The organism is Geojedonia litorea (genome assembly GCF_042654525.1).
Taxonomy (GTDB): domain Bacteria; phylum Bacteroidota; class Bacteroidia; order Flavobacteriales; family Flavobacteriaceae; genus Geojedonia; species Geojedonia litorea.
The window spans coordinates 230686-288356 of record NZ_JBHSGP010000012.1; the positions used below are offsets into that span (position 1 = coordinate 230686).

The window sequence follows — 57671 nt, forward strand, 5'->3', positions numbered from 1 at the left end:
ATTATCCCTTCTGGAATTCCGGTACATAGGCCACAAGGTCAGACTTTACCTGAAGGCAGTGATACACCAGTTTTTGGTCCGTCAAAAGCTGTTGATTTTGAGCTTGAAATGGCTTTTATCACAACTGATGCCAATGATTTGGGTGAACCTATTCCAATTGCAGAAGCCGAAGAATATATTTTTGGTTTGGTTTTATTTAATGATTGGTCGGCAAGAGATATTCAAAAGTGGGAATATGTTCCTTTAGGACCATTTTTAGCGAAAAATTTTGCATCATCAATTTCACCATGGATTGTAACTTTAGATGCATTAGAACCATTTAGAGTAGAAAGCCCAAAGCCTTTAAAACCGCAGTTACCATACCTTCAATACAAAGGGAAAAAGAGCTACGATATTAATTTAGAGGTATCAATTAGACCAAAAGCCGCAAAAGAAACCATAGTAAGCAAATCCAACTTTAAATACATGTATTGGAATATGGTTCAACAATTAGCACATCATACCGTTAATGGTTGTCCAGTAAATTCAGGAGACATGATGGGTAGCGGAACAATTTCAGGATCAACTCCAGATTCTTATGGTTCTATGTTAGAATTAACTTGGAGAGGTGAAAAACCGCTTACTATGAAAGATGGTACTGAACGCAAATTTATTAATGATTTCGACACTGTGATAATGCGAGGCCACTGCGAAAAAGATGGTACTCGTATTGGGTTTGGTGAGGTATCTACCCAGTTATTACCCATTTATAACCCAATAAAAAAGAAATAAAATAAATTGAATATAGTTATTCACCCTCAACTAAAAACATTGAGGGTGTTTTTTTGTTTGGCATTAAAATTGAATCCAACAAAGAACAACCCCTAAATTAAGCGCTTATGAACCGATTTTTACTCTTAACGATAAGTTTGATTGTTATCTCCTGTAGTGGGAGAAAGCAAGTTGCAAAAGCTATTAATACTGGTAACTACGACCAAGCTATTCAAGAAGCTTTAAAAAAATTGTCAAACAACAAGGAAAAAAAGCGAAATCAAGATTATATATTGATGCTTGGTGATGCTTACACGAAAGTAGTGGAACGCGATTTAACTAATATTCAGCACTTAAAAAAAACAAATAATCCTGAATTATTCAGAGAAATTTACGAAATCTATATGGGTTTACATTTGCGTCAGGAACGTATAAAACCCATTTTACCATTAGAAGCAAATGGTCGAAAACTACAATTCAAATTCAATAATTATGACCAAGCCATTGTTGAATATCGCGAAAAAACTTCGGATTATTTATATGATGAAGGCATAAAACAATTGGATTCCGACGATAAACGAATTATCAGACAAGCCTACGACACATTTAGCTATATAGAACGTATAAATCCCAATTATGAAAATACCCGGGAGCTCATTGCTGAAGCACATGATCGAGGTACAAATTATGTAATGGTGTCCATACAAAACAATACCCATCAAATTATTCCAAGGCGATTAGAAGAAGATTTATTGAATTTCGATACTTATGGACTCAATCAGTTTTGGACGGTTTATCATGCCAATCCGTTACCTGAACTAAATTACGATTATGAAATGCAGCTTCAATTGCGACAAATCAATATTTCACCTGAACAGATCAAAGAACGTGAATTTTTACGTGAGCGTGAAGTTAAAGATGGTTGGGAATACCAAAAAGATGCTAACGGTAACGTTATGAAAGATAGTTTGGGCAATGATATTAAAATTGATAAGATCATAAAAGTGAGAGCACGCTTTTTTGAGTTTGAACAAACTAAATCATCACAAATTATTGGCGACGTCATTTATGTGAATTTAAATAACAGACAAGTGGTCAACTCCTTTCCTATTGAAAGTGGTTTTGTATTTCAGAATATCTTTGGCAGTTTTAGAGGAGATGAACGCGCACTGTTTCCCGAAGACCTTAACCTCATAAGAAATAGAAGAATGCCTTTCCCAACAAGTGAACAAATGGTTTATGATACAGGTGAAGATTTAAAGCTCAAACTTAAGGATATTATTAGTAGATTTAGAATTAGAGACTAATTAAAAACTCCCAAGCTTATTTGGGAGTTTTTTTATGGTTTTTGAATTAGCCCTTAAGCCGTTCTAAAGTTTATTATAGATTAATAAAACTTTGTAAAATTCTTTTTATCTGTTTATAAGCTAAATAAATCTCATTACTGTAATATATAGCACTAAGTTTAATTAGATTTACCAAATTCAATTTCTATCTCAAAATAATGTCCAAAGATAAGTTACGCAAAGAAAAATCGTGCTTAAACTGCCAACATGTGGTAGCACATCGCTATTGTCCAAACTGTGGTCAGGAAAATATAGAAATTTCTAAATCCTTCCACCGCCTATTTATTAATTTTTTTGAAGATTTAACGCACTATGACAGCAAGTTTTGGAGAACTATTATTTATTTGTTTTTTAAACCAGCTGCCTTAACTAAAGAATATTTATCTGGAAAACGTTTGTCCTTTTTAGCACCAATTCGTTTGTATATTTTTATTAGTTTCATTACTTTTTTTTTAATCTCACTTTTACCAAACAAAACGATTGAAGTTGAAAGTGCCCTTAAAGAAACTTCTACTCATAAAATAGCAATCCCATCTATTGATTCATTGAATATCGAAGAAAAAAGTATTGATGGCTTAACTAAAGTGGGCATATTGTCACAACAAAATAACGATACACTCAAAAAAATACTAAATCAAACAAAAGGAATTGATAAAAAAGAGGTAGCCGATTTTGGTTATAAATCTATTAATGAATTAGACTCGATTCAAAAACTAGGAGGCAAAGAAAAAAAAATAAGCTTAACCGAATATTGGTTTATAAAAAAATGGCTCAACGTAAAACAAGAAAACACTAATGAGCAAATTATGGATAAGTTCCTGCTCTCATTTACCAATAATTTACCTAAAGTACTGTTTACGTACATGCCCATTTTCGCTTTTATATTATGGCTTTTTCACAATAAGAAAGAATGGTGCTATTTTGATCATAGCATTTTTACGCTTCATTATTTTTCATTTATACTTTTGTTGATCTTAATATTATTTTTTGTAGACGAATTTATCCCGTTATTGGGTAAAAACCCTTTTGTGGATTGGATTAATTTTAGTGTTAAATCTGTAGGGATTATTTGGATGATTTATTATTATTTCCCTGCACACCGCCGTCTGTACGGACAGCCTAATATTAAGTCCTTTTTTAAAAGTTGGGCAATTATTATCATTAATCTTTCATTATTAACCCTATTCACTGTGGTTTTCGCACTATTTACATATATAAATATCCATTAACAACTGCTGTACAAAATCGATTCTTAAAATTGATTAGTAACTGGAGTCCTTAAATAAATCGACCGAAATCTAAGTCATTGATCGCTCCATGGCTTGCATGTGCAACCACTACCCCTTTTTTGATTACCAAAACTTGAGGTGATTCATGTACCACCTGAAAATTAGAGGCTAACGTCCTAGAAAGTTCTCTTTTATTTATAACATCTAAATAATAAATATCCGTGTTAGCAGTTTGATCAAAATCTGCAACAAATTGATTCATGACCATTCGGCTAATTCCACAACGTGTAGAGTGTTTAAAAATTAGTTGTGTTTTGATTGCTGAATTCTTTTCTAGTTTTTCTAACTGGTTCTCTTCTTCTAAATTTATCCACGGTAAGACGTTTTCTTCAACAGCTACGTTAGTTCCTCCAAATAGTTTTTTAATAAATCCCATTAAAATTATAATTTCTTTAGCTTCACCAAGGTGAAATTCGTTATTGTTAGACCCATAAGTCGTATTCAACCTCAATCCTTACAAACTGACTAAAAGTCACGCTATTATTGGCTTTACAAGACATTTTGTCTACAAGTTTGTCTTGGTAAGATTGTTGAAATACAATTTGCAAAGAAAGAAAAATTAAATCATATGAACTTAAATAATTATACCATAAAATCACAAGAGGCCATCCAGCAAGCGCAACAACTTGCTCAAGCTTATGGTCATCAACATATAGAGAATGAGCATGTTTTTAAAGCTATTTTTGAAGTTGACGAAAACGTTCTTCCATTCATTCTAAAAAAACTGAATGCAAATGTCAAACTCTTACAACAGGCATTAGATAAACAACTAGAAAGTTACTCTAAAGTCTCTGGTGGCGAACTTATGCTCTCAAGAGAAGCTGGAAAAACATTGAATGAAGCTTCAATTATTGCCAAGAAAATGAACGATGATTATGTTTCTATAGAACATTTAATTTTAGCAGTCTTTAAATCAAATAGTAAGATTGCTCAAATGCTCAAAGATCAGGGCATTAATGAAAAAGATCTCAAAGCTGCCATTGAGGAAATAAGAAAAGGAGATCGTGTAACTTCTCAAAGTCAAGAGGATACGTATAACTCGCTTAATAAATATGCCAAAAATCTAAATCAATTAGCAAAAGATGGCAAACTGGATCCTGTTATTGGCCGTGATGAAGAAATTCGTAGGATATTGCAGATTCTATCACGTCGAACCAAAAACAATCCAATACTGGTAGGAGAACCTGGAACAGGTAAAACTGCCATTGCTGAAGGTTTAGCACATCGTATAGTTGATGGCGACATACCAGAAAACTTAAAAGAAAAGCAAATTTTCGCACTCGATATGGGCGCATTGATTGCTGGAGCCAAATACAAAGGTGAATTTGAAGAGCGGCTAAAAGCTGTCATTAAAGAGGTTACAACAAGCGAAGGCGATATTGTTCTTTTTATAGATGAAATTCACACCTTAGTTGGTGCTGGTGGTGGTCAAGGTGCCATGGATGCAGCCAATATCTTAAAACCAGCTTTAGCCAGAGGAGAATTAAGAGCCATCGGTGCCACTACTTTAGATGAATATCAAAAATATTTTGAAAAAGACAAGGCTTTAGAGCGTAGATTCCAGAAAGTAATGGTTGATGAGCCTGATACTGAAAGTGCAATTTCTATTTTACGCGGAATTAAAGAAAAGTATGAAACTCACCATAAAGTCCGCATAAAAGATGAAGCTATTATTGGAGCTGTGGAATTATCTGAACGTTACATCACCAACCGTTTCCTTCCAGACAAAGCTATTGATTTAATGGATGAAGCAGCTTCAAAGTTGCGAATGGAAATTAATTCAAAGCCAGAAGAATTGGATGTTTTGGATAGAAAAGTCATGCAATTAGAAATTGAAATTGAAGCTATTAAACGCGAGAAAGATGAGGCTAAATTACGAAGTTTACGATCAGAATTAGCTAACTTAAAAGAAGAACGCAATGAGATTAATGCCAAATGGAAAAGTGAAAAAGAAGTTGTTGATCAAATTCAGTCTACCAAATTAGCAATTGAAGAATTTAAGCTTGAAGCCGAACGTGCTGAACGTGAAGGTGACTACGGTAAAGTGGCCGAATTGCGATATGGTAAAATTAAGGAAGCTCAAGAGCGATTGGAGAACTTTCAAAAAGAATTACGTCAAAATCAATCTGGGAATTCTCTAATAAAAGAAGAAGTCACTTATGATGACATTGCCGAAGTCGTTGCAAAATGGACCGGAATTCCTGTTACAAAAATGCTTCAAAGTGAGCGTGAAAAGTTATTAAAGCTTGAAGATCAATTACACAAACGCGTTGTAGGACAAGAAGAAGCTATTGCAGCTGTGAGTGATGCTGTAAGACGAAGTCGTGCTGGTTTACAAAATCCGCGAAAACCAATAGGTACTTTTTTGTTCCTTGGCACAACTGGTGTTGGAAAAACAGAACTTTCAAAAGCCCTGGCAGAGTATTTGTTTGATGATGAAAATGCCATGACAAGAATTGATATGAGTGAATACCAAGAACGTCATGCCGTAAGCCGTTTGGTTGGAGCGCCTCCAGGATATGTTGGCTATGACGAAGGCGGTCAATTGACTGAAGCTGTCCGACGAAAACCATATTCGGTAGTTTTACTCGACGAAATTGAAAAAGCACATCCAGATACCTTCAACATTCTATTACAAGTTTTAGATGAAGGTCGTTTAACAGATAATAAAGGCCGTACTGCCGACTTTAAAAACACCATTATAATAATGACCTCTAACATTGGAAGTCAAATAATTCAGGAGCGATTTGAAGCAACAAAAGATATAGATTCAGCTATTGAAATAGCAAAAATTGATGTGTTAGCATTATTGAAACAAAGTGTAAGACCCGAGTTTCTAAATCGAATTGACGACACCATAATGTTTACACCTTTAAGCAAAGATAATATTATTGACATAGTTGGATTACAACTCAAAGGAGTCACTAAAATGTTGGCGCAACAAAACATAACTTTTGATGCCACAGATGAAGCCGTACATTACCTTGCAGACAAAGGGTATAATCCCGAATATGGTGCACGGCCAGTAAAACGAGTTATCCAAAAAGAAGTTTTAAATGCATTAAGCAAAGAAATTCTTTCTGGCAAAGTAACAATTGACAGTATAATTTTACTAGATGCATTTAATGAGCAGCTTGTTTTTAGAAATCAAAATGATTTAGTAAAGGACAAAGCCTAAAAAACTGTAACAGAAGCAAATATACTTAGTCTTTATAATGATTGGTTAGATAAAAGCAACACACAACCTTATTTTAAGGCGTGTTGCTTTTTGTTAAAGTTTATTTAAATCTACTTATAGCCACAATAAAACCTGAAAAATAGCATTCTATTTATAGAATTAATTCTTAAATTTGAAATGCTATTAATTCCCATATTTACTTTAAAGATTAAATTTTATCTCCCTTGAATCAGCATAGGAGATGGTAATTGTTTAATTTATAATAACCTACAATAAAAATGGATATTAATTCATATATAGACCATACCTTACTACGAGCAGGTACCACGGAACGAGAAATCATTGATCTTTGTAATGAAGCGAAACAACATGGCTTTTACGCTGTTTGTGTTAACAGTTGCTACGTACCATTAGCGAAGCAATTATTAGACAACTCTTCTGTTAAAATATGTACAGTTGTTGGATTTCCTTTTGGAGCAATGGCAACAGAAGCTAAAGCATTCGAAGCTAAGAATGCCATTAAATATGGAGCAGATGAAATTGATATGGTCATTAATATTGGTTTACTTAAAAGTAAAAACTACTTTGGTGTTTTGAAAGATATTAGTGATGTTAAAATTGCCATTGGAAAAACACCTTTAAAAGTAATTATTGAAATTAGCGAACTCTCTAAAAATGAAATCATTAAAGCTTGTGAAATTTGCTTGGATGCTAAGGTTGATTTTGTAAAAACCTCAACTGGGTTTTCAAAAAGTGGTGCAACATTAACTGCCGTTAAGATTATGAAAAAAACCTTGCGCTCGAAAGCTAAAATAAAAGCATCTGGTGGTATAAGAGATTATGAAACTGCCTTAAAATATATAGATGCAGGTGCTGATCGAATTGGTACTTCATCGGGCATTGCCATTGCTAATAATCAAATGGCAACCACTTCATATTAATTATTATATTAGTTTTAGATTAAATCCATTCGTGGAAATTTACTATATTCTAATTATAAATATCTATTTATGAGAGCTATTTTCATCCTGCTAGTATCAATCTGTTTAATTATAAGTAGTTGTAATTCTTATGATAAAAAAACAACTCCACCTGTCGAAACTACGACTTCAACTTACTATTTTATTCGACATGCCGAAAAGGATAGAACGGATAGCACGAACACTAATCCTCATCTAACCGAAGCTGGTGTTATTCGCGCCAATAACTGGAGCAGAATTTTGGGTGAAGTAAAGTTTGATGCCGTTTATTCAACAGATTATAATCGAACCAAGGAAACAGCACAGCCAACTGCCGACAAGAACGGATTGAATATTACTATTTATGACCCTAGAGCCATAGATGCTTCTTCGTTTTTAGAAGAAACCAAAGGCAAAACCGTTTTGGTTGTTGGACATAGTAATACAACGCCAGCATTTGTAAATAGTGTTATTGGAGAACAGAAGTATTTAGATATTGATGACAATAATAACGGGAACATCTATATCATTACCATTTCAAATAATGAGATTATTGATCAGCTTTTGGTAATAAATTAACTTGAATATTTTTTAATTCAATTTTAGAAAGTAGCTGTAAGCTATCATTTTCAAATTTACGATCCAAAACAAGCAGTTTGTCTAATTCATATTCAGAATTTATAGTAGCTTTTGGCTTATAATTATTATAATCCACAAAAGTTAATCCATTAACCTGTCTTCTATTATAAGCTTCCCTAAAACGCAAACCAATATCATTGTTGTCTTCTATATAAGAATACGCTAAATAGTCTACATGAAAATTATCCTTGTTTATCCAATACACAAATACATCTTCAAAATCTTCACCGCCTCCTTCTTCATTAAAAGTAATTTTAATCTTATGATAGGTCTTGCCTTTTAATTCTGCCTCACCCAAATAAGTTTTATTTACAGCCTTATCATTTAATCCGAATGGTAATGCCGAAAAATAATGAACAGAATTGATGGAATTTGAGTATTTAACAACCATGGTATCAGCTACAGTCACTAACGAATCATTTATAAAACGTTGAAAACCTGAATTTGATAACACGTCTCTAATGACACCTAATGAATCTTGTGTAAAACGCTCATATTGAAACTTCCAACGATCTCGTGTAGCCTTATAATGACGATCTCTAAAATCAAATTCTATAACTGAAGATTTAAATTTGTCTCCTCCTACAACATTTATAGCTTTTTCTACCACATGTTGCGCGAGGTCTGAATCTGTTTTTGATACTTCTTTACAACCAACCAAGGTTAAAGCGATGAAAAACGTAATTTGAAAATATTTCATGATATTGAGTTACTATCTGTCGCAAAACTACAGAATACTTTTCGCTCCTATCTAAAATTTATCTTAAATTATATACCTTTGGCAACCATGCAAAAAAAGATTAACATACAAAATAAAAAGGCACGATTTGAGTATGAAATACTAGACACTTACACGGCTGGTATTGTATTGACGGGTACTGAAATCAAATCCATTAGAGACAGCAAAGCTTCTATTGCCGAAAGTTTTTGTGAGTTTAATGAGCGTGGTGAACTTTTTGTAATTAATATGACCATACAAGAATATGTATATGGAAATTACTACAATCATAAACCAAAAGCTGAACGTAAATTATTACTTAATAAAAGAGAGCTCAAAAAACTAGAAAAGGAAGTTAATACCAAAGGCGTTACCATTATCCCATTGCGATTATTTATAAATGAAAAAGGTTATGCAAAGCTAGATATCGCTTTAGCAAAAGGGAAAAAACTTTTTGATAAACGCGACACTATTAAAGATCGCGACAATAAACGCAATCTGGACCGGATTAAGAAAATCTACAAATGAGACCGCAGCTAATTCTTCTAATTTGCTTGCTTACAGGATTGTCTGCAGTTTCCCAAATTAAAGGAAAGGTTACCAACATTAACAATGAACCACTTCCATTTGTAAACATTTATATTGAAAATACATTTACCGGAACAACTAGTAATGAAGATGGATATTATGAACTTAATCTAACTGAAACAAAAACCTACACATTCATATTTCAAAGCTTGGGCTTTAAAACAGTTAAAAGAACTGTTACCGCTGAAACACTTCCTTATACACTAAATGTCACTTTAGTAGATGAAGAAATAACACTAAATGAGGTTGTCATTAATTCTAATGATAATCCTGCAAACGCCATTATTAGGCAAGCTATTGCCAAACGAAAAGCGAATTTAGAACGCATTCAATCCTACAAAGCCAACTTCTATTCTCGAGGGCTTATCCGCATTAAAGAAGCTCCAGAAAAATTATTGGGTCAGGAAATAGGAGATCTTGGTGGTGGACTCGACTCCACAAGAAGTGGTATCATTTATTTATCTGAAACCATTTCAAAAATTGAATTTTTAAGGCCTAACAAACTGAAGGAAACCATTACAGCATCAAAAGTGAGTGGAAATGACAACGGCTTTAGCTTCAATAATGCCATAGATGTGGATTATAATTTTTACAACAACACGATTGAGCTTGGCAACCAGATTATTTCTCCAATAGCCGATTATGCATTTAATTATTACCGCTATACACTAGATGGCATTTTTTATGATGATCGCGGAAATCTCATAAATAAAGTAAAAGTGATTCCGAAACGTCAAAATGATCGCATTTTTTCAGGACATATTTATATTGTTGAAAATCAATGGACCATTTACGCTTTGGAACTCACCATTACAGGCGAACAAGCACAAATACCAGCAGCAGATTTTATTACAATTAAACAAAACTTTTCATATGCTGAACCCGATGCTATTTGGGCACTTATTTCACAAAGTATCGACTTTAAGTATGGAATATTCGGAATAAAAGGTGATGGTCGATTTACAGCGGTTTACAGCAATTATGAATTCAATCCTGAATTGATAAAGAAAGATTTCGGAGCTGAAATTGTATCATTTACAGAAGAAGCTAATAAAAAGGACTCCATATTTTGGAAAGCCTTACGTCCTGTACCTCTAACTGATGAAGAGATTACCGACTATATCAAAAAAGACAGTATTCAAATTATTCGAAAATCAAAACCTTATTTAGACTCCATCGATGCCAAAAACAACCGTTTTAAGCTAGGTAATATCCTTTCAGGTTATAATTACAGTAATTCCTTTAAGAACTGGAATATGGGGGTCTCCTCTCCTATTTCTGCTTTAAGTTTTAATACGGTTCAAGGTTGGAATATTGATTTGAGAACCTACTACAGAAAGAATTACGACGAATTTAGACGGTATTTTTCTTTTAATGGAACAGTCAATTATGGTTTTAGTGACCAGCGGTTACGAGGAACAGTATCAGCAACGTATAAATTCAATAATATAAGTCGGCCATTTTTAACAGTTTCTGGAGGTGTTGTCGCTCAACAATTCAATGCGAATGACCCTATTTCAAAAACCATAAATACGGCATTTTCATTGTTGGCCGAAAAGAATTATTTGAAACTTTACGATAAGTCCTTTGTTCAAATTTCATTTTCAAATGAATTGTTTAACGGTTTTCGTTTAAGTTCGTCTTTGGCATTGGAACGTAGAAAAGCGCTTTTCAATACTACCGATCAGGTTTGGTACCCTAAATCTGATAGAAACTATACGAGTAACAATCCCCTTGATCCAAACAGTTTTGGAAGCATGCCTTTTGACACGCATACCATTGTGAAGTTGAATTTAAACGGCCGAATTAATTTTGGCAATACCTATTTAAGCTATCCGGGAAGTAAAATCAATATTCCAAATGACGACATACCTAGTTTAACAATTGGCTATGAAAAAGGCTTTGCTGCAACCAAATCTGAATATAATTATGATCAAATAAAAGCGCAATTGTCTCAAGACTTCAATATTGGTAATAAAGGTCACTTTCAATACAATATCAAAGCTGGAACTTTTTTTAATGCCAATGACATCTCCTTTATAGATTATCAACATTTCAATGGAAACCAAACCCATATAGGTTCAGGATCTTACTTAAATGTGTTTAACAACTTACCTTATTATGAATTGAGCACGAACACTTCCTACTTTGAATTTCATGCCGAACATGATTTTAGCGGTTATATTTTAGGTAAAATCCCATTACTGAACGCTCTTAATTTCAATTTAATTCTTGGTGCCCATGCACTAGCAAGTCCCGACAACAATCCTTATCAAGAATATTCTATAGGAATTGATAATATTGGCTGGGGAAAATTCAGGTTTTCAAGATTGGATTATGTGCGTTCTTACAAAAGTGGTTTCCAAAGTGATGCAATTGTATTTGGTTTGAAGTTCTTTTAATGAGCAATTAAAGCTTCTCCATCAAAATCGCCGTTATCGTTTTAATCCCATCAATATAATTTCCCAAACGTATATTTTCATTAGGGCTATGCTGATTGTTATCAGGGTTAACCGTTGGAACAGCAACAGCTGGAATCCCCAGAGTAATCACAAAAGGTGAAATAGGAATAGAACCTCCACCAGTTCTAATTTGAATAGGCTCATGACCAAATGCCGAGTACATTCCACGTCGTAACCATGCACCAATTTCGGTATCAAAATCAGTTCTATAAGCACCATAGGAAACTTTGGCATTAAAACGTGCTATTTTATTATGTGACATACGTTCTTCTTCGGTTGGCTCATGATCAACCAAATAATACCCCTGGTCTTGAATATAATCTTTTACAAGTTTGACCATATGTTCACCATCAGTTTCTTTCACCAATCTAATATTCAGTTCGGCTATAGCAGTTGCCGGAATAATAGTTCGACGTTCATTACCAACCCAGGCTGCTTTTAATCCCAAAATCCCAAGAGCGGGATATTGCATTGCCTCTTGAAAATTTGAACCTATGTTATCGGTACTTGCTATTCCAAAATTTTTTTGAATTTGAGGCTCATCATCTGGCACTTGTTTTAAAACCGATTTTACTTCATCAGAAATTATAATGCCATCGTACCATCTGGGAATAGCAACTCTACCATCATCAAACCACATACCAGATAATAGTTGTGACAATTTCATGGCAGGATTAGGCGCATAATTGCCATAATTGCCACTATGTAAAGGTACTCGCGGTCCAAACACCTCTAAAGAAATAGTTGCAATACCTCGAGCTCCATAAACCAAGGTAGGTGCATTCGATAAATGACGTGGGCCATCAAATATTACCAACATATCGGCTTTGAGCTCTTCTTTATAAGCTTTTACAGCATTTGGTAATTGAGGTGAACCAAGTTCTTCTTCAAAATCCATTATGACTTTGATGTTGAAGTTAGGCTGGACATCTAAATCATTTAAAATGTCCATAGCTTTCAAAAACATCATATCTGGTCCTCGGGCGTCGGAAGCTGATCTAGAAAAAATGCGCCAATCTGGGTTGATGTCTCCTTGTAAATGACTCCATGGTATGATATCCCAATTGCCTTGAGCATTTTGTGTTTTCAATACTGGAATGTATGGATTAGGCTGAAACCATTTGGTTGAATCAACCGGCTGACCATCGACTTGTAAATATACCAACACCGTTTTATTGGCATTTGGAAACGATCGCGAGGCTAGTAATAACGGAACGGTTTCAGTCTCAAGACGCTTTGTGTTAAAGCCTCGTTGTTTAAATGCACGTTCACACCATTTTACATTGGGTTCTATTTCACTAGGATCATTGGCATCGTTAGGCAAGCTAAAAAACTCATAAAGTTCATCAAAGGAATCCTTGGCATAGCTTAAGGCCAATGCATCTAAATTTTGTCCATCAACCACCATAGTGGTCATAAAAAGAATTAAGAAGATCAAACTTTTTGTAAATACATCTTTTATTTTCATAATAATCATCAATTTTTGTCCTCTAACATAGGAACAAATCTAAATTCACCAAATTCATGCTGTTCAAACTCTTTTTCTCCTTTTCTAATAAATAAAGTCATGGTTTGTACTTGATCACCAACCGGAATCACCAATCGCCCTCCAATTTTGAGTTGGCCCAACAATGCTTTTGGCACTAAAGGTGCACCAGCCGTGACAATAATACTATCAAAAGGAGCTTCTGTCTTTAAGCCTTTATAACCATCGCCAAAAATTAATTTTTTAGGGCGATATCCCAAACTTGGAAGAAATTTGCTCGTTTTTTTAAAGAGTTCTTGTTGACGTTCAATACTAAACACTTGAGCACCTAACACACATAATAAAGCTGTTTGATACCCACTTCCAGTTCCTATTTCTAGAATTTTATCGCCTTTTTTGACTTGTAATAATTCGGTTTGAAATGCAACAGTATAAGGCTGTGAAATGGTTTGATCGGCAGCGATTGGAAACGCCTTATCCTGATAAGCATGATCTAAAAATCCAGAATCCATGAACAAATGTCTAGGAATTTTACTCAATCCATCCAACACTTTTTCGTCTGTAATTCCTTTATTTTTAACAACTTCAACTAACTTTTGCCTTAATCCTTTATGCTTAAATGTATCTTTCAATGTTAGAGTGGGTTTAGACGCTAAAATAAAATAATAAGTCTGAAGTTGAAACTAAAATATAGAAATTTAAACTTCAACAGTTCTATCTCCAAAATTTGAAATACAGGGCTTTTAATATTAGTTTTATTGGATGTTTTTACTTCAAAACAACTATTTTTGTTAAAAACCTAAACATATGCTAAAAGCAGGAGTACTTGGTGCAGGGCATCTTGGAAAAATTCATTTAAGACTTCTAAAGCAATCTGAAAAATATCAGCTCGTAGGATTTTATGATGCCGACGAGAAAAACGCCAAAAAAGTGGAGGCCGAATTTGGTTACAAATATTTTAAATCCATTGAGGACCTTATTGATGCGGTAGATATGGTTGATATTGTTACGCCGACCTTATCTCATTACGAATGTGCTAAAAAAGCCATTGCCAAAGGAAAACACATCTTTATAGAAAAGCCAATTACGAATACTGTTGAAGAGGCTGAACATATTAGGGAATTATTGGCACAACACAATATACGAGGCCAAGTGGGGCATGTAGAGCGCTTTAATCCAGCATTTATTGCAGTTAAGGAAAGCATTGTCAACCCCATGTTTATTGAAACGCATCGCTTGGCAGAATTCAATCCGAGAGGAACTGATGTTCCGGTGGTATTAGATTTAATGATACATGATATTGATATTATTTTAAGTGTGGTAAAATCTAAAGTCAAGCATATATCGGCGAGTGGTGTTTCGGTAATTAGTGATACGCCTGATATTGCCAACGCCAGGATTGAATTTGAGAATGGATGTGTTGCCAATTTAACGGCAAGCCGAATTTCACTGAAAAACATGCGCAAAACACGCTTCTTCCAAAAGGACGCCTATATTTCGGTTGATTTTTTAGAGAAAAAATGTGAAGTGGTAAAAATGAAAGATGCACCTGAACATCCTGGTGATTTTGATATGATTCTACAAAATGCCGAAGGCATAAAAAAGCAAATCTATTTTGATAATCCTGAAATTTCGAACAATAATGCTATTTTAGACGAGCTCGAAACTTTTGCAGACGCCATCAATACGAATTCAACTCCCGTTGTGACCTTACATGACGGCACCGAAGCTTTGCGTGTCGCCACTATGATTATCAATCAATTTTAAAAGAAATTAATATAAAATACATTCATTTATTAGAATGAAAATAAACAGTTTATGAAAAATATTGCAGTAATAGGAGCCGGAACCATGGGAAATGGAATTGCCCACACTTGTGCACAAGCCGGCTTTAAAGTTCAATTAATTGATATTAGTGAAGTCTCCTTGAAAAAAGGAATGCAAACCATTTCGAATAATCTAGATCGCATGGTTTCTAAAGAAAAAATTACCGAAGCAGATAAGCAATCGGTATTAAATAACATAACCACCTTTACTGATATTACTGAAGGTGTAGAATATGCAAGTTTAGTGATTGAAGCAGCCACTGAAAATTTAGATCTAAAACTAAAAATTTTTAAACAATTGGACAAAGATTGTCCAGAAGACACTATACTAGCAACAAATACCTCTTCAATATCCATTACACAGATTGCTTCTGTTACATCAAGACCCGAAATGGTCATTGGTATGCACTTTATGAACCCTGTGCCCATCATGAAACTTGTTGAGATTATTCGAGGCTATAACACGAGTGATACCATTACCAAAACTATAATGGACTTGTCTGTTACACTGGGTAAAATCCCTGTAGAGGTTAATGATTACCCGGGATTTGTGGCCAATAGAATTTTAATGCCAATGCTAAATGAGTCTATTGAAACCCTATACAATGGTGTTGCCGGTGTGGAAGAAATCGATACCGTAATGAAATTAGGTATGGCTCACCCTATGGGTCCTTTGCAGTTAGCAGATTTTATAGGTTTAGATGTTTGCCTATCCATACTTAACGTTATGTATGACGGTTTCAAAAATCCTAAATACGCGCCTTGCCCACTTTTAGTAAATATGGTTAGAGCTGGAAAATTAGGAGTAAAATCTGGTGAAGGATTTTATGATTATTCCCAAAGTAAAAAAGCAGAGCAAGTTTCAAAACAGTTTCAGTAATCTGTAAACAAAATACTGATAACTGATAACTGATTACGGACTACTAATTACTGACTACTCACCACTCACTACTAATTACTAAATAACATGGCAAAAATAATTCCGTTTAAAGCAGTACGTCCTACAAGGGACAAGGTTAGTTTAGTGGCTTCACGCTCCTATCAAACTTATACCAAAGCTGAACGGGAAGCTAGATTAGACTATAATCCATTTTCATTTTTGCACATTGTTAATCCAGGATATAAATATGACAAGGAAATCACTGGAATACAACGCTATCAGCTCGTTAAAAATCGTTATCAAGAATTCAAAGAAGATGATGTGTTTGTTCAAGATGACAAAACCTGCTTTTATATATACAAAATTATTGATAGAGACGGACAGGTTTTTAACGGTATTGTTGCAGCCGCAAGTGCAGAGGATTATGAAAAGAATATTATTAAAAAACACGAAGACACCATAGAATATCGTGAACATATTTTTAAGAATTATTTAAAAACTGTTGGCTTTAATGCAGAACCAGTACTTCTAACCTATCCAGACAATGATAAGATATTTAGTGTCATTGAAAAAGTACAACAAGAACGTGCCGAATTTGAATTTACTACCACCTATAAGGACACCCATTATTTATGGTTACTTGATGGTGATTCAGATCTAGAAACTTTAACAAAAAGCTTCAATGAAATGCCTTCATTGTATATTGCCGATGGCCATCATCGTTCAGCATCATCTTATTTGCTATATAAAGATCTAAAGCAGAACAATCCATCGCATAACGGTACAGAACCCTATAATTACTTCATGTCGTTTTTAATTCCAGAATCTGAACTAAAAATATATGCCTTCAATCGTCATATAAAAGATTTAAACGGATTAAGTAAGGAAGAATTTCTTATTCAGTTAGATGCAGAATACAGAATAGAAAACAGAGGCAAAACAGCATATCAACCTACTACCAAACATCATTTTACAATGTATTTGGATGGAGAATTTTACTCCTTGTATTTACGAAAATCGAATTATAAATTTAATACTTCGCTAGATGCTTTAGATTCACAATTGCTTTATAAGACCATATTAGAGCCCATTTTGGGAATTGAGGATCCTCGTAATGATTTAAGAATACATTATAGCAATGGCAAAGGCGATATTATAAACATAAAAAACGCCGTAGATAGCGGCGAATATGCTGTCGGGTTTGGCATGGTAGCAATTACCATTGACGAGCTCAAGCAAATTGCCGACGACGGACTCAAAATGCCCCCAAAAAGCACCTTTATCGAACCTAAACTACGCAGTGGTGTAACAATTTATGAATTTTGACAATGCCCACTTTTAAAAACACGTTTATATAGAATGAGTATTCAACAAAACATACAACATTTAAAATCACAATTACCAAATCACGTTACTTTGGTTGCTGTTTCCAAGACCAAACCAACCAGTGACATCTTCGAAGCTTATAATACAGGTCATCGTCATTTTGGGGAGAACAAAATTCAGGAAATGGTTGAGAAGTATGAACAATTACCTAAAGACATTCAATGGCACATGATTGGCCATGTCCAACGTAATAAGGTGAAGTATATGGCCCATTTTGTGAATTTAATCCATGGCGTTGACAGTTTTAAACTGCTCAGGGAAATAGATAAACAGGCAAGCAATTTTGGGCGTATAATTAATTGTTTATTTCAGATTAAAATTGCTGAAGAAGATAGTAAATTTGGTATGTCGGCCAAAACAGCATCAGAAATAATTCAATCGAAAGAATTTTTAGAATTAAAAAACGTTTGTATTACCGGTGTCATGGGGATGGCTACATTTACTGATGACACTAATAAAATAAAAGAGGAATTTAATAGACTTAAAACTATTTTTGATTCCTTGAAACAACATTCAAATATTAATTTTAAACTCGAAACCATTAGTATGGGCATGAGTGGGGATTACCAGCTAGCAATAGATTGTGGAAGCACTATGATTAGAGTTGGAAGCCATATTTTTGGGGAAAGAAATTATAACTAATATTATTAATTACACAAATAAACGCATAAACCATAGTTGTACGCCATTTTAGACATAGAAACCACTGGAGGAAAGTATAATGAAGAGGGTATTACCGAAATTGCCATTTACAAATTTGATGGTCATAAAGTGGTAGATAAATTTATAAGCCTAGTTAATCCAGAGCGTGAAATCCAACCTTTTGTAGTGAACTTAACAGGCATTAATGCAAACATGCTTCGTAATGCTCCAAAATTTTATGAAGTTGCTAAACGTATTGTTGAAATAACGGATGATTGTATTATTGTTGCTCACAATGCCCAGTTTGATAACCGTATCTTAAAAACCGAATTTAAGCGATTGGGCTTTGGGTTTAAACGAGAAACGCTTTGTACTGTAGAGCTTTCAAAACGTTTAATCCCAGGACAAGATTCATATAGTTTAGGGAAACTATCGCGATCACTGGGTATTCCGGTTAGTGATAGGCACCGTGCTAATGGTGATGCTCTGGCGACTTTAAAACTGTTTAAAATTCTTCTTAATAAAGATCTCAACAAATACATTATTCAAGATAGTATTAGGTTAGAACCTAAACGCCAAATGGAGCCAAATCATAAGCGAATAATTGAGGAACTTCCTTCAGTTACTGGTGTGTATTATATTCATGATGAAAATGGTAAAATCATCTATATTGGTAAAAGCAAAAACATTAAGCATCGAATTAATCAACATCTAACCGATACCAGTCCCAAATCTAAAAAAATTCAGCTATTAGTTGCCGCAGTGACTTACGAAACTACTGGAAGTGAGCTTGTTGCGCTTCTTAAAGAAAGCGAAGAAATAAAACAAAATAAACCACTGTATAATAGAGCATTACGACGTAATTTATTTACACATGCACTTTACAGTTTCAAAGACGATAATGGATATATTAATTTAAAAATTGATAAAGCCGATGGTCGTAAAAACCCTATTACAACCTTTAGCACAAAGCAAAGTGCCAAAAGCTTTTTATTCAAAGCTATTGAAGAATTTGAGCTCTGTCAAAAATTAACTGGACTTTACCCATCCAAAACCAGTTGCTTCAATTACACTATTAAAAGTTGCCATGGCGCTTGTATCAAAAAAGAAACTCCCGAAAGCTACAATGAGCGCATCAACCAACTCATCAAAAAAAACAGTTACAATAATCAAAACATGGTCATAATAGACAGAGGTCGAGATATTGATGAACGCAGTGCTATTTTAATAGAGGATGGAGTTTTCAAAGGGTTAGGATTTTTTGATTTAAATTATCAAATCAATACAATTGATGTATTAAGGTCTATTATTACTCCAATGGAAAATAATAGAGACACCCAACATATTATCCAGAATTATTTACGGAAGAATAAGAAATTGAAAATTATTCATTTTAATAACTTATGAAGCATCTACTAACCTTTGCCTGCCTCATTTCTTTAAACGTTTTTTCTCAATCTCCTTTCAATTCAGAAAGCACTGCGGTTACGAGAGCCGATTTAACCACAAACGTATTTGAAAAAGATTCAACCGCAAATGCAGTTGTTCTTTATGAATTGGGCAAAAGTTATGTAGATAAGAAATCATTTAAATTGAAGACTGAAATCAATAAAAAAGTCAAAATTTTAAATCGAAATGGATTCAACCAAAGCACCATAATTGAGTATTTATATGATAATGGCCAAAGACGAGAAACAATATCAAATATAATTGCAACAACCTATAACATTGAACATAATAATGTTACCACTACTTCCATTAACAAAAATGAAATTTTTGAAGAGAAGTATAATAACAATTATACAATTGTGAAATTCACTTTACCAAACATAAAAGAAGGCTCTGTTATTACGTATAGCTATACTTTGGAATCTCCATTTATGTACAAGTACAAAGAATGGCGTTTTCAAGATGAAATACCTGTACTCCATAGTGAATATCATACGAGCATTCCGGCATTATGGGATTATAATATCAAATTAGTAGGATTCCAAAAGCTTGCGGTTAATGATGCTAAAATACAGAGAAATTGTTTAGAGGGTGGCAACGGGGCTTATGCTGATTGCACCAATTCAATATACGTCATGAAAAACATTCCAGCATTCCGCGAGGAAGATTATATGACCACAAAAGACAACTACTTGTCAAGAATTGAATATGAACTTAAAGTTTTTAAAAATTTTAATGGCAATGTTGAAAACCTCACTAAATCCTGGAAAACCACTGATAGTGAATTTAAAACAGACCCAGAATTAGGTAGACAACTAGGTAAAAGTGGTATGCTTAAGGAATTGATCGATCACTCCTTAAAGAATGAACCTAATGCTTTAAAAAAAGCAGAAACTATTTTTAATTATGTTCAAACCAATTACACTTGGAATGGTAAATATGAAATCTTTAAAGATGTTTCGGTAAAGAATCTCATAAAGAATAAGTCTGGAAAAGTTTCAGAAATTAATATTTTACTTCACAATTTGCTTGAAGAATACGATATTAAGGTTAAACCTGTTCTCCTATCAACAAGACAAAACGGATTACCAACGCAGCTATTTCCAGTAATTTCAGAATTTAATTATCTTATTGTTCAGGCAACTATAAATAGCAAAACCTATCTATTGGATGCTACTGACAAGTATGTATCATTTGGAGAATTGCCATTTCGATGCTTAAACCAATATGGACGGCTACTCGATTTTGATGATGGCAGCAGCTGGATTGATATTGCTCCTGATAAAGTTTCTGTAGTTCATCATAAAGCAGAATTAAGTCTTGATGACAACTCCCTTATATCGGGAACGATAGACTCAAAATCTACAGGTTATCATGCTATGCCTTTAAAAGAAAGCTTTTTTGGCAATCCAAAAGCTCATCTGGATCATTATGAAAATAAGTTCACAAATATTAACTTTTTAGATTATAATGTAAGTACAACGGACCATTCAAGTTTTGATTTTGATGAAAGTTTTAAAATCGAGTATCAGACTGAACAAGTTTCAAATAATTTATATATAAATCCTTTTATATTCAAATTTTTTACTGAAAACCCATTTAAATTACAGGAACGCTCCTATCCTATCGATTTTGGTTTTAAAGATACCTTTGCCTATAACATGAAAATTATACATTCTGATGCCTTTGAAGCTGTTGAAATACCTAAAGAGGAGATGTTTTCATTACCGAATAACAAGGGAACAGTTACATTATCTTCAAAAGCACAGGGTAACGAAATAATGGTGTATTTCAAAATTAGTTTCAATGATGCTCTTTTTGACCCGACTTATTATAATGCGTTAAAAATTTATTTAGGTAAAATTGTAGATATACAGAAAAACGCACTCATAGTATTAAAGAAAAAATAGTTATCTTTTGCTGAATTTTAGAATATGGGCAAACTAACACGACACAACTGGAGATCCAAACTTCATGAACTTATCTATGAAGCAGACACCCCATCAGGTAAGATTTTTGATCTAGTGTTGATGTTTACCATTATAGCCAGTATCATATTGGTTATGCTAGAAAGTGTGAAAGCCATTGATGAACGCTTTCATCAATTATTAAATATTTCGGAATGGATTATCACCATTTTGTTCAGTTTAGAATATATAGCTCGTATTGTTAGTGTAAGACAACCCATAAAATATATTTTAAGTTTTTATGGAATCATTGATTTTCTTGCTACAATCCCGAAATATTTATCCCTTATTTTTGCTGGAACGCATGCATTAGTAGCATTAAGAGCGTTACGCTTATTAAGAATATTTAGAATTTTAAAATTAGCCCGCTATCTGGGAGCTTCAAATAATTTAGTTAAAGCTCTTAAAGCGAGTCGAGCTAAAATTTCGGTGTTTCTTTTTGCTGTTATAATTGTAGCAATAATTCTTGGCACTATCATGTATTTGGTAGAAGGTGAAAAGAACGGGTTCACCAACATTCCTAAAAGCGTGTACTGGTGTATTGTTACACTTACTACAGTTGGATTTGGTGACATTGCGCCACAAACACCTCTTGGACAATTCATTGCTGCATTGGTAATGATATTAGGTTATGGCATTATTGCAGTTCCTACTGGAATTGTCTCGGCTGAATATACGACTCAAGTAAAACAACCAGAACAACCCCGAAATCCTGATAAAATACATACCAATACTCAAAGTTGCGCAAATTGTTTAACCGAAGGTCATCAAGATCGTGCTGAATATTGCCATATCTGTGGCTACAAATTACACCATGATTAAGTACCTTATTTCCATTATTGGGCCAACTGCGATTGGAAAAACAAACTTAAGTATACAATTAGCAAGGCACTTTAAAACCGAAATTATTTCTGCAGATTCAAGACAGTTCTATAAAGAAATGAGTATTGGAACAGCAGCTCCAACACCTGAAGAACTATCATTAGCCACACATCATTTTATCCACCACAAATCTATAGAAGATGATTACAATGTTGGTGCATTTGAGCAAGATGCCCTAAATAAACTAGACGAGCTTTTCAAAAATCATGACATCGTGATTATGGTTGGTGGCTCTGGCTTATATGTCGATGCTATTACAAAAGGTTTAGACGACTTCCCTGATATAGACCCTCAAGTTAGAACAGAACTAAATTCTAAAATTGAAAAAGAAGGACTAGAATCACTCCAAAAACAGCTTAAAGTTTTAGATCCTATGACTTACGAAACAATTGCTCTAGATAATCCACATCGTGTAATTAGAGCGCTTGAGGTTTCTATAGGCACTGGTAAACCCTTTTCCTCGTTTTTAAATAAGAAGTCTACAAAACGACCGTTTAATACTATAACCATTGGTTTAACTGCAGAACGATCAGTTATTTACAACCGAATTAACCAGCGTGTAGACATCATGATGGATAATGGTTTACTTGAAGAAGCAAAATCACTTCAATGTAAACAACACCTTAATGCATTAAATACAGTTGGTTATAAAGAGTTATTTAACTACCTAAATGGCGACTGGACATTAGATTTTGCTATTTCAGAAATAAAAAAGAATTCACGGCGCTTTGCTAAACGTCAACTCACTTGGTTTAAAAAGAATAAAAATTGCCATTGGTTTGACTACAATTCATCTTTAGAATCAATTATTGAGACCATTGAAAATGAAGTAATTAATTGATTTTTAAAATAATCTACAAAAAAAACCTATAGTTATTTTATTAGTACTACCTTTGGCACTTAATTAATTTAAATTTTATTATGAGTAAAGGTACCGTAAAATTCTTCAACGATTCAAAAGGATTTGGATTCATCACTGAAGAAGGAAACAACAAAGAACATTTTGTACACATTTCTGGTTTAATCGACGAAGTTAGAGAAGGAGATGAAGTAGAATTCGATTTAACAGAAGGAAAAAAAGGATTAAACGCAGTAAACGTAAAAGTTATCTAATAAACGCTTGATTTTTTTAAAAAGACAAAGCCTATCAAATGATAGGCTTTTTTTATTTGTTGTATTAGTGACTATTAGGCATTTTGGTTAACAACCAATCTAAAGCCTTCACCATGTATATTTAAAATTTCTACGTTTGGATCCAACTTTAAATACTTACGAAGTTTGGCGATATAAACATCCATACTTCTAGAGGTAAAGTAATTATCATCTCGCCAAATTTTAGTAAGTGCCAACTCTCTTGGCATTAAGTCGTTTTCGTGAAGCGCTAACATACGAAGTAACTCATTTTCTTTTGGAGATAATTTAATGGGATCTCCTCCATCAAATTTTAAAAATCGTAGTTTAGAATTAAGATCAAACTTACCAATTTTAAACTCAAACTGTTTGCTGTCGGCAATAGTATCAGTTGCTTTTCGCTGAATAATTGCCTTAATTTTCATTAATAGCACTTCACTATCAAAAGGCTTATTTAAATAATCGTCTGCTCCAACTTTATAACCTTTAAGCACATCTTCCTTCATGGCTTTTGCAGTCAGGAATATAATAGGAACCTCCGCATTTTTTTCCTTTATTTCTTTTGCCAAGGTGAATCCATCCTTATAAGGCATCATGACATCTAAAATACATAGATCAAAGTCGTCTTTTTTAAACTTTTCAAAGCCTTCCATACCGTTTTTTGCATGAACAACTTCATAGTCGTTCATCATTAAATAATCTTTAAGTACGGTACCAAAGTTTGGATCATCTTCTACTAAAAGTATTTTCTTGTTTTGTGCTTCCATAATTTATGATATTAATGGCAGTTTTATTGTAAATACACTACCCTTTCCTTTTTCACTTTCTACTGAAATGTGACCTTGATGGTCTTCAACCATTCGTTTCACATAGGCCAGTCCTAATCCGTGACCTTTAACATTGTGTACATTTCCAGTGTGTTCTCTATAAAATTTTTCGAACACTCGCTTTTGTACTTGTTTTGACATGCCATTGCCTTGATCGGCGACATGTAACAATATATTATTTCCAACATTTTCAGTTGAGACATCTATTTTAGGCGGCTCATCACTATACTTGATGGCATTGTCTAAAATGTTGACAATTACATTAGTAAAATGGGTTTCATTTGCTAAAACTGAAGATTTATCGGCATTTAAATGTGTTTTTACATAACCTTTTCTATCTTCAACTATTAGCTCTACATGAGTTATTGCATCTTCAATTAGGTCGTGCAATTTTACTCTATCCTTACTAATGTTTAATTCATTTTTTTCGAGTTTAGATATTCTCAAGACGTTTTCAACTTGAGCGTGCATACGTTTATTTTCATCTTTTATCATATTTAAATACCGCATTACCTTTTCTTGATCATTAATGATCTTTGGGTTTTTAATAGAATCTAGAGCCAAATTGATGGTTGCAATTGGCGTTTTAAATTCATGGGTCATATTATTGATGAAATCTGTTTTGATTTGTGATATTTTACGCTGTTTAATTAATTGATAAATTGCACTTGAATAAGCAACAACTATAACTGTTGTAAAAATAATTGAAAGAATTAACATTCTTAAAATGCTAGATAACAAGTATTTATTGCGATCTGGAAAATTGACATAGAGTCTATAATCACTTTCGTTGTTGTTATCCAAAAACACAGGGACTCCATAAGTCACTGGTTTTATAAGCTCAAAGTTTTTAGAATGTACTTTAGTAGATAAGTCTTCATCATAAATAGCAAATTCAAAATCTATTTCAATTCCATCACTCTTTAATTGATTATCCAAAAAATCGTGGACTTCTTCAGTTGAAATACGCTTATAAACTGGATAATCTCTGTAAAAATCACGATACGACGTTTCAAAAATCTTCCGCCCGATATCATCTAATGTATTATAACTCTGGATTGTTTTTATAGGACTTACTTGAGTATTCCCGTCTAGTGTATTTCTATCATAAACCACCGTTTCCCTTTGATTGGTAAAACGACTAACGCTTACACTATCTAAACCGATGTCAAAGAACATTGATGGTACTTTGAAGCTTTCTTCGGAAATGGCATTTTGATAAATGGTGATTTCATTGGTGTCCTCGTTTAAGCTGTTGAGAATCAATGACGCCCTGATTTTGGTTGAATCAGGATTAGCACCACTTTCAATAATATTCTGGTATATTTTATTATAGCTTATTAACTCTTTGTTTTCAATAGTCTTTGAAACAAAACTTAAAGAACGCTTTACATTCAATGTAAAATTTTTCTCTTCGTTTTCTAGAGTATTATTAATAAAATATGCCTGAACAAAAATGATTCCAATGAGTGATGAACTCATTAGTACTACCATTAAAATGAAAAGCTTTTTGCCCATCGTTCAAATTTAACATTTTAACATTTAGCACTTGTACCCTTTAACCTTACCTTAACAAATATGTTAAAATTTAGAGTTATTAATCTTATTAAGCAATGTTTCATGCACCTTTAACACTTGATTTTTAGTGTGCTCAAGTTGGTCGTTAACTATAACAAAATCAGACAGTTTTATTTTCTCTTCGTCAGACCATTGATGCTTCATTATAGTAACCACTTTATCTTTTGTAGTAGCATCCCGATTTAAAATTCGACGTATACGTTCTTCTCGATTTGCTGTAACTGTGATAATATAATCATATTGAGACTGCATTTGATGCTCAAAAATAATAGCCGCTTCCTTAATTATATATGCAGCGTTTTGTTTTTTTATCCATCTTTTAAAATGTTGTGCCACTTTAGGATGAACAATGGCATTCATTTTATCTAAATACGTTTGATCATTAAATATTTTTGACGAGATAAATGGTTTATTGATGTTCCCATTAATATAGGCCTGCTCTCCAAATAATGCTATTAATTTTCTTTTGACAACTTTAGATGATTGCATCAATTTTTTGGCTTCAATATCTGCTATGTAAGTTGGAATACCTAAAGTCTTAAACAAATTAGCAACCGTAGTTTTACCACTGCCAATACCTCCAGTAAGTCCAACAATTTTCATTTGTTTCTTTTTATTGTATTAAGATAAACTCTACTTTGTTTTGCTTCAATTTCACATTTTTAACGATCGGTGAAACCTTTACTAATTTAGGTGTAAAATAGGTTTTATTTGATTGCTCAATTTCTAAATAATCGCATTCCACTTTGAAGTCTAATGGTTTTACATTTTTATAATTATCTAAACTAACATTGTAAGCTATTGTGATGACTTTTGGAAAATAATTAACCTCAACGCCTAACGGCTTATTTACGATAGTTACAGGGATTTCTATGGTGCCTTCCGTAAACTTTTCAACATTAGCCCTAACACTAGTTTCATCAATAGAATATTTTAATTTAGAATTAAATTGCTTCAATGGCAATTTTACATCAATATTAGTAGAAACATCTGTTAGGTTTAATGCCAAAGTTTCCACGCTTTTAACTTTAGATATTTCCTGCTCCGATCCTATTACATTTACCGAGTCTGGCTCAATTTTATATCCGTTTAAAATATTATATCCAGATTTAAATTTGATACTTTCATTCAATACAATAGGCACTTTTTTTGATGATAAGGTTTCAACAGGAAAATATAAAGTATCTGGCTCAATTAAAATAATCTCTGTGAATTGACTTAATTGTTCATTAATTTTGTGCTTATACTTATTGGGTACCCAAACATAATTATTGTTTTGTTTATAAACATCCTTGCTAAAATCAACGGCAATAGTATGTTTTCTAAATTGATAAATCAGCAAATTAAATCCATAGGCAGACACAGTTGCGTTCATTACCGGAGAACTATCAGTTACTATTACTTGGTTCTGTGGTAAATTGATGAAATTAATAGCTACAGGAATATCTTCAGTGTATGTTTTTGATAACTTTGAGAGTAACAAAAAAAGAAAAGCGAACAAAAAAAAGAGTCCAAAAACATGAAGTTTTTTATTCTTAATAGACTTTACAAATTTAGATTTTACACTATTCGACATGCTTAAAAAATAAATTTGGGAACTGTTGTTCAGGATTCTTTCGAAATAATTTAATTGCCAAGGTTGATTTTAAAAACCCATATCCATATCCAAAAAATTGAATTAAAACAGCAATAATTGATAATACACCCACTACTAAATCTCTAGATGTTATCCAGGCAACTACAAATGTTAGTAATAAATACATTCCGAAAATTTGCAACAACCATAGATAACCAAATACACTTAAAAATAAGGCAAAAATAAGACCTAGACTAAATAAAGCAGGAAACCAATAGGTTAAACGTTTAGTTTTTGGATGCCAAGAATTTAATATTGGTCTAACCATCCCAAATTTATAAACTTGAGTGTAAAATTTTGACCATGAAATTCGGCGCTTATGATAAACAAAGGCATTTTCGATGAGCTGTGTTTTATACCCAAGATTATTTAGTCTTATGGACAAGTCTGGGTCCTCTCCGGGGTGGATTCTTCCAAACCCTCCAGAGTTTTCAAATGCCTCTTTTGATAGCCCCATATTGAAACTTCTAGGTTGAAAATTATCCACGCTAGTCTTACCACCTCTAATTCCGCCAGTGGTCATAAACGAGGTCATAGCAAAATTTATGGCTTTTTGAAGTTTACTAAACGACTCATGAGCAGCATCTGGGCCCCCGTAACAATCTGAATAGTTCTTCTCCAAATGGTTTTTAACAACTTTTAAATAGGATTTAGGCAACAAACAATCTGAATCCAGAATAATAAAATAATTGCCTTTAGCTTTTCGCATTCCGAAATTTCTAGAGTCACCTGGCCCTGTATTTTCTTTATAATAATATGAAATACGCAATTGATCCTTAAATTGATTAACTACATGTTCAGAAGTCTGTGTAGAACCATCTTCAACTAGAACAATTTCAAAATCAAAATCTCCTTCAAGTTTAATAAAGGTATCCAAAAGTTCTTTAACCTCTTCTGGCCTATTAAAAACGGGTATGATAAAAGAAAAATGCGAGGTTTTCATATCACACAAAGGTAATTAAAGAAAATTCAAAAGCCACCAAATCGGTAGCTTTTGAATTTCACCATAATTGTATTTTAGTACTTGAGCAATTGCTTAACCGTTGTTTGACCTGTAATAATGTGCTTAACTCTTAAAAAATAGGTCCCTAGTTCTAAATTATGAAGGTTTTCAATATTGATTCGTCTATTAACACTCGTAGAAACATGGTTTAAAATTCGCCTACCATTGAGGTCGATAAGTGTTATTTCAAAATCGCTGTTTTCATATTTAGGAGGCAAATGGATGGTCATTTTCCCATTAAACGGATTTGGATACACATTAATCTTTTCAAGTTTTAAATCTTCTTCTCCTAGAGTTCCATCTGGGGTAGAAGGGTTACAATCGTCATCAATTCCATTATTTGGCACTTCAGACATCCCTGGATTAATGGAAGGATCACTGTCATTACAATCTAATGAATTACTAGACTCTCCTGCTCCCGGACTACTATTAGTTGATTGAACAACCACCGTTGTTCCATAACCATCACCATCATTATCTTGATACCATTGGAACATCCCATCACAATTTTCATCAACACCATTGGCCACAACATCGGTAGCTCCAGGATTAATGGAAGGATCACTGTCATTACAATCTAATAAATTACTAGACTCTCCTGCTCCCGGACTACTATTAGTTGATTGAACAACCACCGTTGTTCCATAACCATCACCATCATTATCTTGATACCATTGGAACATCCCATCACAGTTTTCATCAACACCATTGGCCACAACATCGGTAGCTCCAGGATTAATGGAAGGATCGCTGTCATTACAATCTAATGAATTGTTTGACTCTCCTGCCCCCGGACTACTATTAGTTGATTGAACAACTACCGTTGTTCCATAACCATCGCCATCATTATCTTGATACCATTGAAACATCCCATCACAGTTTTCATCAACACCATTTGCCACCACATCGGTAGCTCCAGGATTAATGGAAGGATCGCTGTCATTACAATCTAATGAATTGTTTGACTCTCCTGCTCCCGGACTACTATTAGTTGATTGAACAACCACAGTTGTTCCATAACCATCACCATCATTATCTTGATACCATTGGAACATCCCATCACAGTTTTCATCAACACCATTGGCCACAACATCGGTAGCTCCAGGATTAATGGAAGGATCGCTGTCATTACAATCTAATGAATTGTTTGACTCTCCTGCCCCCGGACTACTATTAGTTGATTGAACAACTACCGTTGTTCCATAACCATCGCCATCATTATCTTGATACCATTGGAACATCCCATCACAGTCTTCATCAACACCATTGGCCACCACATCGGTTGCCCCAGGATTAATGGAAGGATCGCTGTCATTACAATCTAATGAATTGTTTGACTCTCCTGACCCCGGACTACTATTAGTTGATTGAACAACTACCGTTGTTCCATAACCATCGCCATCATTATCTTGATACCATTCATACATTCCATCACAGTTTTCATCAATTCCATTACCTACAATTTCTGTTGCTCCAGGATAGATTGAAGCATTATTATCATCACAGTCTACTGTATTACTATAACCATCACCATCGGCATCAGTAGCTGTGCCTGGAGTCCAAATTTTAATATTGAATGTTGGATTTGCCGGGGTATTTGTTCCATAGTAATAGACTCTAGTAAAATAAGTGTTTCCGATTGTTAACCCTGAATAACTAATTTCTTCCATGGCTGGACTATTAATATTGGTGTCACTACAATCTAAATAAGACAATGAATTACAATCACCCGAATACAAAGTCAACACAAAATCTTGGCTGTTATTGGGCTCGACTGTTATATTTACATTAGAGGTTTGAGCCACAAACTTATACCAAACATCATCTCTAGCATTACCAGTTGACCCGCCGCATAACTCCGCATCAGCATCAGTGCCAGCACCTCCCAATAATGTGCCTGCTGTTGGGGTAGCTGAAGCTGCATCGGGAATACTCGTTTCTTCGACAAGAGTTATAGCACCAGTACAAAGGTCATTAGATGGTGGAGGATTAGCATTTGTTGTAAAACCAGGGATATTGCCTCCACTGGTCAAATAATACTCTCCTGTACCATAACCTTCACTAACACAATTTGATCTTAAATAAATATCATAAGTTGTGCTTGCACTTAAAACGTTACCAGTACTAAAACTTGTAGTCGGAGCACTTACAAATCCAGAAGCCACTGTACCAACTCCAGGTGCATTTCCGTCAGGAACTATTTCCCAATCATAGCCAGATGGTGGGCTTCCTAAAACTGGCGTATTCCAATGTAAATCAATTCTTGTGTCTGACTTAAAACTAATTCCTAAACTGTTACTTTCTGGTTTTTGACAAGTAGTAGGTTCAACTGTTAAATCCAACAGATTCACTTCATGAAAAAAAGCATCAGCATCGCACCCAGAATTAACTTTTACATGAATTCTTATAGTATTAAACTGAATATTATTAATTGTAAGTGGTGAAACACCATGACTTATAACGGTGTTAGACGTATTCGTTACTGTGATATAGTCAGTGTTCCCTGTTCTAGTACTTGTAAACTGATAATTATGTCCAATCACTAAACTATTAACTGTAACATATTCAGAGGTTTCGACGTTATTAGAAAGTTCTTGAAGAAATCCATCATTGGAAGAAATTACAATAGAATTTTCAGTGCCATTTATACATTGTGATAAGGAATAATGCGATAAAAAAACCAAAAAAATTGAAAGTATACATTTTCTCATAAGGGCTAGATTTTTGGGTTTACAGCAAATTAATACATCCATCCCAAATGCGCAGGAAAATTAGTTGAAACAAAAAAAACCTCGCCAACTTGCTGTTAACGAGGTCATTTAAAAGGATATATTAAAATTTTATTTCATAAATGCTTCCATCACTTCATTGCTAACACCAACATTGCTAAATCCTCCATCATTATATAAGTTTTGTAGTGTTACGCGTTTGGTTAAATCGCTAAAAAGAGTCACTGTATAATTGGCACAATCTAATGCCGTAGCATTCCCCAAAGGCGACATTTTATCTGCATAGGCTATAAATCCATCAAAACCTTTAACTCCTTGACCAGCAGTAGTTGGAGTTGGTGATTGTGAAATGGTATTCACTCTTACCTTTTTATCTTTACCAAAGAAATAGCCAAAACTACGCGCTATACTTTCAAGATAGGCTTTATTGTCGGCCATATCATTATAATCTGGAAAAACCCGTTGTGCGGCCATATATGAAAGCGCTACAATACTTCCCCATTCATTCATAGCATCTGCTTTGTAGAGCGTTTGCATCACTTTATGGAACGACATGGCAGATACATCGGTCCCTTTTTGTGTCCAATCATAATTTTGATCGGTATAAGCTCTACCCTTTCTTACATTAACAGACATACCTATAGAATGCAAAACAAAGTCTAATTTACCACCCAAAATCTCCATAGATTGAGATACTAGGTTTTCTAAATCTTCAATAGATGTGGCATCTGCCGGAATAATTTGAGATCCTGTTTTCTCGGCTAATTCATTAATTTGCCCCATACGCATTGCAATAGGTGCATTGGTTAAAACAAATGTTCCACCTTCTTCATGAACGCGCTCTGCAGTTTTCCAAGCAATGGAATTAGCATCCAGAGCTCCAAAAATAATCCCTCTTTTTCCTTTTAGTAAGTTATATGACATGTTTTTTATGTTTTTGTAAGATTAGTTGATGTATTTTATATTAGCAATATTTAAATCAAAAATAAGAAAACTTTAAAGTTTAAACTTTCAAACTCAAAAGTTTTTCAATTCAATAATTGCTTTGCATGGGCTATTGCCGAGTTAGAAATGTTTAGGCCGCCTAACATTTGTGCAATTTCTACAATGCGCTCATCTGGATTAAGTCGTTTTAACTGAGTTCTAGTCAAACCCTCAACCTCTTCTTTATAAACTTTGAAATGTGAATCACCTTTTGCAGCAATTTGGGGTAAATGAGTAATGGTGACGACTTGCATACTCTTGCTCATTTGCTGCATAATACTGGCCATTTTGTTTGAAATTTCACCTGAAACACCAGTGTCAATTTCATCAAAAATGATTGTTGGCAATTGGATATATTTTGAAAGAATCGCTTTTATTGCTAGCATTATTCGAGATAATTCGCCTCCAGAGGCTGCTTTTTTAAGCTCGAGAAATTGACTTCCTTTATTTGCTGAAAACAAAAACAACAATTGGTCTTTGCCATTATTTAAATAAGCATTTAAAGCATTTAATTGAATATCAAATTTAGCATCGGGCATCCCTAGAGTTGCTAGTATTTCTTCAAGTTGTTGAATTAAGCTAGGTAGTATATTTAATCTGTTATTTCGGATTAGAAGTGCATTCTCATCTAACTTTTTTAATAGCAAATCAATTTCATTTTTCTTACTTAAAATAGCATCATCTAAGCTTTCGCTAACAAATACTTTTTCAGAAAGAGCTTCTCTAATTTGGATTAAGTCTTCGATATTTAAAACGGAATGCTTTTGCATCAAATTATGTAAAATTTGAAGCTTATTATTGACAATTTCCAATCTTTTAGGATCTGCTTCTATCTGTTCTTGGGCATTCTCGAGTTCAGCAAAAATATCGTCCAATTCAATCAAACTGCTTTTAACGCGTTCAAACAGGGACTTATATGTAGAACCATAGCTAGCCAGTCTAGACAACTGATTTTTTATTTCGGTTAAATTGGTCAAAACTCCAAGTTCATCACTATTTAAAATGTTACTAGACAGCATCAATATCTCTCTAATTTCTTCGATATTATTGAGCGTTTCATACTCTTCTTCAAGGGTTTCGAGCTCACCAGTAATTAATTTAGCTTCTTCCAATTCTTTGAGCAAAAAAACATTATAATCGTGCTCTTTTATAGCTTCAGCTTTTCGTTCTTCAAGCTCCTTTAACTCATTTTTTAATTGCTTAAATGCTGCTAGATCTTCAGAATACGTTTTTAAGTTGAATATGTTCTCGGCTAAAGCATCAATAACCTGAAACTGAAAGTCATCATTGGTCAACTCAAGTGTTTGATGTTGTGAATGAATATCCAACAAGCGTTCTCCTAATATCTGTAAACTATCTAAATTGACAGGTGTATCATTAATAAATGCCCTCGACTTCCCTGAAGGTAAAATTTCACGTCTAATTATGGTTTGGGATTCGTAATCTAAATCTTCAGTTTTAAAAAGTTGTTTTAGATTATAGCCGGCAATATCGAAAGTGGCTTCAATAACACACTTTTTTGAGGGATCATTCACACTGCTCATATCGGCGCGTTTTCCTAAAATAAGGGATAAGCCTCCTAATAAAATAGATTTTCCGGCACCGGTTTCACCCGTAATAATAGTTAGTCCGTTATTGAAGTTAACCTGAAGGTCGTCAATAAGTGCATAATTTTTTATAGAAAGCGTGGTAAGCATAGTTTTTAATCAACCTTTAGCTGTTTAGGAATTAAAAAGATTGTTTTTAAAAATCAATATTTCGCCATTTTGCGGCATGTGTTGGTGCTATTTTTGTCAAAGTATCTACCAAATCGGCAATATTCACACTAGGGCCATCACTAAAAATATCTTCAATTTCTTGAGCTTTAGTATCAAAAAATACCCGCATTAAAAAAGAATTTGGTCGCCGTCTGTTCATAACCGCTAATTCTTCTATGGCTTCAGCGATTTGGGTTTTACCTTTTTTTGCATTATCACTCATAATATCCAATCCATTAATATGATAATTGTACATTACTGATCTAAACTCCTTAAAGGTAGGCGACAAGATATTATCGATCAAGGTAAATCGTGATTGATTACCATCTTCTAATTTCCAGCCTCTAAAATTTTCTTGTTGAGAATAATTAAGGATAGTTTGTGCTTGAGCAAAGTATGAATCACCTCCGTTTAATTGAAAACTATCGGCATCTAAGCCTAATATCATGTATATATGATAGGTAATTACGGATACCAAATTAGATTCAAATTGATTGGGATTATAAACCATATTTTGAAATTCTAAATATTGAAAGGTGAAATCACGATCATTAAAACTATAAATTGGAGTGCTATAAGAAGAATTAAATACAGGTCTTGAGGCTTGTATTTGAATAGTTCCTTGGAAAATATCACTATTATAATTCTGGATGGTGATCACCATACTACAATTGATACGTTCTTGGGGTTTAAACGATTTGTTGGTCCAAGTAGTATTATTCACAAATTCATTTAATTGTTTTTCAAGAGTTTTAAACACCTGAACATTTTCATTACCTGTTTGTTGGGCATTAACAACTAGGTTACAGTTAAGTTCTTGAGAAAATCCAATTGACGCACTTAAATAAAATAAAAATAAAAGGTTACGCATTTAGTTGTTTTATAATCTGATGCATTAAATCATGAGCGACTTCAGTTTTGGATTTTAGCTCTTGTTCAATAACAGCATCGGTTTTTGTTATAAATGTAACTTTATTTGTTGATACTCCAAAACCTGCACCTTCATCATTTAATGAATTTAGTACTATTAAGTCTAAATTTTTAGATTTCAATTTAGCTTTAGCATGTTGTAATTCATTATTGGTTTCTAGCGCAAATCCAACTAAAAATTGATCTTGTTTAATCGCTCCCAATGAAGCCAGAATGTCTTTAGTTTTTTCCAACTCTATTGTAAACGAACTATCCTTCTTTTTTATTTTTTGATCGGCCACAAATTTAGGTTTATAATCGGCAACAGCTGCCGAAAGTATGGCGATATTCATAAATTTGAAATGCTGATGCACTTCATTATACATCTCTAAAGCACTTGTAACGCGAACTGTTGTAATGCGATTTGAGTTGATATTTTCATGTGAAGGCCCAGAAACTAGAATGACTTCTGCACCCAAATTTGCAGCAGCTTTAGCAATTTCAAAGCCCATTTTTCCACTTGAATGATTACCGATAAACCGAACTGGATCAATAGCTTCATAGGTTGGACCTGCAGTTACTAAAACTTTTTTTCCTTTTAATGGAAGTTTATCTAAAATGTCCTGTTCTATGAAATCAATAATATCCTCGGGTTCTGCCATTCGTCCTTCACCTACTAACCCACTTGCTAATTCGCCCGAAGTAGCAGGAATCATGATGTTTCTGAAACTATTTAAAATTTCAAAAGAACGCAGTGTTGTAGGGTGCTTATACATATCGAGATCCATAGCCGGAGCAAAATACACCGGGCATTTAGCAGATAGATAGGTAGCCATTAGCAAATTATCACAAACACCATTTGCCATTTTTGACAAAGTATTTGCCGTTGCTGGAGCGATAATGAATAAGTTGGCCCAAAGCCCTAGTTCAACATGATTATTCCAGACAGCATTTTCATCTTCTTCATTTGTAAACGAAGAATGTACTGGATTTTTTGATAATGTCGATAAGGTTAAAGGTGTAATGAAGTCTTTTGAAGCAGGCGTCATAACGACCTTTACGTTTGCGCCTGCTTTAATAAATAGCCTTACGAGGCTGGCTGTTTTATAAGCAGCTATACCAGCAGTGATGCCTAAAAGTATATTTTTGCCGCTTAATACTGACATCTTAGTTATGCGTCCTTAATGTCGTCGTCTGTATTTCTAAAATAGATTTTGTCGTCTAACCACTCCTGAACGGCCAAAGCATGTGGCTTTGGTAACTTTTCATAAAATTTAGAGACCTCTATCTGCTCTTTGTTTTCAAAGATTTCTTCCAAACTATCGTTGTAAGTTGCAAATTCTTCTAATTTGTCAACCAATTCTCTACGAATGTCAGTGTTAATTTGTTCAGCTCTTTTAGCTATAACAGAAATGGCTTCATAAATATTATCAGTTGAAGCGTCAATTTCGTTTCTGTCGTACGTTAACGTACTTACTGGAGCATGTGTCTTTTTTAAATCCATTAGTAATAAAATTAACTTTTTGTATTAAATTTTTCCAATTCGGTTTGCATTTCTTGATTCATACGCTCTGCTTCAGGATAAAATTCAGAATTTGAAAAATATCTCTTAAACGTATTAAAATATCCCATTGCTATTCCTAATCGTTCTTCTTTTTTATATTCTACACTATTTACAGCTAGTTTATGCGCTGATTCTAACCTATAAAACATAGCTTTCTCACGAAAAGAAGATCCAGGATGCTCTAACAGAAAATTATCAAATGCCTTTATTGCTGCTTCATAATCTGAAGATTCATAATAAGCTGTAGTATTGTATTGTTTGGCGATTTCGTAAGCCTTTCTTTCTAATTTAAAATCTAATTCTTTAATTAGGCCATTTGCTTCTGCCAAATATTGCGATTGTGGATATTTATTAATGAACAACTGAAGTTTTTCAATGGCTTCATTGGTTTCCTTTTGCTCTTTGCTGTAAACTGGCGATAACATATAATAGCTCTTTGCTGAAAGAAACAAAGCCTCTTCTGCTTTTTCACTTTTTGGATAACTTGTTTGAAATCGTTCTAATTGGTAACCCGATAAATGAAAATCGCGCATATGGTAATACGACATGGCGTACATATACATTAGTTTTTCTGCCTGTGGTTTGCCTCTATAGGCAGGAACAATTTGAGCAAATAAACGATTAGCCTTGCTATATTTTCCGGCATCATAAAGTTCTGTTCCTAAATTAAATTTAGTAGCGGTATCTTCTGATTTTAAGGCCTTTTGAAATTCGCTACAAGACGAAACGGTTAAAGCAACTAATATAATGTAAAATAAATTCTTCATAAATAAAAAACAGATTGCAAAAGTACGTATTTCAAACGTATTAAAAAAACAAATATTTCATGCTAAAATAACAGTTGAATTAAGGTTAAAATCAGGTTTAAGACAGATTTAACTTTTAAGTACCCTACCCTATTTCTTTAAGGGTTTTTCTAATTTTACTTTTCAAACCATCAGTAGCAGGAACTAACGGAAGTCTAACAGTATCACGTGCCATTCCTAAAGCTTCAAATACAGCTTTTATTCCCGCTGGATTATTTTCTTCAAAAATATACCCTGTAACATCCATGAGTTTGTAATGAATTTCATAGGCTTCTTTTGCTTTTCCTTGTAAGCCTAGCTGAATCATATGACAAAATTGTTTTGGTAAAGCTTGACCAATTACCGAAATTACCCCTGCACCACCTGCTAAAACTACCCCTAAGGCTAAATCATCATCTCCTGATATAATAAGAAAGTCTTCAGGCTTATCTTTTAAAAGCTCTAAATATTGTGCAACATTATTACCTGCCTCTTTGACGGCTATAATATTCTCAAAATCACGAGCCAAACGTAACGTTGTTTCTGGCAACATGTTTTTAGAAGTTCGGCCAGGAACGTTATAAAGTATTACAGGAACTGGTGAAGCCTCTGCAATAACTTTAAAGTGTTGGTATAACCCTTCTTGGGTTGGCTTACTGTAATAAGGTGAGACAGACAAAATAGCGTCAATCCCAGAAAAATCGGTGGACTTAATTTCATCTACAACAGCCATAGTGTTATTACCGCCAATACCAAGTACAATTGGCAAACGTCCTTTATTAGTTTCAATGACCGATTTTGTGATTTTCTTCTTCTCTTCCTTTGTAACCGTAACACTCTCTCCTGTAGTTCCGCTAACTACAAGATAGTTTGTACCATTCTCAATGTTGTAATTTACGATTGCAGCAAGTGCATCATAATCTACACTTAAATCTGATTTAAAAGGTGTAACCAATGCTACTCCAGTACCTAAAAATTTGGTCATTATAATTTATTTAAAACGGTTAAATATTTTTTCAATTCATTTTTAAAAAGGTTAAACTCATCTGGACTTACATTTATGATGAGATCGTATAACCTTTGGTCTTTATTAGACAACCCTACTTTAAAATTAGCTTTGGATTGTGCTGTTATTAAATTAAGTTCCAAACTACTCTGCTTATAGAAACTAATCAGTGCATCAAATTCGGTGTCAATAAAAGTTTGCAATTCTACATTATTAATTTTGCCTTTCCAACCAAAATCCTTTGAATTCACATAAGTTTCCCATTGGTAACCCAAATCTTTTTCTTCTTCAGCAAAACCAATAATCTTAATCCTATTTGCTATTAATCCCAAAGACTTAAAATAGTTTCTAATGGCTTCAAAATCACTAAATTCATTCAAATGCAAAATTACACCAATAGAATTAATCTTTTTGTTATGAACTGATGCTGTTCGTTCGCTTAACAATTTGTTGATATATTTTTGGTTTGATTTTTCTTTAAAAGCCTTTAAAATCATATATCTTTATACTTTGTACAAAAGTAATAAAAGTGCATACATGAAAGCACTAAGTTTTTTATAATAATACTGCATGACGTTTAAACATCTTATAGGCTGTTTTATAGTGCTCTCGTTGATTGCTTGTAAACAGGAGTCTCATCTTTACAAAATTGAAGGAGAACAAATTTTAATTTCAGATAGCTTGAGTGCCAACCATGATGTTGAAGCTTTTATAAAACCTTATAGAGAACATGTATATAAGGACCTAGACAGTGTTTTAACTTATGCCGTTGAAACCTACACCAAAACCAACGGTGAATTCAATACGGCCATAGGTAATTTAATGGCCGATGCTGTTTATGAAGAATCCAATCCTATTTTTAACAAAAGAACAGGAAAAAACATTGATATGGTTTTGCTTAACCATGGTGGTATTCGTTCTATAATTTCAAAAGGAAATGTTACTACTAAAACGGCTTTTGAAATTATGCCGTTTGAAAATTCAGTCGTTGTAGTTGCACTTAAGGGGATTCAAGTTTTTGAACTGGTAAATTATTTGTCCAGAGCCAAAAGAGCACATCCAATTTCAGGGCTCCAACTTACATTAGATAGAAATTACAAAGTAAAATCGGCTTTGATAAATGGCAAGCCTATTGAATCTGAAACTGTATATTATGTTGCTACGAACGATTATTTATACAATGGAGGTGATAACATGAATTTTTTCAAAACTAATGATTCACTGTATTTACTAGATTATAAAATTAGGAGTGTGCTTATTGACTACTTTGTTAAGAAGGACACCTTAAATCCGGTAATTGATAATCGATTTATCAAACTGAAATAATAGATTTATGAGAAGAAGACATTTTATACAACAAACAGCTGTAGCTAGTTCTCTAATTGGCCTTGGAGGGTTTGGACTACAATCTTTTTCAAGGAATGATAAAAAAATAACCATCCTACATACTAATGATGTACACAGTCATATCGATCCATTTGGTCCTGAAGATGGCTTAAACGCAAATAAAGGTGGTGTTGCAAGGAGAGCAACTTTGGTTGAGGCCATTCGACAAGAGAATCCCAACACACTTTTATTAGACGCTGGTGACATTTTTCAAGGGACACCGTATTTTAACTATTTTGGTGGTGAATTAGAATTTAAACTCATGAGTATGTTAAAATATGATGCCGCAACAATTGGTAATCATGATTTTGACAATGGTATAGATGGCCTTTATGCACAGTTACCTCATGCCAAATTTGAACTAATATCTGCCAATTATGATTTTTCTAATACCGTTATGAATACACATGTTAAGCCATATCGCATTTTTAATCGAGATGGAATTAAAATTGGAATTTTTGGACTTGGCATTAAATTAGATGGTTTAGTTGATAAACGTATGTATAAAGAAACTGTGTATTTAGACCCTGTTGAAATTGCCCAAGATATGAGCAGGACTTTAAAGGAAGATGAACACTGCGACCTAATAATTTGCCTTTCGCACCTTGGTTATCATTATACAAATGCACCTAACAACCCAAGTGATTTGAATCTTGCAAAGGCTACAAAAAATATTGATTTAATCATTGGAGGCCATACCCATACGTTTCTTAAAAAACCAACCGTGGTGAAAAACATAGAAGACAAAAACGTACTAGTAAATCAAGTAGGATGCTACGGTATTAATTTAGGCCGTATCGATTTTTATTTTGATAGCGATAAAAATAAAGCGGCAAACGGAACTACGATTTTAGTTTAAAAATCTTAATTGATTTCTTTTTTTCAATTTTGATAAGTTTTCAAATTGTATTCGACAAATGGAGTATTAATTTGAAATATTATGAAAAAATACATTCCACTTATACTTCGCATTGTAGTTGCCATTATCTTAATTCAAACCCTGCGTTTTAAATTTAGCGCCCATCCAGACAGCGTTTATATTTTTTCTAAAGTAGGTCTTGAACCTTATGGTAGAATTGGCATAGGTATTTTAGAACTCATTTCTGGTATTTTACTCTTAATCCCAAAAACGGCTTGGGCTGGCGCATTGCTGACCTTAGGGGTCATTGGAGGCGCTATCTTCATGCACCTTTCTATATTAGGAATAGAAATAAATAATGATGGTGGTATTCTATTTATTACTGCCATAACTACTTTTACCCTTTCTGCCATTATTCTTTATATATATAGGCAGAATATTCCGTTATTAAATAAAAAGGCTTAGGCTTCTATAGGTTCAGGGTCTTCTAATAGCGCTTCCTGATCTATATCGGGTAATCGAGCATGTAAATAAAGAAACAAAAATGCAAGCACCAATAATAGTGAGCACAATACATTTAAAACATTAAAATCTATTACATAAAAATAGGCTAATTGAATAATTTCTGAAAACACAATAAAAATAGAGCCAACTAAAAGGTTCATGGCCTTTTTATCATCTTTATAAATATAATTGATCACAGCAATGGTTAAAAGTGACATTATCACGGTATTATAAACAAATTCTAATGAATACTCTGAAATTGATAAGGTTCCTTTAGTTGTGTCTGTAACAATAGTAACACAAAAAATGTCTAAAACAACCAGTATAATAATATGAACTGGAAATTTAGCAATCACATCCCTAATGTTTAAGTTTTTGATAACTTCAATAATTAAAAACACATACGATAAGATATACAAGCCATTTCCTATGAAATAAAAGTAATCTAAACTAGCCCTAAATTCTGGAGTTACAAACCAGGCTACAAAATTCAATAGCTCTGCAAGAGAAAAGGTAACTAAAAACAAAAAGAAATATCCCTTTTTCACTTTTCCTTCAAAACAACACAAAGCTGTTAATAATAAAAGAATTAATGTTCTCGTTCCAGAAGCGTAAACCTCCTGCTTGAGTATTTGTAGTCCAATAAAAACTAAACTTAGTATGATTAGACTGGCTACTAAAATAGACTTTGTTTTCATTACGTCATTTTATAATCACAAAACAAATATATAAAAAAAATGTAATTAGACGTATAAAAATGCATTTAATCGATAAAAAATTACTTTTCGTAAGAATTTACTTAATCATTTGTAAGAAATCTTGTTCAGAAATTATAGGTACACCAAGTGTATTTGCTTTATCTTTCTTACTAGGCCCCATATTGTCTCCAGCCACAACATAACTTGTTTTAGAAGAAATCGAAGAAGATACTTTACCTCCATTATCTTCTATAAGTTTTTTCAACTCATCTCTAGAAACAGATTCAAACACGCCTGAAACCACAAAGGCCTCTCCTTGAAGTTTATTGGTCTGGTTAGCTAATTTTTCGGCTGAAATTTCCAGTTGTAGTCCAAATTCCTTTAACCTATTAATAATATACCTGTTATCTGCTGAAGCAAAAAAGTCCATAACACTTTCGGCAATCCTACTACCAATTTCATCTACAGTTACCAAATCAATTAAGGTTGCATTCGCAATGGCGCTAATAGATTTATAATGTCTGGTCAATTTTTTTGCAACTGTTTCACCAACATAACGTATGCCTAAAGCAAATAAAACGCGTTCAAACGGCACTTGTTTAGAAGCTTCAATACCTTTTATCAGATTATCTGCACTCTTTTCGGCCATTCTTTCTAAAGGGATAACCTGTTCCTTAGTTAAAGTATAAAGGTCTGAATAGTTATTGATGAGGCCTTCATTGACCAACAATGCCACAGTTTCTCCTCCCAATCCTTCAATATCCATCGCCTTTCGTGAAATAAAATGCTGGATACGGCCAATAATCTGTGGTTTACAACCATTATAGTTTGGACAATAATGTTGGGCTTCGCCTTCGGCCCTAACCAAAATGGTATCACATTCAGGACACTCACTAATATATTTTGTTGGTTCTGAATTTTCTGGACGTTTGGTCAAATCAACTGCTATAATTTTTGGAATAATTTCGCCACCTTTCTCCACAAACACTTCATCGCCTACTCTTATATCCAATTTCTCAATCTGATCGGCATTATGTAATGAGGCGCGTTTAACTGTAGTTCCTGCAAGTTCAACAGGCTCTAAATTGGCTACCGGAGTTATTGCTCCTGTTCGCCCTACCTGATAAGTAATACTATTTAATCGTGTTGAAACCTGTTCTGCTTTAAATTTATAAGCCATCGCCCAGCGCGGTGCTTTTGCCGTATAACCCAATTCGTCCTGCTGATGCAAGTCATTGACCTTAATAACAACACCATCGGTTTCGTAAGGTAAGTCGTGGCGATGCACGTTCCAATGATCGATAAACTCCAAAACCTCATCAATAGAACTAGCCAATTTTGCAACATCTGGGACTTTAAACCCCCATTGCCTAGCTTTTTCAAGGCTTTCAAACTGGGTGGAAATATTTAGATTATTTCCAGTAATATTATAAAGCAAACATTCCAATGGGCGTTTAGCGACTTCGGCGCTGTCCTGAAGTTTTAAACTCCCTGATGCCGTATTTCTAGGATTACGGTAAGGTTCTTCACCAATTTCAATGCGCTCCTCATTCATTTTATTAAAGCCTTCAAAAGGTAAAACAATCTCTCCCCTGATATCAAACTTTGGTGGATAGTCGCCTTTAAGTTGTAACGGAACCGATTTTATTGTTTTCACATTCGCAGTGACATTATCACCTTGAGTACCATCACCACGAGTCACGGCTTTTATCAAATTTCCGTCTTCATAAGTTAAACTAATGGAAGCACCATCATATTTAAGTTCACAGGTATACTGAACTGGACCATCAACTAATTTCTTTATACGTGCTTCCCAATCCAACAAATCTTCTTTTGAATAGGAATTATCCAACGAGTACATACGATGTTCGTGTACCACGGTTTCAAAATTCTTCGTGATTTCACCTCCCACACGTTGCGTTGGTGAATTAGATTCAGCATATTCAGGATATTGTATCTCCAACTCCTGTAATTGTTTTAACTTAAGGTCAAACTCATAATCACTAATTGTAGGGCGATCTAAAACATAGTAATTATAATTATGCTCACGTAGCTCTTTAGAAAGTGCTTTTATTTGCTGTTGAATATCCATGAAACAAGTACAGAAAAGTTAGTTTTTTGAATTATATTTAAGGCATCTAATATACTAAAATGACCTTCAACAAAAGCATTGCACTTGCTGTTTTTATTAGTTTTTTATTCAGCTGCAAAGAAGCTGAAAATGCTCAAATCGACACAAAAATCATCCCAGTTCCATCACATTTAAGTATAAACGACGGAACATTTATTATTAATAATTCAACTGGGATAACTTACGATTCAGCTTTCAAAGATTCTGCTGAATTTTTTAAGTCGTTTATAGAAAATGGAAGTAATATTCAACTTCAGAAAAATAAAAGCATAGAATTTATAAAAGATGGCTCCATTAAGAATTCAGAAGGTTATGAACTCAAAATTAGTACAGATAAAATTGAAATACGAGCAAATTCAGACCAAGGTGCATTTTATGCAGTTCAAAGCTTACGTCAATTGCTACCTCCAGAATTTGAAAATGGTAAATTTAACAATGATAGTGTTCAAATCTCTTGTGTGACAATTACCGATGAACCGCAGTTTGCCTATCGAGGTATGCATTTAGATGTCGCACGCCATATGTTCTCGGTTGCGTTCATAAAGAAATATATTGATGCGTTGGCTATGCTAAAAATGAATACATTTCACTGGCATCTTACCGATGATCAAGGATGGCGCGTAGAAATTAAAAAATATCCTAAACTACAAACCATTGCTGCATTTAGAGATGAAACTTTAATTGGACATTATAGTAATTCACCGCAACGATTTGACGGTATACGTTATGGCGGTTATTACACCCAAGAGCAAATAAAAGAGGTTGTTGCCTATGCTCAACAAAAGCATATCACAATTATACCCGAAATTGAAATGCCGGGACATTCGCAAGCCGCCATATCTGCCTATCCAGAGTTGGGTTGTACCGGAGAACAGCCAATAGTAGCTAGTAAATGGGGCGTTTTCGAGCATATTTATTGTTCAAAGGACGAAACTTTTGATTTTCTTGAAGATGTTTTAGATGAAGTTTTAGAACTATTTCCAAGCAAGTATATTCATATTGGTGGTGACGAAGCCCCAAAAAAGCTTTGGAAAAGTTGTCCAAATTGCCAAAAACGAATCAAGAATGAAGGTTTAAAAGACGAACATGAATTACAAAGCTATTTTGTGTCTCGAATTGAAAAATTCTTAAATAGTAAAGGCCGACAAATTATTGGCTGGGATGAAATACTTGAAGGCGGGCTGGCTCCCAATGCCACAGTTATGTCTTGGCGAGGAACATCAGGCGCTATTGAAGCTGCCAAACAAAGTCACAATGTTGTAATGACCCCAACATCGCATTGTTATTTTGATTATTATCAGTCTGAAAATTCAAATGAACCATTGGCTATTGGCGGCTATTTACCTCTTGAAAAAGTCTATCATTTTAATCCAATCCCAGAAGAATTAAGCAGAAAAGAATCAAAATACATTTTAGGAGCACAAGGCAATTTATGGACAGAATATATTCTAAACGAAAAACAAGTAGAATATATGGTATTTCCACGTATTTTGGCCATGAGCGAAGTAGTTTGGAGCACACCTAAACACAAAAACTATAAGAATTTTGTTAATCGTGTTGAGCATTTTCATAAGCGTTTAGAAGCCTTAGATATTAACTATGCCAACCACTTATATGAAATTGAAGGTAATTTGACTTCAGTAGGTTATGAATTAAAAACGATAACCTCAAATAATACTATTTATTATACTATAGATGGCACAAAACCTAGTTTGAAGTCTAACGTTTATACTGAAGCAATTCCTATAACTAAAAACACAATCATAAAAGCAGCGATTTTTAATGATAAACAGCAATTAGGTTCATTATTTACACAGAATATCGTTTATCACAAAGCAGTTGCAAAACAAATCACGCTTAATGTTGAACCCCATAAATCGTATCCCGGAAGCGGTGCAGCCGGGTTAATAAATGGAATTTCGGGTAGTGATACGCGTTATGGTGACAAAGAATGGCTAGGGTTTTGGGGTGAAGATCTGGAGATTACCATCGATCTAGGCGAAAAAACAGAGATTAATTCAGTAGAAACGCGTTTTTATAATTCTCCCGGGCAATGGATTTATGCACCTAAAGAAATCCAATTTGGTCTAAAAAAGCAAAAGATAGATTCAATAATAAAAATCCAAACTTCAACTAAAAACACCTCTGAAGTTAACCTAACAATTAATAAAAAATCAAGGTATATCTATTTAAAAATTCCAAATTATGGAATTATCCAAGAAGGCAATCAAGGAGCAGGCAATAAAGCGTGGACATTTATTGACGAGATTATAATAAAATAGAATGATGAAACTTGAAATCTGTGCGTCCAATTACCAATCGGCAATCAATGCCCAAACGGCTGGTGCACATCGTATAGAGTTATGTGCCGAATTAGCAGTAGGAGGTTTAACGCCTAGCTATGGCCTCTTAAAGCAAGTTATTGAAGTTTTAAATATTCCAGTTTTTGTACTAATCCGCCCTAGATCTGGGAATTTCACTTATTCTAGTGACGAATTCAATATCATGAAACATGACATTGCACTCTGTAAAAATTTGGGCTGTGATGGGATTGTGTCAGGAGTTTTAAAGGAAGACAATACCATTGATATTGAGAGAACAAAGCAATTAATAAAATGGTCACGACCACTAGATTTCACATTTCATCGCGCTTATGATTGGACACCAAATCCATTTGAAGCATTACAGCAACTCATAGATTTAGGCGTTGAACGTGTGCTAACTTCTGGGCAGGATAATTCTGCAGAAGAAGGTCTTTCAAACTTAATTGAACTACAAAAAATGGCTAATAAAAACATTATAATTCTTCCTGGAGGTGGCATAACAATTGAAAACGCCAAATTATTTAAGGATGCTGGATTCAACGAAATCCATGCCTCTGCAACGACACTTCATAAAGTCAATCAATCCCCTAATATCTCGATGAATAGTTTAAAATTCTTTGACGAAACTATCGAAGTTGTTTCTGATATTAACAAAATCAAGGGTATATTAAATTCCTGCCTTTAGAAGTATTGAAGAAATTTAGAAAAAGGTATGTTAAGTCCGTTCAACTTTTAACCATTTAGGAGTATTTTGGGGCTTAAAAGATTTCATTTTATCTAATAATGCATCAATTTGGCTATCGACTATTAATAATTCAAGATTCTCCATTTTTAAGAATCCTTTTACGGCCATAGTCTCCAGCATTTTAATTAAATCGTTGTAAAACCCATTAACATTCAATAAACCTATTGGTTTTTGATGCAGCCCAAGTTGTGCCCAAGTAATAATTTCAAAAAGTTCTTCAAAAGTGCCAAAACCTCCTGGGAGTGTGATAAATCCATCCGAAAGTTCATGCATTTTTAACTTGCGCTGGTGCATGTTCTTGGTGGTAATTAACTTATGTAATCCTAAATGAACAACCTCTTTCTTTTTTAAAAATTCTGGAATTACACCAATAACTTTACCGTGGTTTTCTAAACAAGATTGAGCAACCTTGCCCATAATGCCAATTTTTGCAGCACCATAAACCAAAGTTATGTTTTCATCGGCGAACTTCTTTCCCAAAGCTTTTGCTTGAGAAATTATAGTGGTATCATTTCCTTCACTACTACCACAAAATACGGCTACAGATGTTAAATTGATCATGATTTTATAGCTTTTAGCATTCGGTACTTACCAAAAATATCTTTTCTTAACTCAATATTTTTAAATTCAAATTGACTTAAAAGTTGTTTGGTCTCTACCCCAAGATATTGATTTATTTCAAAATATATGCTGCCTTTAGGCTTCAAGTTATGAACAGCGAAGTTAGAAATGGCCTTATAAAACACCAAAGGATCATCATTTTCAACAAATAATGCAAGATGCGGCTCATGGTTTAAAACATTGTTTTTGATCGCAGACGATTCGAGCTTTCTCACATAAGGTGGGTTAGATACTATAACATCAAATTTCATGGAACTAACATCTAATTTAGAAGACGTACTTTCTAAAATACTAGCTTCTATAAATTCAATATCAACTTGATTTAGTCTGGCATTTTTTGCTGCCACGTCAAGTGCGTCCTTTGACACATCCAAGGCGTACACCCTTGCGTTAGGTAAATGCTTTGCTAATGTTATGGCTATACAACCGCTTCCCGTTCCAATATCTAAAATAGAAATTTTATCTAGGTGTTTATGATCAGCAATGATCCAGCCTACCAATTCTTCAGTCTCTGGCCTAGGGATCAAAGTGCTGGGATTTACCGTTAATTTTAAACCATAAAATTCGGTCTCTCCTAATATATATTGAATGGGTTCTTCCTTTTTTAAACGATCAATAATACTTATAAATAGTAATTCTTTGGATTTGGAAATTGTAGTTTCACCACTTAAAACTATATCTATAGGTTTTAAATCTAAATGATACTCAAGAACAAGATTGACAAAACTTTGCACTTCGGCTTTGCCATGAATAGCATCCAAATCTTTGTGAAATAGATTCTTTAAGTCTTTTAAGGTCATAAATCCTTTATCATCCAGAGGTTGCATGAGTAATGACCAGTATCACCCATTGGCCCGTCTAAAGACCTAAAACCAACTTTAGCATATAATTTTCGGGCATCTTCCATATAGGGCAAAGTCTCTAAATAGCATTGTTCAAAACCAAAAGCTTTAGCCTGGTCCAAACAAACTTGCATCATTTTACTTCCAAGTCCAACGCCCCTTGCCTCTGGTAAAAAATACATTTTTTGTAATTCGCACACATTACCTTCATAATTATCTAATTGTGCGATGCCAGCACCACCAATGATGCTTCCATTATTATCTATTACAAAATAGGTTGATTTAGGTTGATCATAGGTTTCGGTCATACAATCCAGAGCTTTATCTGCATAAGCCGTTCCTACTTTAGGCACGCCAAATTCTATAAGCACAGCTCTAATAACTTTAGCTATTTGTTCATTATCTGCTTTGGTTATTTTCCTAATTACAATATTGTTGTCGCTCACTTTTTAATCTTAAAATTATACCGATATTTGTCGGGGTGAAGATACATGAAAAATACATAAAACGTTGTATTGAAATTGCCAAAAACGGATTAGGCTCAACACGACCTAACCCAATGGTAGGATGTGTTATTGTGCACGATGATATTATTATTGGAGAAGGATTTACAAGTCCCTACGGAGGTAATCACGCCGAAGTTAATGCCATTACGTCTGTAAAAAATGAATCATTATTAAAGCACTCCACGCTTTATGTGACTTTAGAGCCCTGCTCCCATTTTGGAAAAACACCTCCTTGTAGTGATTTGATTATTAAACACAACATTCCCAATGTTGTAATTGGCTGTATGGATGATAATCCCGAAGTTGCAGGAAAAGGCATTGAAAAGTTAAAGTCAGAAGGTTGCCAGGTGATTTTAGGTGTTTTAGAAGCCGAATGTAAGTCACATCATAAGCGATTTTTCACATTTCATAATAAGAAAAGACCCTATATAATTTTAAAATGGGCTGAAAGTGCAGATGGATTTATTGCACCCAAATCGAGGTTGCAACAAAAACCCGTATGGATTACCAATGAAGCCTCCAGACAACTAGTACATAAATGGCGTACCGAAGAACATGCTATACTAGTTGGAACCACTACAGTTTTAGAAGACAATCCTAGTTTAACTGTTAGGGGTTGGACTGGACATAATCCAATAAGGATTGTTTTAGATAAAACTAGAAAACTCTCAAAAACACATAAGATTTTTAATGACGAATCAAAAACTATGGTAATTTCTTCGGACGAAATAAATTTTGACTCTAATGTAGCGCGTCAAGTTTGTGATTTTTTGTTCAAGAATCATATACAATCAGTTATTATTGAAGGTGGCACGACAACACTACAAACGTTTATTAATGAAAAGCTTTGGGATGAAGTGCGCCTATTTAAAGGGCCAATATTATTTAAAGAAGGTGTAAAAGCCCCTAATTTTAAAGGCACTTTAATTTCTGAAAAAACTTTAAATGATGATTTGTTGCAGTATTACAAAAATGAATTATAATTTCAAATTTAATTTAAATAGCACTACCAATACCTAAAAGGCATATGATAAAAAACTTGATTTTTGATTTTGGCGATGTATTCATAAACCTTGATAAAGAAGGTGCTATGGAAAATGCCCTTCAATTATTCAAGCTGAAAAAGTTTCCAGATGCACTATTTGAAACTAACTATCGTTATGAATGTGGCCTAATTTCTACAGATGAATTTTTGATGTTTTATCAAGAAAAATTCCCGTGGCTATCCAGAACAGATATTATTGAGGCTTGGAATTACATTTTAAAGGATTTCCCAATACATCGTTTAGAGTTTTTACAAGGTCTGGCCTCAAATAAAGCCTACAAACTCATTCTGTTGAGCAACACCAACGTCTTGCACATCGATTGGATCAAGAACAACGTTTATTTTTACAACGAATTTAAAAACTGTTTTGACTTTTTTTATTTGTCTCAAGAAATTCAAATGCGCAAACCAAATACCAATATTTATGAATTTGTTTTAAACAACTCATCAAGTCATCCTAAGGAAACATTGTTTATTGATGACACTCCAGAGAACACGTTAACAGCTTCCCGTTTAGGAATTCATGTTTGGAATATTGATCCAATTAATGAAGATGTAACCACCTTATTTACAACAAAAAACCAACTGTTTTGATATATCTACTCTTAAGTATACTAGCATCCACATTAATATTTATTCATTTTAAACTGTTTGAACGCTTTAAAGTCAACACCTTACAGGCTATTGTAGTCAATTATATTGTCGCTTGTACTTTCGGTTTAATAGTTTATGAAGCACCCGTTAAAGTTGATGAAATTACAAGTTCTAAATGGTTTTATGGGGCCATCTTTTTGGGATTTTTATTTATATCCATATTTAATGTTATGGCACTTACAGCACAGCGCAATGGACTTTCCGTTGCTTCTGTCGCTTCAAAAATGAGTGTTATTATACCAGTAATATTCGGGTTTTACGTTTATCACGAAAGTGCAGGTTTACAAAAAATCATTGGTATTGTTCTGGCATTGATAGCTGTATATTTAGCCTCGGTGAAATCAAAAACATCGATTAACTTCAAAAAGAATCTTTTTCTTCCTATTATACTATTTTTTGGGTCGGGAGTAATTGATACCTCAATTAAATATTTGGAAACCACATACGTACCAGAAAATGGAATCCCAATTTTTTCAGCAACCATATTTGGTTTTGCAGCGATTATTGGCTTATTAATTTTGAGCTATAAATTTACTTTTGAAAATCTCAAATTTGACTACAAAAGTTTAATTGGTGGAACCCTTTTAGGCATCGTTAACTACGGCTCTATATATTACTTGCTAAAAGCACTGCATTTTGAGGGATTGGAAAGTTCTACAATTTTTACAGTTAATAACGTAGCAATTGTCATGGTTTCAACCTTATTAGGCTTGCTCCTATTTAAAGAACACATTTCAATTAAAAATTGGATTGGTATATTATTGGCCGTTATTTCAATAGGACTCGTAACTTTAGCATAGTGCCAATAGAAGATACTTATAAAACAATTACTGCAGCTTCTCAGGAAGTACTTTTCAAAGACAAAAACAGCAAGTTTTTTGGCTATGCCTTTCCTATTACTTCAGAAGATGATATTAAAGAACATATAGAATCTTTGAAAAAGCAGCATCATACTGCAAGACATTGGTGTTATGCTTATCAATTAGGCACACAAGAAGAACAAATTCTATTTAGAGCTAATGATGACGGTGAACCAAATAATAGTGCCGGTTTGCCTATTTATGGCCAAATACAATCGTTTGAAGTCACTAACATCCTTATTGTTGTTGTTCGCTATTTTGGAGGTGTAAAACTAGGAGTTGGTGGATTAATTAACGCTTATCGAACCACAGCTCAATTGGCTTTGGAAGCTTCAAAAATTATTACTAAAACTATAGATAAGCGAATTCTAATTAAATTTGATTATGCTAATATTAATAAAGTGATGCGCATCATCAAAGAAAAAAACCTAAATGTTATTGCTCAAAAATTAGAACTTGATTGCGAAATCACTATTTCTGTACGATTACTTGAAATAACTGCAACTCTTGAAAGTTTTAAAAACTTATATGACGTAAATCTGAAGACCTTAAACGATTAATTTTGCAGTTTATCTAAAATATATTTTGGACATCGTGTAGGCCTATTCCTATTAATGTCAATAAAAGCTAAAACCGTATTTCCGGTTGTTACAATTTCTCCGGCTTCATTTAAAATTATATAATCAAATTCGATGGACGCGGTTGGCAATTTTTTCAATGAAGTTTTTACTTTAATAAGGTCATCATAACGGACTGACTTTTTGTAATTTACCGACAATGAAATTACAGGCAACATAATGCCATCATTCTCCATTTGCTTGTAAGTGGCTCCTAAAGATCGCAACCATTCGGTTCGGCCAATCTCAAAATATTGGGCATAATTACCATGATATACAACGCCCATTTGATCCGTTTCACCGTATCGAATACGCAGTTCCACTTCATTATATTTTAAAGGATTTACCATGGCTTTTAATTTATTTTTTGTAATTTGAACACGTTTTAAGTATGAGGAAAAATTTCCGAAAATTCAACACCTTTTGATTTTTTTTTTAAGAAATTTGTTCACATATTTGTCGGACTGAAAATGATTCAAGAGAAACTCAATTTTCTCTTTTTTTTGCTAACTAACTAACAACAAATTAAGTTTAAAGAATGGATGTAACTGCGCAATCGGTTTGGAACAATTGTCTCTCATTTATAAAGGATAATATTCAACCCCAGGCATATAAAACATGGTTTGAGCCAATACTCGCAGTTAAACTTTCTGATAGAGCCTTGAGTATTCAAGTCCCCAGTAAATTCTTCTATGAATGGCTTGAAGAACATTACGTAAAAATCCTTAAAGTAGCGTTAACCAAAGAGTTAGGCGAGCAAGCCAAATTGGTTTACATTATTAAAATGGAAAACACCTACGGTAACAAACAACCGTTCACTGAAAAAATCCCAAGTACTAATAGAGGTGCAGTTAAATCGCAAGATGTTGATATTCCATTAAAGAATAAAAACCCAGAACTAAAAAACCCATTTGTAATTCCGGGAATTAGAAATGTAAAAATTGAATCACAGCTTAATCCTAATTACAATTTTGAGAATTTTCTAGAAGGTGACTCCAACCGTTTGGCAAGAAATGCAGGGATTGCAGTAGCCAACAAACCAGGAGGAACATCTTTTAATCCATTATTGATTTTTGGAGGTGTTGGATTAGGAAAAACGCATTTAGCTCACGCTATAGGTATAGACATTAAAGACAAGTATCCTGAAAAAACGGTACTTTATATTTCAGCAGAAAAATTTACTCAACAATATATTGATTCGGTAAAGAAAAACAACCGTAACGATTTCATTCATTTTTATCAAATTATTGATGTTCTCATCATTGATGATGTTCAATTTTTATCTGGTAAATCAGGAACGCAAGATGTATTCTTCCATATATTCAACCATTTACATCAAAATGGAAAGCAGGTTATTTTAACAAGTGACAAAGCGCCCGTAGATATGCAGGATATTGAACAACGTTTGTTGTCTCGTTTTAAATGGGGATTGTCTGCAGAATTACAAAGCCCTGATTTTGAAACTCGCGTTTCTATCTTGAAAAATAAATTGTATCGCGATGGTGTTGAAATGCATGATGATATCATTGAATATGTTGCTAAACACATTAAAACCAATGTACGGGAACTAGAAGGTGCTATCATCTCTTTGATTGCACAATCGTCTTTCAATAAAAAAGAAATTACGGTCAACCTCGCAAAAGATGTCGTTGAAAAATTTGTAAAGAATACCAAACGAGAAGTTTCTATAGATTATATCCAAAAAGTGGTTTCTGATTATTTTCAGATGGACGTAAATACCTTACAATCTAAAACAAGAAAACGCCATATTGTTCAAGCTAGGCAATTAGCGATGTTCTTCGCAAAAAAATTCACCAAAGCTTCTTTAGCCAGTATAGGATCACAAATAGGAAAACGCGACCATGCTACAGTGCTTCATGCCTGTAAAACTGTCGACAACCTCTCTTCTACTGATAAGCAGTTTAGAAAATACGTTGAAGATCTTTCAAAAAAGTTATCTATTTAATTTAATCCATTTCCGATGTCTCGGAAAAATAACATGAAAAAAATCTTAATGGTATGCTTGGGCAATATCTGTCGTTCGCCATTAGCTCATGGTATATTGGCATCTAAGTTACCTTCAGACCAATTTTATGTAGATTCTGCCGGTACAGCCAATTATCATATAGGAGATCCACCGGACCAAAGATCTATTGCGGTTGCAAAAAAGCATGGATTGGATATTTCCCAACAACGAGGCCAGCAATTTCGATCTTCTTTTTTTGATGAATTCGACATTATTTACGCCATGGATGAATCCAATTATGACAACATTATTAAGTTAGCCCGGGACAAGGATGATATTTCTAAAGTAAGGCTAATCCTTGATGAAGACGAGTCAGTTAAAGTTAAAAATGTACCAGATCCTTATTATGGCGATCGTAGTGGATTTGAATATGTTTATAATCTACTAGATCAAGTTTGTGAAACTGTCTCCCAAAAACTTCAAAAAAATTAGACAGTGACTATAACTGTTTTTTCGTAATTTGTGAATTATAATTCAAGCTAGCAGTGAATACCAATTTCGGAATTTTATATTTAATACCAACGCGACTTGGTGACAACCCTCCACTAGAAGTCTTACCATTATCCATCAAACGAGTTATTGAAGAAGTTGATGACTATATTGTGGAAAACGAAAAAACAGCCAGACGATTTATAAAACGAGTGAGTACGGGTAAGTCACAAGCTATTCTCAATCTGAAGCTATTAAATAAATACACTCAAGATCACGAACTCGATCATTTTTTAGATGCTTGTAAAGAAGGTAAGTCAATGGGATTTCTTTCAGAAGCTGGTTGTCCGGCTATAGCTGATCCTGGATCTGATATAGTGCGATTGGCTCATGCAAATGGTATTCGCGTAGTGCCCTTGGTTGGTCCATCATCCATTATTTTAGCCTTAATGGGCTCCGGTATGAATGGACAAAGTTTCGCCTTTAATGGATATCTACCTATCGATAAAAATGAACGTAAATCTGCATTGAAACGATTGGAAAAGTTATCTCATGAACAAAACCAATCACAGTTGTTTATAGAAACACCTTATAGGAACAATAAAATACTGGAAGATATTTGTACAACCTTACAACCAAATACTAGACTTTGCGTGGCTTGTGATCTTACATTACCTACCGAGTATATTAAAACTACTACTATTAACGAGTGGAACCAAATTAAGGTTGATTTACATAAGCGACCAGCCATATTTATCATTCATAAGGATTAATCTTAACATAAACTCATTTTATTTAGCATACTAAATTGCTCGGTTTAAGAACTATTTTTCTCATGCCAATAAAAAAGGACCCGCATAATTGCGGGTCCTTTTTTATAATCAAAAGTAGTGTAGTCTTTTATAAAACAGCTTTAGCTCGTTTGTCTGGTTTAATTGATGACGTATCATAGCCAGAAAAACGTTTCATATATGAAGTAATTGAAGTTCCAAAAGCGTCAGAAAAATTATAATTGCCATAACTTCTTAAAAATTTCTTCACACTTCCTGGGCCAGCGAGATGAGCTGCGGCTAAAATTCCAGATTCAGTAATGGTAACACCAGCAATTTTTTTACCTACAAAACGATCAATATCTTTTCTTAAAATCCATTTATTTCGTTCGGCGTTGGCTAAAAAAGCCTTTTCCTGAAGCTCCGGGCTATACAAAAATGTGTTAGGATTGTAAATTCCAATTAGTTTTAGAGTTTCAGCACCAAATTGATATTTGCCTAAATATCCAAATGTGTTTACTGAAAAATAATTCCCTCTTGACTCTTTAAAACCTAATGCTTCTTTAAAACCGTTGTACGATTTTCCTAAATAAGGCACATAGGTATGGTGTACATTAATATGAGAGGAGGATTTTGAAACCTGACCATTAAAGGCTATATCTTCAGATACAGTAAAGTCAAGTTCAAGACCATCTGTAGAATAGATTTCTGGATCTACAGTAGAGTTCGATTGTAATGCAACAACAATTATTGCAATGATGGCTAGAGGGATAGCAAAATAGTTAATTACTTTTTTCATCATAATACCTAATTTTGTTAAGCCTAAAATTCCCCAAATACTTGGCTCAAATTTCAGTCTGCAAAGGTATGACTATTTATTAAAACCTCGAAATTAATCGTTTAAATGCCTCAAAACCAGACGCCGTGTAGCTTTATGCCGTTTTTTTCGGTGAACTCCATAGCAGGAAATGGCACTTTTATAGCATTAAAAACGTCAAATATCGTTCTTAAAACGCGAGAATTTGTTTGAATTTTAGTTAAGTCAATATCTAAACTCAGGTACCATTGTCGACGTCTGTTTTGTTCAAAATTTTGATCAATATTTTCAGTTTTTCCCGTTAAAAGTCCGTCTACACCATAACCAACAGCAACATTTAACCATTTAGGCAGCCTCGCATTTTTAAAAAATGAATGCAAATTAACACTTAGCCAATACGTTTGACCATTATAATCTTTTAATAATTCCTCCAAATACCCATCACCTAACTTATCAGGGCGCTGTAACGCATACTTTGTTTGATGAAAAGAAAACTTTAAAGTAATGCGTTGTTCATTCCAAAGTAACTCTTGACCAACGTATAAACCCGTTCCAGCTGTATTAGCAATTATATCTCCCCAAGAAAACCCCCACTCTTCTGAATAACCATCAAAAATCTCAACTACCGTTAAAAATGTATAGCCCAAGGTTGCACCATAAAGCAGCTGATCTTTTTTACGTACGCCACTCCAATTCAATACATTTGCACCTACTCTACTTAACTGATATGCAGAAAACACATGGCCCATTTTATCCATTTGGTACCATTCGTCATTATCGTTAAGGGTGTGGAATTTAGATTGTGGGTAGTCTTTATACCATAATTGATTAAGTCCAATCAGCGTAAAACCTCCCAAAACTGCTTCGGAAATTACTACAGCATTTCGACGCGATTTATTTAACGTATCACTTGGCTTTAAAAATAAATCTAATTGAGATTGTGAAAATGAAATTAGTCCTGCAAAACCTATAATTAGATGTATGAAGAACCGTTTCACTTTTATTTATTTATACCTTGTGAAGACAGATACCTTTGGTATTCTCTAGCATTTACATTGTGCTGACTCAAAGTTTTAGCAAACTTATGAAACCCTAGGCGCTGTGCATCTGCAGCAAAGTACAGATAGTCGTGTGTTTCATAATTCAAAACCGCATCTATGGCAGATATATCAGGCATTGCAATTAAACCTGGTGGTAATCCTGCATACATATAAGTATTGTATGGTGAATCAATGGTTTTATGAATATTTAGCACTCTTTTTATTATGGTGTTTTCATATTGAGGTAATTGATATGCCGCAAATTTTAACGTTGGATCGGCTTGTAAAGGCATTCCTATTTTTAATCTATTTATGTATACTCCTGCAATTCGGGGTTGTTCACTAGCTTGCTTGGATTCCTCATGAACTATGGATGCCAAGGACATTACTTGAGATTTTGTCAAGTTTAAATCAGCAGCTTTTTTTGTTCTGCCTTCGTTC

56 protein-coding genes (2 of these 56 only partly in view) are annotated in these 57671 nt (G+C 33.8%); 29 read left to right on the forward strand and 27 right to left on the reverse strand.

What is annotated here, in order from left to right:
* The 3 genes from fahA to ACFO5O_RS07200 form a co-directional block, all read left to right on the forward strand.
* A protein-coding gene (gene fahA, locus ACFO5O_RS07190) for a fumarylacetoacetase (RefSeq protein WP_387962334.1) crosses the window boundary here: on the forward strand, window positions 1-771 show its 3' portion. Its footprint begins 522 nt before the window's first position; 771 of the gene's 1293 nt are visible here — the last part of the coding sequence; the start codon falls outside the window, past its left edge; its stop codon occupies window positions 769-771.
* Window positions 772-878: 107 nt separating this feature from the next.
* Window positions 879-2057, forward strand: coding sequence for a hypothetical protein (locus tag ACFO5O_RS07195; protein ID WP_387962336.1), 1179 nt, complete (start codon window positions 879-881; stop codon window positions 2055-2057).
* A 197-nt stretch (window positions 2058-2254) separates the two neighbouring features.
* A complete protein-coding gene (locus ACFO5O_RS07200; protein WP_387962338.1) occupies window positions 2255-3325 on the forward strand; it encodes a DUF3667 domain-containing protein in 1071 nt (356 codons plus the stop codon).
* 49 nt (window positions 3326-3374) lie between these two features.
* On the opposite strand, the gene ytxJ is transcribed toward ACFO5O_RS07200, so the two are convergent.
* Complete coding sequence (ytxJ, locus tag ACFO5O_RS07205; RefSeq protein WP_387962340.1) at window positions 3375-3830, reverse strand: bacillithiol system redox-active protein YtxJ; 456 nt, start codon at window positions 3828-3830, stop codon at window positions 3375-3377.
* 123 nt (window positions 3831-3953) lie between these two features.
* Between ytxJ and clpB the strand changes: the two genes are divergently transcribed.
* The 3 genes from clpB (at window position 3954) to ACFO5O_RS07220 (ending at window position 8101) form a co-directional block, all read left to right on the forward strand.
* Complete coding sequence (clpB, locus tag ACFO5O_RS07210; protein ID WP_387962342.1) at window positions 3954-6563, forward strand: ATP-dependent chaperone ClpB; 2610 nt, start codon at window positions 3954-3956, stop codon at window positions 6561-6563.
* Window positions 6564-6841: 278 nt separating this feature from the next.
* Window positions 6842-7504 (forward strand): deoxyribose-phosphate aldolase, encoded by a 663-nt coding sequence (gene deoC, locus ACFO5O_RS07215; RefSeq protein ID WP_387962344.1) that lies wholly within the window; start codon window positions 6842-6844, stop codon window positions 7502-7504.
* A gap of 69 nt (window positions 7505-7573) precedes the next feature.
* Entirely contained in the window at window positions 7574-8101 is a 528-nt protein-coding gene (locus ACFO5O_RS07220; RefSeq protein ID WP_387962346.1) for a SixA phosphatase family protein, read from the forward strand.
* On the opposite strand, the gene ACFO5O_RS07225 is transcribed toward ACFO5O_RS07220, so the two are convergent.
* Complete coding sequence (locus ACFO5O_RS07225; RefSeq protein WP_387962348.1) at window positions 8073-8861, reverse strand: DUF6503 family protein; 789 nt, start codon at window positions 8859-8861, stop codon at window positions 8073-8075. The genes ACFO5O_RS07220 and ACFO5O_RS07225 overlap by 29 nt on opposite strands.
* 87 nt (window positions 8862-8948) lie before the next feature.
* Between ACFO5O_RS07225 and smpB the strand changes: the two genes are divergently transcribed.
* Window positions 8949-9407: an SsrA-binding protein SmpB gene (gene smpB, locus ACFO5O_RS07230; RefSeq protein WP_387962350.1), complete on the forward strand. Its 459-nt coding sequence runs from the start codon at window positions 8949-8951 to the stop codon at window positions 9405-9407.
* Window positions 9404-11869 (forward strand): DUF5686 and carboxypeptidase regulatory-like domain-containing protein, encoded by a 2466-nt coding sequence (locus tag ACFO5O_RS07235; RefSeq protein ID WP_387962352.1) that lies wholly within the window; start codon window positions 9404-9406, stop codon window positions 11867-11869. Before smpB ends, ACFO5O_RS07235 begins: the two co-directional genes overlap by 4 nt.
* A 7-nt stretch (window positions 11870-11876) precedes the next feature.
* On the opposite strand, the gene ACFO5O_RS07240 is transcribed toward ACFO5O_RS07235, so the two are convergent.
* The gene (locus tag ACFO5O_RS07240) at window positions 11877-13397 is read right to left on the reverse strand and encodes a M20/M25/M40 family metallo-hydrolase (RefSeq protein WP_387962354.1); all 1521 of its coding nucleotides are present in this window, start codon (window positions 13395-13397) and stop codon (window positions 11877-11879) included.
* A gap of 8 nt (window positions 13398-13405) precedes the next feature.
* A complete protein-coding gene (locus tag ACFO5O_RS07245) occupies window positions 13406-14047 on the reverse strand; it encodes a protein-L-isoaspartate(D-aspartate) O-methyltransferase (protein WP_387962356.1) in 642 nt (213 codons plus the stop codon).
* Between the two features lie 175 nt (window positions 14048-14222).
* On the opposite strand from ACFO5O_RS07245, the gene ACFO5O_RS07250 reads away from it, so the two are divergent.
* From ACFO5O_RS07250 to ACFO5O_RS07290, 9 genes are all read left to right on the forward strand, one after another.
* Complete coding sequence (locus tag ACFO5O_RS07250; RefSeq protein WP_387962358.1) at window positions 14223-15182, forward strand: Gfo/Idh/MocA family protein; 960 nt, start codon at window positions 14223-14225, stop codon at window positions 15180-15182.
* A gap of 51 nt (window positions 15183-15233) precedes the next feature.
* Window positions 15234-16121, forward strand: a complete 888-nt coding sequence (locus ACFO5O_RS07255; RefSeq protein WP_387962360.1) for a 3-hydroxyacyl-CoA dehydrogenase family protein — start codon at window positions 15234-15236, stop codon at window positions 16119-16121.
* A gap of 87 nt (window positions 16122-16208) precedes the next feature.
* A complete protein-coding gene (locus ACFO5O_RS07260; protein WP_387962362.1) occupies window positions 16209-17447 on the forward strand; it encodes a DUF1015 domain-containing protein in 1239 nt (412 codons plus the stop codon).
* Window positions 17448-17480: 33 nt separating this feature from the next.
* Window positions 17481-18149 (forward strand): YggS family pyridoxal phosphate-dependent enzyme, encoded by a 669-nt coding sequence (locus ACFO5O_RS07265; RefSeq protein WP_387962363.1) that lies wholly within the window; start codon window positions 17481-17483, stop codon window positions 18147-18149.
* A 36-nt stretch (window positions 18150-18185) separates the two neighbouring features.
* Window positions 18186-19556 carry an exonuclease domain-containing protein gene (locus ACFO5O_RS07270; RefSeq protein WP_387962365.1) on the forward strand — a complete coding sequence of 457 codons (1371 nt, stop codon included), beginning with the start codon at window positions 18186-18188 and terminating at the stop codon, window positions 19554-19556.
* The gene (locus ACFO5O_RS07275) at window positions 19553-21508 is read left to right on the forward strand and encodes a DUF3857 domain-containing protein (protein WP_387962367.1); all 1956 of its coding nucleotides are present in this window, start codon (window positions 19553-19555) and stop codon (window positions 21506-21508) included. The genes ACFO5O_RS07270 and ACFO5O_RS07275 overlap by 4 nt, the downstream gene beginning before the upstream one ends.
* Before the next feature lie 24 nt (window positions 21509-21532).
* Window positions 21533-22387, forward strand: a complete 855-nt coding sequence (locus tag ACFO5O_RS07280) for an ion transporter (protein WP_387962369.1) — start codon at window positions 21533-21535, stop codon at window positions 22385-22387.
* Complete coding sequence (gene miaA / locus ACFO5O_RS07285; protein ID WP_387962371.1) at window positions 22380-23288, forward strand: tRNA (adenosine(37)-N6)-dimethylallyltransferase MiaA; 909 nt, start codon at window positions 22380-22382, stop codon at window positions 23286-23288. The genes ACFO5O_RS07280 and miaA overlap by 8 nt, the downstream gene beginning before the upstream one ends.
* An 80-nt stretch (window positions 23289-23368) precedes the next feature.
* Window positions 23369-23560: a cold-shock protein gene (locus tag ACFO5O_RS07290; protein WP_119029192.1), complete on the forward strand. Its 192-nt coding sequence runs from the start codon at window positions 23369-23371 to the stop codon at window positions 23558-23560.
* A gap of 74 nt (window positions 23561-23634) precedes the next feature.
* Here ACFO5O_RS07290 and ACFO5O_RS07295 read toward each other — a convergent pair whose 3' ends face one another.
* From ACFO5O_RS07295 to ACFO5O_RS07360, 14 genes are all read right to left on the reverse strand, one after another.
* Window positions 23635-24345: a response regulator transcription factor gene (locus ACFO5O_RS07295; RefSeq protein ID WP_387962373.1), complete on the reverse strand. Its 711-nt coding sequence runs from the start codon at window positions 24343-24345 to the stop codon at window positions 23635-23637.
* 3 nt (window positions 24346-24348) lie between these two features.
* Window positions 24349-25887 carry a sensor histidine kinase gene (locus ACFO5O_RS07300; protein WP_387962375.1) on the reverse strand — a complete coding sequence of 513 codons (1539 nt, stop codon included), beginning with the start codon at window positions 25885-25887 and terminating at the stop codon, window positions 24349-24351.
* Between the two features lie 99 nt (window positions 25888-25986).
* Entirely contained in the window at window positions 25987-26586 is a 600-nt protein-coding gene (coaE, locus tag ACFO5O_RS07305; RefSeq protein ID WP_387962377.1) for a dephospho-CoA kinase, read from the reverse strand.
* 10 nt (window positions 26587-26596) lie between these two features.
* Window positions 26597-27559, reverse strand: coding sequence for a CdaR family protein (locus tag ACFO5O_RS07310; RefSeq protein WP_387962379.1), 963 nt, complete (start codon window positions 27557-27559; stop codon window positions 26597-26599).
* Window positions 27549-28562, reverse strand: coding sequence for a glycosyltransferase family 2 protein (locus tag ACFO5O_RS07315; RefSeq protein ID WP_387962381.1), 1014 nt, complete (start codon window positions 28560-28562; stop codon window positions 27549-27551). Before ACFO5O_RS07315 ends, ACFO5O_RS07310 begins: the two co-directional genes overlap by 11 nt.
* Before the next feature lie 74 nt (window positions 28563-28636).
* Window positions 28637-31333, reverse strand: coding sequence for a MopE-related protein (locus ACFO5O_RS07320; RefSeq protein WP_387962383.1), 2697 nt, complete (start codon window positions 31331-31333; stop codon window positions 28637-28639).
* Between the two features lie 129 nt (window positions 31334-31462).
* Window positions 31463-32275: an enoyl-ACP reductase FabI gene (locus tag ACFO5O_RS07325; protein WP_387962385.1), complete on the reverse strand. Its 813-nt coding sequence runs from the start codon at window positions 32273-32275 to the stop codon at window positions 31463-31465.
* Window positions 32276-32379: 104 nt separating this feature from the next.
* Entirely contained in the window at window positions 32380-34032 is a 1653-nt protein-coding gene (recN, locus tag ACFO5O_RS07330) for a DNA repair protein RecN (RefSeq protein ID WP_387962386.1), read from the reverse strand.
* A gap of 46 nt (window positions 34033-34078) precedes the next feature.
* Window positions 34079-34963: a type IX secretion system protein PorD gene (gene porD / locus ACFO5O_RS07335; protein ID WP_387962388.1), complete on the reverse strand. Its 885-nt coding sequence runs from the start codon at window positions 34961-34963 to the stop codon at window positions 34079-34081.
* Window positions 34956-36167 (reverse strand): bifunctional phosphopantothenoylcysteine decarboxylase/phosphopantothenate--cysteine ligase CoaBC, encoded by a 1212-nt coding sequence (gene coaBC, locus ACFO5O_RS07340; protein WP_387962390.1) that lies wholly within the window; start codon window positions 36165-36167, stop codon window positions 34956-34958. Before coaBC ends, porD begins: the two co-directional genes overlap by 8 nt.
* A 5-nt stretch (window positions 36168-36172) precedes the next feature.
* The gene (locus ACFO5O_RS07345; RefSeq protein ID WP_387962392.1) at window positions 36173-36505 is read right to left on the reverse strand and encodes a DNA-directed RNA polymerase subunit omega; all 333 of its coding nucleotides are present in this window, start codon (window positions 36503-36505) and stop codon (window positions 36173-36175) included.
* 11 nt (window positions 36506-36516) lie between these two features.
* Window positions 36517-37332: an outer membrane protein assembly factor BamD gene (locus ACFO5O_RS07350; RefSeq protein WP_387962394.1), complete on the reverse strand. Its 816-nt coding sequence runs from the start codon at window positions 37330-37332 to the stop codon at window positions 36517-36519.
* 124 nt (window positions 37333-37456) lie between these two features.
* On the reverse strand, window positions 37457-38335 hold the full coding sequence (dapA, locus tag ACFO5O_RS07355; RefSeq protein WP_387962396.1) for a 4-hydroxy-tetrahydrodipicolinate synthase: 879 nt from the start codon (window positions 38333-38335) through the stop codon (window positions 37457-37459).
* The gene (locus ACFO5O_RS07360; RefSeq protein WP_387962398.1) at window positions 38335-38853 is read right to left on the reverse strand and encodes a DUF6913 domain-containing protein; all 519 of its coding nucleotides are present in this window, start codon (window positions 38851-38853) and stop codon (window positions 38335-38337) included. Before ACFO5O_RS07360 ends, dapA begins: the two co-directional genes overlap by 1 nt.
* A 73-nt stretch (window positions 38854-38926) precedes the next feature.
* On the opposite strand from ACFO5O_RS07360, the gene ACFO5O_RS07365 reads away from it, so the two are divergent.
* From ACFO5O_RS07365 to ACFO5O_RS07375, 3 genes are all read left to right on the forward strand, one after another.
* Window positions 38927-39682: a 5'-nucleotidase C-terminal domain-containing protein gene (locus ACFO5O_RS07365; RefSeq protein ID WP_387962399.1), complete on the forward strand. Its 756-nt coding sequence runs from the start codon at window positions 38927-38929 to the stop codon at window positions 39680-39682.
* 7 nt (window positions 39683-39689) lie between these two features.
* Window positions 39690-40601 carry a bifunctional metallophosphatase/5'-nucleotidase gene (locus ACFO5O_RS07370; RefSeq protein WP_387962401.1) on the forward strand — a complete coding sequence of 304 codons (912 nt, stop codon included), beginning with the start codon at window positions 39690-39692 and terminating at the stop codon, window positions 40599-40601.
* Window positions 40602-40682: 81 nt separating this feature from the next.
* The gene (locus ACFO5O_RS07375; RefSeq protein ID WP_387962403.1) at window positions 40683-41066 is read left to right on the forward strand and encodes a DoxX family membrane protein; all 384 of its coding nucleotides are present in this window, start codon (window positions 40683-40685) and stop codon (window positions 41064-41066) included.
* Here ACFO5O_RS07375 and ACFO5O_RS07380 read toward each other — a convergent pair.
* Both ACFO5O_RS07380 and ligA read right to left on the reverse strand, forming a co-directional pair.
* Window positions 41063-41803 carry a hypothetical protein gene (locus tag ACFO5O_RS07380; RefSeq protein ID WP_387962404.1) on the reverse strand — a complete coding sequence of 247 codons (741 nt, stop codon included), beginning with the start codon at window positions 41801-41803 and terminating at the stop codon, window positions 41063-41065. The genes ACFO5O_RS07375 and ACFO5O_RS07380 overlap by 4 nt on opposite strands.
* Window positions 41804-41900: 97 nt before the next feature.
* Entirely contained in the window at window positions 41901-43895 is a 1995-nt protein-coding gene (gene ligA, locus ACFO5O_RS07385) for an NAD-dependent DNA ligase LigA (protein WP_387962405.1), read from the reverse strand.
* Between the two features lie 59 nt (window positions 43896-43954).
* Here ligA and ACFO5O_RS07390 point away from each other — a divergent pair, with 59 nt between their 5' ends.
* Entirely contained in the window at window positions 43955-46216 is a 2262-nt protein-coding gene (locus ACFO5O_RS07390; protein WP_387962406.1) for a beta-N-acetylhexosaminidase, read from the forward strand.
* Window position 46217: 1 nt separating this feature from the next.
* A complete protein-coding gene (locus tag ACFO5O_RS07395) occupies window positions 46218-46943 on the forward strand; it encodes a copper homeostasis protein CutC (RefSeq protein ID WP_387962408.1) in 726 nt (241 codons plus the stop codon).
* A gap of 30 nt (window positions 46944-46973) precedes the next feature.
* Here the strand turns inward: ACFO5O_RS07395 and ACFO5O_RS07400 are convergent, their stop codons facing one another.
* The 3 genes from ACFO5O_RS07400 to ACFO5O_RS07410 are packed head-to-tail and all read right to left on the reverse strand — an operon-like array spanning window position 46974 to window position 48912.
* A complete protein-coding gene (locus ACFO5O_RS07400) occupies window positions 46974-47564 on the reverse strand; it encodes an LOG family protein (RefSeq protein WP_387962410.1) in 591 nt (196 codons plus the stop codon).
* Window positions 47561-48451: a peptide chain release factor N(5)-glutamine methyltransferase gene (gene prmC / locus ACFO5O_RS07405; protein ID WP_387962412.1), complete on the reverse strand. Its 891-nt coding sequence runs from the start codon at window positions 48449-48451 to the stop codon at window positions 47561-47563. Before prmC ends, ACFO5O_RS07400 begins: the two co-directional genes overlap by 4 nt.
* A complete protein-coding gene (locus ACFO5O_RS07410; protein WP_387962414.1) occupies window positions 48421-48912 on the reverse strand; it encodes a GNAT family N-acetyltransferase in 492 nt (163 codons plus the stop codon). Before ACFO5O_RS07410 ends, prmC begins: the two co-directional genes overlap by 31 nt.
* Window positions 48913-48947: 35 nt before the next feature.
* Between ACFO5O_RS07410 and ribD the strand changes: the two genes are divergently transcribed.
* Genes ribD through ACFO5O_RS07430 form a run of 4 tightly spaced genes read left to right on the forward strand, consistent with a single transcriptional unit; the run spans window position 48948 to window position 52091 of the window.
* Entirely contained in the window at window positions 48948-49955 is a 1008-nt protein-coding gene (gene ribD, locus ACFO5O_RS07415) for a bifunctional diaminohydroxyphosphoribosylaminopyrimidine deaminase/5-amino-6-(5-phosphoribosylamino)uracil reductase RibD (protein WP_387962416.1), read from the forward strand.
* A 44-nt stretch (window positions 49956-49999) separates the two neighbouring features.
* Entirely contained in the window at window positions 50000-50611 is a 612-nt protein-coding gene (locus tag ACFO5O_RS07420) for an HAD-IA family hydrolase (RefSeq protein WP_387962418.1), read from the forward strand.
* On the forward strand, window positions 50608-51471 hold the full coding sequence (locus tag ACFO5O_RS07425; RefSeq protein WP_387962420.1) for an EamA family transporter: 864 nt from the start codon (window positions 50608-50610) through the stop codon (window positions 51469-51471). Before ACFO5O_RS07420 ends, ACFO5O_RS07425 begins: the two co-directional genes overlap by 4 nt.
* Before the next feature lie 5 nt (window positions 51472-51476).
* Window positions 51477-52091: an IMPACT family protein gene (locus ACFO5O_RS07430; RefSeq protein ID WP_387962460.1), complete on the forward strand. Its 615-nt coding sequence runs from the start codon at window positions 51477-51479 to the stop codon at window positions 52089-52091.
* Here the strand turns inward: ACFO5O_RS07430 and ACFO5O_RS07435 are convergent.
* Window positions 52088-52498 (reverse strand): acyl-CoA thioesterase, encoded by a 411-nt coding sequence (locus ACFO5O_RS07435; protein WP_387962422.1) that lies wholly within the window; start codon window positions 52496-52498, stop codon window positions 52088-52090. The two genes, ACFO5O_RS07430 and ACFO5O_RS07435, sit on opposite strands and share 4 nt — an antisense overlap.
* A gap of 188 nt (window positions 52499-52686) precedes the next feature.
* Here ACFO5O_RS07435 and dnaA point away from each other — a divergent pair, with 188 nt between their 5' ends.
* From dnaA to ACFO5O_RS07450, 3 genes are read left to right on the forward strand one after another with little or no spacing between them, the layout of a single operon-like run.
* Entirely contained in the window at window positions 52687-54114 is a 1428-nt protein-coding gene (dnaA, locus tag ACFO5O_RS07440) for a chromosomal replication initiator protein DnaA (RefSeq protein WP_387962424.1), read from the forward strand.
* A gap of 33 nt (window positions 54115-54147) precedes the next feature.
* Window positions 54148-54606 carry a low molecular weight protein-tyrosine-phosphatase gene (locus tag ACFO5O_RS07445; RefSeq protein ID WP_387962426.1) on the forward strand — a complete coding sequence of 153 codons (459 nt, stop codon included), beginning with the start codon at window positions 54148-54150 and terminating at the stop codon, window positions 54604-54606.
* Window positions 54607-54659: 53 nt separating this feature from the next.
* Window positions 54660-55376, forward strand: a complete 717-nt coding sequence (locus tag ACFO5O_RS07450; protein WP_387962428.1) for an SAM-dependent methyltransferase — start codon at window positions 54660-54662, stop codon at window positions 55374-55376.
* Window positions 55377-55503: 127 nt separating this feature from the next.
* Here ACFO5O_RS07450 and ACFO5O_RS07455 read toward each other — a convergent pair whose 3' ends face one another.
* The 3 genes from ACFO5O_RS07455 to mltG all read right to left on the reverse strand — a co-directional run.
* Window positions 55504-56175, reverse strand: a complete 672-nt coding sequence (locus ACFO5O_RS07455) for a peptidoglycan-binding protein LysM (protein WP_387962430.1) — start codon at window positions 56173-56175, stop codon at window positions 55504-55506.
* Window positions 56176-56282: 107 nt separating this feature from the next.
* The gene (locus ACFO5O_RS07460) at window positions 56283-57188 is read right to left on the reverse strand and encodes a DUF2279 domain-containing protein (RefSeq protein ID WP_387962431.1); all 906 of its coding nucleotides are present in this window, start codon (window positions 57186-57188) and stop codon (window positions 56283-56285) included.
* Window positions 57189-57190: 2 nt separating this feature from the next.
* Window positions 57191-57671: the 3' end of an endolytic transglycosylase MltG gene (gene mltG / locus ACFO5O_RS07465; RefSeq protein ID WP_387962433.1), read on the reverse strand. 563 nt of this gene lie beyond the right edge of the window; only the last 481 of its 1044 coding nucleotides appear in the window; its start codon lies off the right edge, out of view; its stop codon occupies window positions 57191-57193.

Coding starts and splice junctions, on each gene's coding strand:
- smpB (WP_387962350.1), top strand. CDS start 8,949: ATGCAAAAAAAGATTAACATACAAAATAAAAAGGCACGATTTGAGTAT.
- coaBC (WP_387962390.1), bottom strand. CDS start 36,167: ATGTCAGTATTAAGCGGCAAAAATATACTTTTAGGCATCACTGCTGGT.
- clpB (WP_387962342.1), top strand. CDS start 3,954: ATGAACTTAAATAATTATACCATAAAATCACAAGAGGCCATCCAGCAA.
- ACFO5O_RS07290 (WP_119029192.1), top strand. CDS start 23,369: ATGAGTAAAGGTACCGTAAAATTCTTCAACGATTCAAAAGGATTTGGA.
- ACFO5O_RS07250 (WP_387962358.1), top strand. CDS start 14,223: ATGCTAAAAGCAGGAGTACTTGGTGCAGGGCATCTTGGAAAAATTCAT.
- ACFO5O_RS07195 (WP_387962336.1), top strand. CDS start 879: ATGAACCGATTTTTACTCTTAACGATAAGTTTGATTGTTATCTCCTGT.
- ACFO5O_RS07310 (WP_387962379.1), bottom strand. CDS start 27,559: ATGTCGAATAGTGTAAAATCTAAATTTGTAAAGTCTATTAAGAATAAA.
- porD (WP_387962388.1), bottom strand. CDS start 34,963: ATGCGTAACCTTTTATTTTTATTTTATTTAAGTGCGTCAATTGGATTT.
- ACFO5O_RS07350 (WP_387962394.1), bottom strand. CDS start 37,332: ATGAAGAATTTATTTTACATTATATTAGTTGCTTTAACCGTTTCGTCT.
- miaA (WP_387962371.1), top strand. CDS start 22,380: ATGATTAAGTACCTTATTTCCATTATTGGGCCAACTGCGATTGGAAAA.
- ACFO5O_RS07365 (WP_387962399.1), top strand. CDS start 38,927: ATGACGTTTAAACATCTTATAGGCTGTTTTATAGTGCTCTCGTTGATT.
- ACFO5O_RS07345 (WP_387962392.1), bottom strand. CDS start 36,505: ATGGATTTAAAAAAGACACATGCTCCAGTAAGTACGTTAACGTACGAC.
- ligA (WP_387962405.1), bottom strand. CDS start 43,895: ATGGATATTCAACAGCAAATAAAAGCACTTTCTAAAGAGCTACGTGAG.
- ACFO5O_RS07435 (WP_387962422.1), bottom strand. CDS start 52,498: ATGGTAAATCCTTTAAAATATAATGAAGTGGAACTGCGTATTCGATAC.
- ACFO5O_RS07390 (WP_387962406.1), top strand. CDS start 43,955: ATGACCTTCAACAAAAGCATTGCACTTGCTGTTTTTATTAGTTTTTTA.
- deoC (WP_387962344.1), top strand. CDS start 6,842: ATGGATATTAATTCATATATAGACCATACCTTACTACGAGCAGGTACC.
- ACFO5O_RS07265 (WP_387962363.1), top strand. CDS start 17,481: ATGAGTATTCAACAAAACATACAACATTTAAAATCACAATTACCAAAT.
- ACFO5O_RS07280 (WP_387962369.1), top strand. CDS start 21,533: ATGGGCAAACTAACACGACACAACTGGAGATCCAAACTTCATGAACTT.
- ACFO5O_RS07400 (WP_387962410.1), bottom strand. CDS start 47,564: ATGATCAATTTAACATCTGTAGCCGTATTTTGTGGTAGTAGTGAAGGA.
- ACFO5O_RS07455 (WP_387962430.1), bottom strand. CDS start 56,175: ATGATGAAAAAAGTAATTAACTATTTTGCTATCCCTCTAGCCATCATT.
- ACFO5O_RS07380 (WP_387962404.1), bottom strand. CDS start 41,803: ATGAAAACAAAGTCTATTTTAGTAGCCAGTCTAATCATACTAAGTTTA.
- ACFO5O_RS07375 (WP_387962403.1), top strand. CDS start 40,683: ATGAAAAAATACATTCCACTTATACTTCGCATTGTAGTTGCCATTATC.
- ACFO5O_RS07370 (WP_387962401.1), top strand. CDS start 39,690: ATGAGAAGAAGACATTTTATACAACAAACAGCTGTAGCTAGTTCTCTA.
- ACFO5O_RS07395 (WP_387962408.1), top strand. CDS start 46,218: ATGATGAAACTTGAAATCTGTGCGTCCAATTACCAATCGGCAATCAAT.
- ACFO5O_RS07220 (WP_387962346.1), top strand. CDS start 7,574: ATGAGAGCTATTTTCATCCTGCTAGTATCAATCTGTTTAATTATAAGT.
- recN (WP_387962386.1), bottom strand. CDS start 34,032: ATGCTTACCACGCTTTCTATAAAAAATTATGCACTTATTGACGACCTT.
- dapA (WP_387962396.1), bottom strand. CDS start 38,335: ATGACCAAATTTTTAGGTACTGGAGTAGCATTGGTTACACCTTTTAAA.
- ACFO5O_RS07315 (WP_387962381.1), bottom strand. CDS start 28,562: ATGAAAACCTCGCATTTTTCTTTTATCATACCCGTTTTTAATAGGCCA.
- ACFO5O_RS07295 (WP_387962373.1), bottom strand. CDS start 24,345: ATGGAAGCACAAAACAAGAAAATACTTTTAGTAGAAGATGATCCAAAC.
- ACFO5O_RS07240 (WP_387962354.1), bottom strand. CDS start 13,397: ATGAAAATAAAAGATGTATTTACAAAAAGTTTGATCTTCTTAATTCTT.
- ACFO5O_RS07420 (WP_387962418.1), top strand. CDS start 50,000: ATGATAAAAAACTTGATTTTTGATTTTGGCGATGTATTCATAAACCTT.
- ACFO5O_RS07200 (WP_387962338.1), top strand. CDS start 2,255: ATGTCCAAAGATAAGTTACGCAAAGAAAAATCGTGCTTAAACTGCCAA.
- ACFO5O_RS07255 (WP_387962360.1), top strand. CDS start 15,234: ATGAAAAATATTGCAGTAATAGGAGCCGGAACCATGGGAAATGGAATT.
- ACFO5O_RS07300 (WP_387962375.1), bottom strand. CDS start 25,887: ATGAGTTCATCACTCATTGGAATCATTTTTGTTCAGGCATATTTTATT.
- ACFO5O_RS07360 (WP_387962398.1), bottom strand. CDS start 38,853: ATGATTTTAAAGGCTTTTAAAGAAAAATCAAACCAAAAATATATCAAC.
- ACFO5O_RS07260 (WP_387962362.1), top strand. CDS start 16,209: ATGGCAAAAATAATTCCGTTTAAAGCAGTACGTCCTACAAGGGACAAG.
- ACFO5O_RS07275 (WP_387962367.1), top strand. CDS start 19,553: ATGAAGCATCTACTAACCTTTGCCTGCCTCATTTCTTTAAACGTTTTT.
- ACFO5O_RS07225 (WP_387962348.1), bottom strand. CDS start 8,861: ATGAAATATTTTCAAATTACGTTTTTCATCGCTTTAACCTTGGTTGGT.
- ACFO5O_RS07325 (WP_387962385.1), bottom strand. CDS start 32,275: ATGTCATATAACTTACTAAAAGGAAAAAGAGGGATTATTTTTGGAGCT.
- ACFO5O_RS07320 (WP_387962383.1), bottom strand. CDS start 31,333: ATGAGAAAATGTATACTTTCAATTTTTTTGGTTTTTTTATCGCATTAT.
- dnaA (WP_387962424.1), top strand. CDS start 52,687: ATGGATGTAACTGCGCAATCGGTTTGGAACAATTGTCTCTCATTTATA.
- ACFO5O_RS07445 (WP_387962426.1), top strand. CDS start 54,148: ATGAAAAAAATCTTAATGGTATGCTTGGGCAATATCTGTCGTTCGCCA.
- prmC (WP_387962412.1), bottom strand. CDS start 48,451: ATGCAACCTCTGGATGATAAAGGATTTATGACCTTAAAAGACTTAAAG.
- coaE (WP_387962377.1), bottom strand. CDS start 26,586: ATGAAAATTGTTGGACTTACTGGAGGTATTGGCAGTGGTAAAACTACG.
- ACFO5O_RS07235 (WP_387962352.1), top strand. CDS start 9,404: ATGAGACCGCAGCTAATTCTTCTAATTTGCTTGCTTACAGGATTGTCT.